Origin of the sequence: Aeromonas sp. 600276 (assembly GCF_049175815.1) — a bacterium.
GTDB lineage: Bacteria > Pseudomonadota > Gammaproteobacteria > Enterobacterales > Aeromonadaceae > Aeromonas > Aeromonas dhakensis.
The window spans coordinates 1-55,896 of the sequence record NZ_JAAKVU010000001.1 but is presented as its reverse complement, the minus strand read 5'-3'; the positions used below and the strand labels follow the sequence as shown (position 1 = coordinate 55,896).

Genomic DNA, 55,896 nt, shown 5'->3' with positions numbered 1-55,896 from the left:
CCAGCGCCCAAACCGTACCGACCCTGACCGTGTCGGGGCGGATCGAGTGTCTGGAGAAGGTCAGCAACAAGGACCCATCCCCCACGGCGTGCAACAAGAACACCTTCAACGGGTTGAGCGTGACCACCACCACCACGGGGGCCACCTGCCGTATCGACAAGCCCCAGGCCAACAACCAGCCGGCCACCTATGTCTGCACGGCGGCACAAAACAGCAGCCTGGTGGTGAGTTTCTCCTACAGTGCCCAGGGCAACACCACCTATCTGCTGAAGCCGGCGTCGTTGAGCATCGCCATGACACCGCCCGCCAGCGGTCAGGTGATCACCGGGCCCTGTGGCCTGCTGGTGGACAACGGCGTGACCAACGCGAGCAGCCTGACTTGTACCCCCTGAGTCTTGGGCGCTGGCACAGCCAGCGCCTTTTCTTTATCATTCCCCATCATTTTCGAATTCAAGATGCATCGCCATGGCAAAAGCCCTCTCTCTGATGCTTGCCCAGTTGAATCTGACGGTAGGCGCCATCGAAGATAACTGTGACAAGGTGCTGGCGGCAGCCGCCGAAGCCGATCGGCAAGGCGCCGATCTGCTGGTTTGCTCCGAACTGGCCCTGACCGGCTACCCGCCGGAAGATCTGCTGCTGCGCGCCGATCTGATGATCCGAGTGGAGGCCGCGCTGACCCGCATCGCGGCATGGCAGGGGGCTTGCGCCATTCTGGTGGGTCACCCCTGGCGTGAAGGGGAGGCGCTCTACAACGCCGCTTCCCTATATGAGCAGGGGCAGCTGATTGCACGCTACTTCAAGCAGGATCTGCCCAACTACGGGGTCTTCGACGAGAAGCGCTACTTCACCGCGGCAACCGAGACCTGCGTGGTCCCCTTCCGTGGTCATCAGCTGGGCTTGCTCATCTGCGAAGACCTCTGGCAGCCGGGGCCGGCGCTGGCCGCCAAGGCCGCTGGGGCCGAGCTGCTGCTCACCATCAATGCTTCGCCCTACGATCAGGAAAAACCCTGGATCCGCCGTGAGCTGATGGCGGAGCGCTGCGATCAGACCGGTCTGCCGCTCATCTACCTCAACCAGGTATGCGGTCAGGACGAGCTGATCTTCGACGGCTGCTCCAAGGTGTTCAACAGCCAGGGCGAGCTGACTCACAAGCTCGCCCCCTTTGCCGAAGAGCTGGCGCTGGTGCGCTTTGCCGATGGTCAGCCGGTGAAGGAGCGGGAACCCGCCGCACCACTGGAACCCTTGGCCGAGACCTATCAGGCACTGGTACTGGCGGTGCGTGACTACGTCACCAAGAACGGCTTCCACGGTGCCGTGCTGGGCCTCTCCGGCGGCATCGACTCGGCGCTGACCCTGGCCATCGCGGCCGATGCCATCGGCGCCGACAAGGTGCAGGCGGTGATGATGCCGTTCCGCTACACCGCCCAGATGAGCGTGGAAGATGCCAAGGAGCAGGCCGAACGGATGGGGGTGGAGTTCAACATCATCTCCATCGAGCCCATGTTCGAAGGCTTTATGGCCCAGCTGGCGCCGCTGTTTGAAGGGACCGCTCGCGACACCACCGAAGAGAACCTGCAGGCTCGCTGCCGTGGTGTGCTGTTGATGGCGCTCTCCAACAAGCGTCGCCGCATCGTGCTGACCACCGGCAACAAGAGCGAGATGGCGGTGGGCTATGCCACCCTGTACGGCGACATGGCCGGCGGTTTCGACGTGCTCAAGGATGTCCCCAAGACGCTGGTCTTCAAGCTGTGCGAATACCGCAATTCCGTCGATTATGTGATCCCGCAGCGGGTCATCGACCGTCCTCCTTCGGCAGAATTGGCACCGGACCAGGTGGATCAGGACAGCCTGCCCCCCTATGACATCCTGGATGCCATCCTCAAGCGCTATGTGGAAGAAGATGCCTCCGTGGCCGACATGGTGGCGGAAGGCTTCGAGGAGGCGGTGGTGCGCAAGGTGATTCGGCTGGTGGATCTCAACGAATACAAGCGCCGTCAGGCGGCGGTCGGGCCCCGCATCACGGCCCGCAACTTTGGTAAGGATCGCCGTTACCCCATCACGTCCGGGTTTGGCAAACAGAACTGGTAAGGAGTCACCATGAAGAAGATTGAAGCCATCATCAAACCGTTCAAGCTGGACGATGTGCGCGAGGCCCTGGCCGAGATCGGCATCAACGGCATGACGGTATCCGAGGTCAAGGGCTTCGGCCGCCAGAAGGGCCACACCGAGCTCTATCGCGGCGCCGAGTACATGGTCGACTTCCTTCCCAAGGTGAAGGTGGAGCTGGTGGTGCAGGACGAGGATCTCGATGCCTGCCTGGAAGCGATCCAGAACACCGCCCGCACCGGCAAGATTGGTGACGGCAAGATCTTCGTCTGCGAGGTGGAGCGGGTCATCCGCATCCGTACCGGCGAAGAGAACGAAGACGCCATCTGACGGATGGCCGAGCCTTGTGATGAGCCAACGAATGGAGACTCGAGCCCACTGATGTCCTGGATGCGCCTCGTTGCGGTGGCCGGCCTGCTGGCCGGTCTGACCGCCTGCAGTACCCGGCCGCCGGCCCAGCCGGAAAACCTGTGCCAGATCTTTCGCGAGAAGCCGGACTGGCACAAGGCAGCGCTCAAGATGAACGAGAAGTGGGGAACGCCTGTGCAGGTGGTGATGGCCATGATGTATCAGGAGTCCTCCTTCGTGCACGATGCCCAGCCGCCGATGCAGTATTTCCTCTTCATTCCGACCGGGCGGGCCAGCTCCGCCTACGGCTATGCCCAGGTCAAAGATGAAACCTGGGCCGACTATCAGCGGGAGACCGGCAACAGCTGGAGCGATCGCGATGACTTTGCCGACGCCATCGACTTCATGGGCTGGTACACTCACAAGGCCCAGCGGCTGAACGGCACCTCCAAGTGGGATGCGTATGGCCAGTATCTCAACTATCACGAAGGGTGGGGTGGCTATCGGCGTGGCAGCTACCGCAGCAAGGGATGGCTGATGAAGACATCCCGCAAGGTGGAGGCTCGCGCCCAGCGCTACGGCGCCCAGTATCGACAATGCAAGGATCAGCTCTCCAGCGGGGGCTGGTTCTGGTAACCAAATCAGGAGTCAGAAATGCCGTTATTGGACAGTTTTACCGTTGACCACACCCGCATGGCCGCGCCAGCGGTACGTGTGGCCAAGACCATGCAGACCCCGAACAAGGACACCATTACCGTGTTCGACCTGCGTTTCTGCGTGCCGAACCAGGAGATCCTCTCCGAGCGCGGCATCCATACCCTCGAGCACCTGTTTGCCGGCTTTATGCGTGATCACCTGAACGGCAACGGGGTGGAGATCATCGACATCTCCCCCATGGGCTGCCGCACCGGCTTCTACATGAGCCTGATCGGTGCACCGGACGAAGCCCGGGTCGGCGCCGCCTGGCAGGCCGCCATGAGCGACGTGCTGACCGTGCAGGAGCAGGGCAAGATCCCCGAGCTGAACGAATATCAGTGCGGTACCTACAGCATGCACTCACTGGAAGAGGCCCATGCCATCGCTCGCCACGTGCTGGAGCGCGGTATCGGCGTCAACCGCAATGACGAACTGGCCCTGCCGGAAGAGAAGCTGAAAAGCCTCTGATCCCGGAATGGCAAGCATGAAAAAGGCCGGTCAGTGACCGGCCTTTTTGCATGCTGATGGAATCAGGATGGCAGCGGCATCACCCGGTTGCGGCCCAGCTCCTTGGCCTTGTAGAGCAGCTTGTCGGTGCGCTCGACCAGGCTGTCGCCCGTCTCCTGACCGTTGTACTCGCCAACGCCAAACGAGGCGGTGATATGGTCGATGCGTCGGCCCGACTTGCGATCCAGGATCGACATTTTCTCGATGGCCCGGCGCAGGCTCTCCGCCATCTGGCGGCTCAGCGCCAGGTTGCGCATGGGGAGCAGCAAGGCAAACTCCTCGCCGCCGAGGCGGTAGGCGGTGACGCCCTCCTTGCAGGTCTCCCGCAGTCGCTTGCTGAAGGCGCGCAGCACCTGGTCTCCCAGCAGGTGGCCATATTCGTCGTTGAAACTCTTGAAGCGGTCGATATCGGCGAGGATCAGCGAGAAGGGCTGCTTGCTGCGGATCAGACTGTCTATCTCCAGATCGAAGGCGCGCCGGTTGAGCAGGCTGGTGAGGGCATCCTCGTTGGCCAGCTTGCGGGTCTCGTTGAGCGCCTCGCGCAGCTCCTTGATCTCCTTCTCGGCGCTGCTGAGTTGGTTGCGAAAGTGCATGGTCGACATGCGCACGTCCCGCGATTCGCGCACCAGATCCCGCAGGATCCCCATGGTGTCTTCCAGGCTCAGCCCCTCGTCATCGATGAGGCTCAGCCGGTCGAAACTCTTGTCGAGCATCTCCTGGAACATGCCGGTATCCGAGATGGCATCCTGCATGGTGTGGCCGAGCTCGTTGGCCATGGCGGCCAGGTTGAGCTTCATCGCCTCCATCTGCTGCTCATCCTGGGCGGCGAGGTGCTGGTGATAGAGACGTTCGCAGGTGGTCAGCGAGCAGGTGCCCTGCAGCTTGATGGCCTGATCGATGGCCTGATTGAGCTCGGGCATGCTGGCCGCCACATAGTTATACCAAAGGGTGTAATTATCCGGCGTGGTGGGGATTTGATACTTGATCATCAGGGGAACCGCCTGCTTGAGATAGGCGGCGGATTGGGCGAACGAATCCTTGCTCATGAGTTCCATGTCTCATCATGACTGCAAACTGTGCATAGTATGACAGAGAGATTGGCCAAAAGGCAGTCGATGGATGCCATTCGCCCCCCCCTCCGATATAATGTCGCCGTTACCACCTACCCTAAGGCCTGCTTATGTCTCAAAAAGATCCTTTCCTCGAACGCGAGGCCGAAAAATACGAGAATCCGATCGCCAGTCGCGAGCTGATCCTCGACCTCATCAAGGGCCATGAAAAGCCCATGTCCCGTGAAGAGTTGGCCAAGGTCCTCAAGCTGACCGAAGAAGAGCCGCTGGAAGCCTTGCGTCGTCGTCTGCGCGCCATGGAGCGCGACGGTCAACTGGTCTTCACCCGCAACCAGTGTTACGCCCTGCCGGATCGCCTGAATCTGGTGAAAGGCTACGTGCTCGGCCACAAAGATGGCTTCGGTTTCCTGCGTCCCGAGGGTGGTGGCCCGGATCTGTTCCTGAACAACCGCGAGATGCAGCGCCTGATGCACGGCGACTACGCCCTGGTGCAGCCGACCGAGATCGACCGCAAGGGTCGCCAGGAGGCGCGTCTGGTGCGCCTGCTCAAGGCTCGCGAGGCGGACATCGTCGGTCGCTATTTCGTCGAGAACGGCGTCGGTTTCGTGGTACCCGACGACAGCCGTATCGGCCAGGACATCATCATCCCGGAAGGGGAGAACAAGGGGGCTCGCCAGAGCCAGGTGGTGGTTGTGCGCATCAACCAGCGCGCCACTGCCCGCTTCAACGCGGTCGGCACCGTATTGGAAGTGCTGGGTGAAAACATGGCACCCGGCATGGAGATCGAGATTGCCCTGCGTACCCACGGCATCCCGCACACCTGGCCCGAGGAGGTGACCAAGGAGGTTGCTGGTCTCGGCGAACAGGTGCCGGAGAAGGCCAAAGAGGGTCGCATCGACCTGCGCGCCCTGCCGCTGGTCACCATCGACGGGGAAGATGCCCGCGACTTCGATGACGCCGTCTTCTGTGAAGCCAAGCGCGGCGGCGGCTGGCGCCTGTGGGTCGCCATTGCCGACGTCTCCGCCTATGTGAAGCCGGGCACCGCCCTCGACACCGAAGCTTACCAGCGCGGCAACTCGGTCTACTTCCCCGAGTTCGTGGTGCCCATGCTGCCGGAGGTGCTCTCCAACGGCCTCTGCTCGCTCAACCCGCAGGTTGACCGCCTCTGCATGGTGTGCGAGATGACCATCTCCGCCGCCGGCCGCATGTCCGGCTACAAGTTCTACGAAGCGGTGATGAACTCCCACGCCCGTATGACCTACACCAAGGTGGCGGCGATCCTGGATGGCGATCCCAAGCTGCGCCAGCAATACGAGCCGCTGGTGGGCCACATCGAGGAGCTCAACAACCTCTACAAGGCGCTCAAGCATGCCCGCCATCAGCGCGGTGCGGTGGAGTTCGAGAGCGAAGAGACCCGCTTCATCTTCAACGCCCAGCGCAAGATCGACCGCATCGTGCCGCTCGTGCGCAACGACGCCCACAAGATCATCGAAGAGTGCATGATCCAGGCGAACGTGGCTGCCGCCCGTTACATCGAGAAGAACGAGGCAGCCGCCCTGTTCCGGGTGCACGACCGCCCGGGCGAAGAGCGCCTCACCGGCTTCCGTGACTTCCTGGCCGAACTGGGCCTGGAGCTCAAGGGGGGCCTGGAGCCCGAGCCGAAAGACTTTGCCGACCTGGCCGCCAAGTTTGAAGGGCGCCCGGATGCGGAGCTGCTCTCCACCATGCTGCTGCGCTCCATGCGTCAGGCCATCTATCAGGCCGACAATATCGGTCACTTCGGTCTGGCCTTGAAGTCTTACGCTCACTTCACCTCGCCGATCCGGCGCTACCCTGACCTCATTCTGCACCGCGCGATCAAGTATCAGACCGCCAAGGAGCAGCAGGCCAACCTGCGTCACAAGTGGACCCCGAGCGGTGGCTACCACTACCAGCTGGAAGAAGTGGACCCGATGGGCGAGCACTGCTCCATGACCGAGCGCCGTGCCGATGACGCCACCCGTGACGTGGCCGACTGGCTCAAGTGCGAGTACATGCTGGATCACGTGGGTGACGAGTTTGACGGCGTCATCGCCAGCGTCACCGGCTTTGGCTTCTTCGTGCGCCTGGCGGAGATCCACATCGACGGTCTGGTGCACGTCAGCACCCTCACCAACGACTACTACCAGTTTGACCCGTTGCACCAGCAGCTGATCGGCGAGAACTTCCGCCGCCGCTACCGTCTGGGTGACAAGGTGCGGGTCAAGGTGATGGGCGTGAACCTGGACGATCGCAAGATCGACTTTGTGATGGTGGAAGAGCCCCTCAAGATCACCGGCAAGAACGCCAAGCAGGCGGTGCGCAAGATGGCCGAGATCAAGAAGGAGAAGGCCAAGAGCGCAGAGCGCCACGACAAACGCAAAGAGAAAGAGGGTAAGGACCACGGCAAATCCGCCAAGGGCGGCCGTGCCAAACCCAGCAACAGACGACCGGGCAAAAAAGCGCGCGACAAGGCCAAGGGGTAAACCCTCGGCCCATGCTTAGAGCCGGCGACCCGGGCTGAGATCATAAAGGGCTGATGGCCCCGGGTTATTTCCTCCAGAGCCCGATAGTCCTGAAAACGAAAAAAATCCGAACCCTGTTACCGGGGTTTGGATTTTTTTATGGTCATCGAAGCGGGGGAGGGGCAGCCACTACTGTTTATGTGTATGGAGATGGTATTCACCTGACAGTTGCCCACAAAAGGGAGTGGTCATACGGCTTCAAACCGGATAACAAAACGGTACCCCTACCGTGTTATCTGGAGTCACCGTATGACCACCAACGAGAAAGTAGCACGTCGTAAACTCAGCCTGCTAGAGCTCGCCAAAGAACTCAATAACGTCAGCAAAGCCTGCAAGCTCATCGGATACAGCCGCCAGCAGTTCTACGAAATCCGGCGCAACTACCAGGCCTATGGCGCCGAGGGCTTGCTCGACAAACTGCCTGGCTGTAAAGGGGCTAATCCCAACCGGGTCGCTCCCGAGATTGAGCAGGCCATCCTCGATTACTCACTGACCCAACCTACCCATGGACCGTTGCGGGTCGCGCAACAACTCGCTCTGCAAGGCATCAACGTCAGTGCCGGCGGTGTGCGTGGCGTGTGCCAACGTCACGACTTGCTCTCCAAACACGACCGTTTGTTGCGCCTCGAGAAAACTCACCGGGAACAGACGATTGAGCTCAATGACGAGCAAATTCGCCTGTTAGAGCGCTTCAGTCCCGAGTTTCGCGAACGTCAGATTGAGGTCCACTACACCGGGGAACTGGTGGCGGTCGATACCTTCTTCGTCGGTGTACTCAAGGGGGTTGGCAAGGTGTATCTGCAAACCGTGCTGGACTGCTACAGCCGCCACGCCTGGGGGCGGCTCTACACCAGCAAGCTGCCGGTGACCTCGGTCCATGTGCTCAATGAAACTGTGTTGCCGTTCTTCGAGGCTCACGAGGCGCGGGTCTACACCATCCTGTCGGATAACGGACGTGAGTTCTGTGGGCGCCCTGACCATCATCCCTACGAGCTGTTCCTGCAACTGGAGGGGATTGAACATCGGACAACCAAGGTGCGCAGGCCGCAGAGCAACGGCTTTATCGAACGGTTGCATCGAACCTTGTTGGATGAACACTTCCGTATCAAAGGGAGGACAACCTGGTATGAGTCGGTGGAGCAGATGCAGACAGACCTGGACAGTTACCTGGATCACTACAACACCTAGTGGCCACATCAGGGCAGGATGATGGAAGGACAAACGCCCTACAGCATGTTCAAGAAGGGTCTGAAATTGATACCGAAGGAAGTGCGCACTAAAGTAGCGTAAACAAGACACCGGTTTGAGGCCGGTGTCAGGTGATAACTAGATCTGTACACTTTATTGGTCGCTACGCGGCGCTCAGAAAGGTGGGTGTCCTATTTTTCGCACTCCTGTGTTTGTTATGTTTACTCTACAAGGTTTTGAATTACTGTTTGCTTATCAAAAAATGCGATCCAAGATAATAATTTATCAGCATTTTGAACTAGATCATTCTTAGTGTTTATCTGTTGCAAATAATGTGCAATTGACATCCATGCTTTCACGTGTCGATCACTCAGCTCCGAACATACTGGTGTCAATGCTAATATCAAAGATAGCTCTAATTGACATGATTCATGTAGATTCTCTCGAAATGATTCACTCTGGGCTTCTTCAAATAATGTTTGTTTTAAAACGATGAGCATATGTTGGTTTGCTTCATGCTCTGAAGCATGAAAAAGAAAGGTAGATATACTACTACCATCAATTAAATATGTGTCTCCAAAGATACGTTTCAGTACAAAACGAAGTTGGGCACGTAGCCTACGCTCAAGCATCACTTGCTTACGATGTATTTTATCTAGCTCTGCTTGTTTCCTTTTTTTAGATTCACCGGACTGTATAGCTTCAACCACAACTAATATTAATGCTAGCTCAATTAGCATCCCAGTCACTTCAGGTAGCAGGTTTTCCGCAATGTATTCAACAAGAGTTGGGGTGCTTTCATCAGTGTAAATAGACAAGGTGATTCTAAGAATGAAGGCGATAGAAATAAATACCAGGATATACACGTTTTGCATATGTCGACTGGCATTTGATAAGTATTCAATTACTGCTTTCATAAAATAAAGGCTAGTCTACAAAAGATACAGAATACCATATGATTGGGGAGATGTCTTGATTAAACATAGCGCCCTGTTAAGGTGTGAGCAACGCAATACCGAAACTCCCGCATACCACTTTAAACACTAAAAGCAACGCATAGCAAAATGCCACGCGTTGCGAATCACTCTTAAACAGATTGTTAGGCAATATGCTCGTCGGTTCCATCATTATATTGAATATGGAAAACCTTATATTCTTTATCACTGCTATCGTAATATACCTTGACCATTCGAGCTCCAACAGTAGAACACTTTGCATCATTGCTTATAAAATTAATTGCATTTCTATAGCCATTTTCAAAACAATCAATATTGGTTGACTCTTTTTCAAGAGTTTCACTTGTTTTGTCTGGTATAAAATAAAGCTGTATCGTGCTTCCTTTGAATTCAATCTGTTGCAGTAAGTCTACTGGTATTCCTTTGCTCTTAAGCTTGGGAATATAAGATATGACTTTTACTAATGCTGGTCTTACATGATTTTTATATTGAATATCCCACTCAGGAGCTACGATTAAACAGATAGCGCTCGCAATCAAGCCAATTTCTAAACCAGTTAGCCCTTTCTTTATCCATTTACCAACCATCAAATCAGGTTCATTACCTAACAGCTCCTTGATGAATGCTTGATCGTTATAATAAGGGTAAGGTAAGTAAATGTTATATACTGGTCGCTCTAAGTTACCTGCCATTTTTTTTGTGGCGGAAAAACTAAAGCCTTTAAAATCAGGATTGACACTTCCTTTTTCTATATATACATCAGCAATAACTACCCACTCATCGCCATGTGGCACAAGTCGAAAATTTTCTAAGAACCCGCTAGTTTTAGCTCCCATAACATGCTGTGTATGCAGAGGCATACGATTAGATATTAATTCTAATAATTCTTCGAAAAACTCTTTCGAATAACTTTCCCCATGATTATCAAGTCCAGTTCCAGCAACAATTTGATTTTTAATTACTTCGAAATTTTCCATTTTTTCCTCTATTTCCTAACAGTGATTAGATGGAAGGCGGTACTAATCCGTTAGCAGAGAATTCCATATAACTCCGTAACATCTTTATCGCCGTTAAGTGAAAATTATCATTAAATCAGAATGTTACCAGCTGACTTTTAGTACCGAGCGTATTTGCTTGACTTCCTCTTTTTGCGCCACCATTAGCACTGTATGAAAAAACAGTGCACAGATCAGTTTTGGAAAGCGTCGCTTCATCACACTTGCGTGAACAGATCAGAAATGAAAATGAGGCCGTCATCATGTTCAGTGATCGCACCACTCGCTTATCCATTCCATCAGGCAAGGCTACCGCCCCTGAATCTCAGCCTCCAGTCTGCTGCTTTTTACCTGCGTGGTTTCGCTGGTCTGGCTCATGGGTGACTCCGACGAGACGGTTGCCAAACGGATATGGTAGCGAGTGCTGCCGGGGAGAAAAGAGGGGAGTAATGATTTCCTGAGCAGGATCAACAAATTAATTGGCATGAGGGGGCTTTGGGCGTAGTGCGCCAATACGGTGAGTTTCAGGTATCAGCAAGTGCATCAGAGGGGCAGGGTATTGGCTCCCCCTGCAATTCGCCGAGGGGAGGGCACAAGGTCAGGAGCGCCATCAGGGATGATGGCGCAGCCGCAGCAGAGCATGGATGCCCCATCTGCGGCGGTCCGTCCGACCTTGTGCTTGACCGAGGGAAACCGCGCAGCGGTCGGATTGGCGGGGGAAGGCCTTCTTGGTGACTTCTTGGGCCAGCAAGACGTCACTCGCCGCAGCCCATAGGGCGGGCGAACCCCCACATAGTGGCAATCCCGCAGGGATTGGGATGCTTGGCACAGGCGAAGGCGTTTGGCTGAACTCCCTAGGGACCGGAGTCTCTGGTATGATGCGCCATCATTTAGCGACCGGTGACGACGCCAGCATCATGGTGGTCAGGCTGCCGGTAGGGCCATTTTTCTTTGGGGCGCACTGGGTGCGACTCGACACCACGGATCTTGAACATGAGCAGTGAACTGATTTACGGCATCCACGCCGTGGCCGCCCTTCTTGAGCGCGAGCCGGAGCGTTTCATCGAAGTGTGGGCCCTCAAGGGCCGCGACGATGAGCGGCTGCAGCCCCTGCTGGCGGAGCTGGATGCGCTCGGCCTCAAGGTGCAGAGCGTGAACCGCAAGACGCTCGACGACAAGGCGGAGGGCAACAATCACCAGGGCATCATGGCCCGGCTGAAGGAGGCGCCCAAGCTGGCCGAGCACGATCTGGCCAGCCTGCTGGACAAGCTGGCCGAGCAAAAAAACGCCCCCTTCCTGCTGGTGCTGGACGGGGTGACCGATCCGCACAACCTGGGTGCCTGCCTGCGTAGCGCCGATGCGGCCGGGGTGCATGCGGTGATCGTGCCGCGCGACAAGGCCACCGGGCTGACCCCTATCGTGCGCAAGGTCGCCTGTGGCGCCGCCGAAGTGGTGCCGCTCATTCAGGTCACCAACCTGGCCCGCAGCCTGCGCGAGCTGCAGGAGCGTGGCGTCTGGCTGGTCGGCACCGCCGGTGAGGCGGATCACGACCTCTATCAGGCCAAGCTCACCGGCCCGATGGCGCTGGTGATGGGCGCAGAGGGCAAGGGTATGCGTCGCCTCACCCGCGAGCACTGCGACGAGCTGGTGAGCATTCCGATGGCGGGGGCGGTATCGAGCCTCAACGTCTCGGTAGCGACCGGTGTCTGCCTGTTTGAAGCCGTGCGTCAGCGTCGTGCCTGAGGCGAGCTGAATGGACAGACCCCCGTTTTGCCGGGATCGGGTCACGGATGAGCAGGAGGCCGCGCGCCTCCTCTCTTTTGCCCGGCCGCTGACCCTGAGCCCCCGTGCCTGCCTCTGGCATGCTGGCGATCGACCCGATCTGCTGGTGATGGTGGAGCAGGGACTGCTGCGGGCCAAGGTGGTGCTGGCGGATGGCCGTGAGTACATCAAGGAGTTCTACTGGGAGGGTGACGAGTTTCTCGACTTTCACCACCTGCTCAGCGGCGAGCCGGCCCGCTATAGCGTGGAGGCGCTGGAGCCCTGTCGGCTCTTGCTGTTCAATCTGGCCGACCTGCGCACGCTCTCCTGCTGGCCCGCCTGGTATCAGCATCTGCTGGCGGTGCAGCTGCGCATCAAGGAGGAGAAGGAGCTGCTGCTCTTGACCGAGAGCCCGCAGGCCCGCTATCAGCACTTCTTGCGCAGTTTTCCCGCGCTGGAGGCCAGGGTGCCCGATCACCAGATCGCCGCCTACCTCGGCATCACCCCCATCAGCCTGAGCCGCATTCGTAAGAGAATGCGTAATACACTCTGATCGTCGTATGGCGTATTGCAGGCATACGGCGCTGTTGCCACTCGAGAATCTCCGTATGATGTGCGCGGTTCGCTATGAGTCCTGGAGTACACATATGAGAAGGTTTGTTACCCATTCTGCTTTTTATCTGTTGTGGTTGCTGACCACGGTAGGGGCGTGTGTTGGTTCGGCCACCGCACAGGCAGCCTCGTTTGATTGCGGGGTGGCCAGCTCGGTCATCGAACACACGATTTGCCAACAAGATGCGCTAGGCGCACTCGACAGTCAGCTGGCCGATCGCTATGAACATGCTCGTGATAGTGCTGATTCATCTCAAGCGGATGTACTGCTTGCCGAACAGCGTCAGTGGTTTAAACAGCGTAACGCCTGCAGTAAGAAGACATCGCAACTGCTAGAGTGCTTGCGAGACAGCATGGCGCACCGTATCAAAGCGCTCGGCGAGCAGATCGCACAACAAGACAAGGCGTTCACCGAGACAGTGCAACTGATCCAGGTCGATCCCGCCGCTGCTGCGGTCAAGCTGAGTGATTACCGTAGTGCAGAAGCCTCGGCGTGGCTGCTCTATCTCCATCAGTTCGAACCGGCGAGCGGGGTCAGCGACCAGCAAGCGCGTGCTCGCTATGCCCAGATATTGGCCAGATTTAATGACGAATACACCGCTTCTATGGCCGCCGATTTGGGATATGAGAAGCCTGCAACCCGTGCCAGTGCGACCTTGACCTTGCTGCGTCTGGTGCTGGAAGAGCGATCCAATCCCGAGTCACTGCGGCACTGCTTTATCTTTAAACGCATCGGCTGGCCTGCATATGACGCCTTTGGCGGGCTCTGGGGATCAAGCCGCGATAACATGGCGCCTTACTGCTCTCTTCCCGATGATCTGTTCCAGCGTCTGGCCTGGCAGCATCTTCGCCAGCTCTTCAATACACAGGTGGAACGCATTTCATCCTCATTTGGAACCATGGTTTTCGGCACCTTCGCCGATTGGCGGATAGACGAGCTGCATATCAATCTTGCCCCCGAGGATTTTATTGTTATCGATAAAGCAGGGAGGTCGACCTCGGCTGCTGAACCACGGATACGCAACGGGGATGCGAAGGTATGGCCGGTCGCCGAGCGTGAGGCCATGCTCAAGGCGATAGTAGAGGTGCGGCAGCTCACATTGACCTGGCTGCAGGAAGAGAAGGGAATGTCGGTCCAAAACGCCGAGCTCGCCATGAACAACATCGTGGCAATCTGGCTTAATCAGCGCCTAGATTTCATCGAAGAATGGGACTTGATCGAGGATGCCCCACATTAACAATGGTTAATGAAGGGGGGTGGCGCATCGACTATGCTGCACCTTTCCCTTTACATGGAGTCGCGGATGAACTGGATCCTGAAACCCTGGTGTGAACTCACCACGGACGAGCTGTATGACCTGTTGGCCCTGCGGGTCGAGGTGTTTGTGGTCGAGCAGACCTGTCCCTTCCAAGACCTGGATGGCCTAGACCGCCGGGATGGAGTATTGCACCTGCTCGGCTGGCAGGATGGGGCACTGGTGGCCTATGCCAGGCTGATGGCGCCCGGGGTGGCCAAGAGTGAGCAGGTGGTGATCGGCCGGGTGGTGACCGCCCCCGAGGCGAGAGGCGATGGCCTGGGCCACCGGCTGATGCAGCAGGCGCTGCAGGAGTGTGCCCGGCTGTGGCCCGGGGTCAGCATCTATCTGGGGGCGCAGGCGCACCTGCAGGGCTTCTACGGCCGTCACGGCTTCACCGCCGTGGGTGAACCCTATCTGGAAGATGACATCCCCCACATCGGCATGAGCTCCTCTTAATGCCTTTTAGGCATAACAATGAAATTATTATGTCTTGAGGTAGTAAAGAAAACGGGTGCCTGGCGCCATGTTAGTGGGTACCCTCTGAGTGATTAATCGGCAACAGTTGATGGATAGGTTTTAAAAATGGTCTTTTACCCCATTAATACAGAACAAGATTCAGCGATTGAGCCGTTGAGCCATTTTATTTGCGTTCGTCACACGAGCGGTTGTCGCTGATGGAGTTGTTGCGCAAGCGGTTCGCACTGGACCTGCAAACCTTCGCCATCATCACCCTGGTGCTGGGCAATCTGGCCCAGGCCTTCTCCGACGTGCTGGTCAAGCTGATCGGCCCCGGCTTCAGCCCCTTCCAATACATGTTCCTGCGCCAGCTGCTGACCCTGCTGGTGCTGCTGCCCTTCATGCTGCGTGTGCCGCGCTCGGCCTGGGGGCTGGGTGCCTGGAAGTGGCACCTGCTGCGCGGCCACCTCTGCCTGCTCGGCGGCGGTGGCATGATGCTGGCTCTGACCCAGCTGCCGCTGGCCACGGCCAACGCCATCTTCTATGTCTCCCCGCTGCTGACGCTGCCGCTGGCGGCCTGGCTGCTCAAGGAGAAGATCCACCCCAGAGTCTGGCTGCTGAGCGGCATGGGGCTGCTCGGGGTGGTGTTCGTGCTGCGGCCGGGGGATTTCCATCTGGCCGGACTGGGCGCCCTGGTGACCGCCTTCACCCTGGCGCTGTTCAACATCACGGGACGCAAGTTGCCGGCCGGGATCTCGGTGGTGGCTACCCTGTTCTGGGCCAACCTGCTGGCCATGCCGCTGACCGCGGGTCTGGCGGTGGATCAGTGGCAGCCGGTGGACTGGCGGCTGCTGGTGCTGATCGGTGGCAGCGGCGTCATGCAACTGCTCTATCACGCCAGCTGCTTCTATTCTTATCGTCAGGTGGAGGCCAACCGCATCGCGGCGACCGAGTACTCGGGCCTGATGTTTGTGGTGCTGCTGGGGGTCTGGCTGTTTGGCGAGATCCCGGCGTGGAACCTCTGGGTCGGGGTGAGCTTCATCCTGCTGGCCATTCACTGGCAGCGCCGGTTGCGCTGAGGCCAGGCCAGCAGCAGGCTGCCGGATGAGAAAAACAGGCATCTTATGAGGCCGCTCTCTGTCATGGCCGGGCAAACCGGGTATGCTGGGCGGCCTGTTGTTATCGGAACCCTGTCGTGACCCCAACCATCTTTGCCGCCATCCTGCTGGCAGCCCTGCTGCACGCGCTCTGGAATGCGCTGGCCAAGCGCCAGGCCGAGGGGCGCGTCAGCGTCCTGCTGGTCTCCCTCTGCTCCGGTCTGTTTGCCGCCCCCTTTCTCCCCTTGGTCGGCTGGCCGGTGGCGGCCGAATATCCCTGGCTGGCACTCTCCATCCTGCTGCACTGCGGCTACTGCCTATTTCTCGGTCGGGCCTACCGGCTGGGTGAGTTCGGCCAGATCTATCCGCTGGCCCGGGGCAGTGCCCCGCTGGTGACCCTGCTGTTCGGTGCCCTGCTGTTGGGGGAGGTGCCGGGAATGGTGGCGGTGACGGGAGCCGTGGTGCTGGTGAGCGGCGTGCTGCTGATGGCGTGGCGCGGTGGCCTGCGGCTGGCACCGGCCGCGCTGCAGGCGGTGCTTGTCACGGCGCTGTTTACCGCCTCGTACACCCTGTCCGATGGGGCGGGGGCCCGCTCGGCCGGCGAGCCGGTGCGTTACACCCTCTGGCTGTTCACCCTCACCGCGCTGGTGATGCCGCTGCTGATGCGCTGGCAGAGCCGCACCGCCTGGCGCGAGCTGGGGCCTGCGGCGTGGCGCAGCGGCGCCATCGGTGGCGCCCTGTCGCTGTTGGCCTACGGTATCGTCATCTGGGCCATGACCAAGGCACCCATCGGCCTGGTGGCGGCCCTGCGCGAGAGCAGCGTGCTGTTTGCGGTACTGCTCTCCTGGGGCTGGCTGGGGGAGACGCTGGGGCGGGTCAGGCTGCTGGCCGCCCTGATTATCCTGGGCGGGATCCTGCTGATCCGCCTCGGCTAGAGGCGTGCCCCTCGGTGCTGACGGCCGCCCCCGACCTGGATGCCGGCGGCGGCGACATCAGGCTGGTTGCTGCAAGGCGGCAATGGCTTCCCGGGCGACCCGGTCGAGGGGCTCGCCGAGCCGGCTGACCCGATAGTCGAGGCGCTCTATCAGCTCGTTGCCAAAGCGCAGCTTGTCCAGCGCTGTGAGGGTGGCGTCGTCCAGTCTGTCCAGGCGATCCTCCCGTATCAGCAGCACGGCCCTGTCGACCCCGCCCAGCAGCCCCCCGGGTTCTTTCAACTCACGGATGGGATGGATGGCGTGCAGGAACTGGGGGCGCCACAGGGGCACTATGGCCCAGCGTTGCTCGGCCACGGCCTGCTCAAAGGCGGCCAGACACTGCTCCTGTGTCCCGTTCAGGAAGCGGTAACCCGCCTGCTCGAGCCCGTACACCCTCATGATCTCCCGCGAGAAGCGGCTGATGCCAGCCCCCGGCCCGATCCCCTGGATCTGCGGGGTCATGCGCTGCCTTACCTCGAGGCGCAGCAGGTCGGCGATCTCGGCCACCTGATCGACGGGAACATACTCCGGGACGCCCCACAGGGCATAGGGCTGGTAGTGCAGCCCCAGCTCACGCACGGCCACCCGCTTCTCGACCTCAGCTTTGTAGATGCCGTGGCTGGCAGGCAGCCAGGCGGAGGCCAGCAGATCGATCTCGCCGCTGGCGAGCCGTTCAAAATTGGCCTCATGGGGGGCGTGGCTGCGGGTGACCCGGTAGCCCCGCTGCTCCAGAACGGCAGTCACCAGGGCCCCGGCCATGCGGTGGAATGAGAGATCCGTGATGCCGAGCCTGAGCTGGGGGCCCGCGCCCAGGCCCGAGGGGGAGCGAGGGCTTGCCAAGGCCCGCCCCGCCACTGCCAGGGTGCCCATGGCAATCGCGCTTTTGATGAAATGTCGTCTGTTACTCATCCCTATCTCTCCCGGTCGGCGGGTTGTCGTGCTGGTCTATGTCCGTCTGGGTGAAGAGCAACTCGACCGGCACCCCGTTGTTATCCCTCAGAAAGAGCTGCAGCTCGTTGCGCTCCGGGATGACCCGGCTGACGAAGGGCACCTCCAGTCGCAGCAGGCGAGCCTGCGTCTCTACAGGATCCGAGGCGCTCAGCGAGATGTGATCGATGCAGCCGCTGCCTTGCTCCGTCTCCCGTTTCCCCAGATAGTCGGTCAGTCCCTCGCCCTGGGTGTTGGCAACGATGTGCAGCAGGGGGCGCCCTCCTGCGTAGAGCCAGCAACCCGGAAAAGGAAAGGGGGGCCGCCCCCCTTCCTGCAGGCCGATGGCATCGCGATAAAACGCTATGGTCTGCTCCAGCTGATCCGTGCGAAGCGTGACGTGGTCGATGGCATGTATGGTCATATGGCCTCCTGTCGGCTCGGAATGCGGGTGAAGGGGTCGTCGCCTAGCAGGCCAGGGCCCTTGTCCGCCCTCTTCGCTCCTGGGTCAGGATGAACAGCAGCCCCAGGGCCGGTACCAGCGCCGCGAAGAAGGGGAGGGCCGCCGGTCCCAGCTGACTGTCGACGACGGCGCCACCGATCACTCCGCCCAAGGCGTTGGCGATGTTGAATGCCGAGATGTTGGCGGTGGCTGCCAGCTCCGGGGCTTGCCGGCCATATTTCATCACCCGCATCTGCATGGCGGGCAGATTGGCGAAGGTGGCCACACCAAACAGGAAGGTGGCGATCAGGAAAGGCCATGTGTAGTGCTCCACCATACCGACCAGCAGCAGGGCCAGAATAGTCAGCAGTGGCCACACCAGCAGGGAGCGCCGCAGATTGCGGTCGGCGCTGTGCCCGCCGATGTTGTTGCCCAGCACCAGGCCTAGCCCGACGACCGCCAGCACGCCTGTGATGGAGGAACGTTCGAAGCCCGCCACCTCTTCTGCCAGCGGCGCTATGTAGCCATAGAGGGTCATGAAGCCGGCCCAGCCCAGTACGGTAAAGAGCAGGCTGGCCAGCAGGTTCCAACTGCGGAAGGCGGCAAGCTGCTGGCTGATGGAGGTGGCGCTCTCCCTGGGTTGGCGCTCGATGACGAGGGCGATGGCCAGCATGGAGAGCAGACCCAACCCGGCGACCACCAGGAAGGTGGTATGCCAGTCGAAGGCGTTGCCTATCCAGGCACCCGCAGGCACGCCCAGCACGTTGGCCAGGGTCAGGCCCGCAAACATCTGGCCGACGGCGCGGCCCGCCATCTTGTCGCTCACCATGCGGGTGGCGACCACGGCACCTATGCCATAGAAGGGGCCCTGGGTCAGGCCGGCCAGGATGCGGCTCACGATCAGGGTGACGTAGTCGGTGCTGAAGGCTGCGATCAGGTTGGCGACCACAAACAGCACCATCAGTGCCAGCAGGACTCGACGTTTCTCGAAGCGGGCCAGCCAGAGGGTGAGCAGCGGGCCGCCAAAGACGATGGCCAGGGCATAGGCGGTGATGAGGTTGCCCGCCTGGCCCGTGGTGACCCCCAGCGATTCAGCCACCTGGGGCAGGATGCCGGCGATCAGGAACTCTGCGGTGCCGATGGCAAAGGCACTCAGGGTCAGGATCCAGATCCGGGCCGGGAGCGTGTTGGGCTCTTTCATGCTCATCTCCTCAGTTGATCAGGGCGCCGCCATCGATATCTATGGTGGCGCCGGTCATGAAGGGGTTGTCGATGGCCAGCAGATAGCCGGCGGCAAGATCTTCGGCGCGGCCGTGCCGACCGGCAGGCAGGCTGGCGGCGGCCCGGCCCAGCATGGCCTCTCGCGCCTCGGGCGCCATGGCGGTGTAGGCCTCGGTATCGGTCAGGCCCGGACTGATCACGTTGACCCGGATGGGGGCCAGCTCACGGGCTAGCAGCCTGGCGGCGGCCTCGAGCGCGGCATTCATGGTGGTCTTGACCAGGGTGCCGGGCACTGTCTTGCGGGCCAGGAACCCTGTGGTGAGGGTGATGGTGCCGCCGGGGGCCATATACGGGGCAAGGCTGCGAATGACCGCCAGAGTGCCCCAGAACTTGGTGTCGAAGGCCGCCTTGGCCGCCGTGAGATCCAGCTCGAGCAGAGGCCCACCAGGCGCCTGGGAACCGGCGGTGATGACCAGGTGATCCAGCTGGCCCAGATCGGTCAAGAGGTTATCGATGGAGGTCTGGTCCGTGATATCCAGGCCGCTCTTGCGGCTGGCGACGATGACCTGACCGGGGCGCTGGCGCAGGGCATCGGCGACGGCGCGGCCGATACCGGTGTGGCCACCGATGACAAGGGACAGGGTGTGTTGATGAAATGCCATGGCAATGTTCCTCTCTGAGACGGCGGGGGATCCGCGCCTGTGTCTGCTGGAGAAGATAGATGTGACGGTGTATTTTGATAATTGCCGCAAAATCTAAAACATAATTCGGATTATCAATACAATCATGCTCGAGAACCTCAATCTGTTCCTGGTCATAGTGGAAAAAGGGGGGCTGGCTGCCGCGGGGCGTGAGTTGGGCTTCTCCCCGGCAACCGTCTCGGAGCGGCTGGCTTCCCTGGAACGCTACTACGGTACGACCCTGCTCAGCAGAACCACTCGCTCCATCAGCCTCACCGAAGAGGGGCGCCTGTTGCTGGAGGAGGGGCGCCATCTGCTGGCCCAGGCCGAGGGGCTCAAGCGCCGTCTGCGCGATGGCGGGGATGAAATGAACGGGTTGCTGCGCATCAGCGCCCCTCATGATCTGGGGATCAGCCGGCTGGTGCCGCTGCTCGATCGCTTCATGGCGCAACACCCGGGGATCACGCTGGATCTCAACCTGACCGACGGCTATCTGGATCTGGTGGGGCAGGGGATCGATCTGGCCTTGCGCTACGGAGAGCTGGCCGACAGCACACTGCGCACCCTCTCGCTGGGGGAGAACCGCCGGATCGTCTGTGCCTCACCCGCCTACCTGGCGCGCAAGGGAGTGCCCCGCCATCCGGAAGAGCTTGCCGAGCATGACTGCCTGCTGATGCGTTTCGGAGAACATCCGGAGCGCTGGTGGTCTTTTCAGGTCGAGGGTGTGGTGAAGCGGGTGATGGTGCAGGGGCGGCGCATCAGTAACAACGGTTATCTGGTGCGCCAGTGGTGCCTGCAGGGGGAGGGGATCTGCCTCAAGTCCCGCTGGGATGTGGGGGAGGATCTGAGCCGTGGCCGCCTGGTGGAGATCCTGCCCGAGTTCGCCGCCCCGGCGTCACGGCTGCAGATCGTCTACCCCTCCGGGCGGCATCAGCCGCGCCGGGTGCGCGCCCTGATCGACGCGCTGGTCGCCGAGTTCGGACGCCCTCAGGGGTAGACCCGGGTCATCATGACAAACCCCTCTGCATCGGCGGTGAGGACTGTCTCGATCCGTCCCAGCTCGGCCAGCGTGGCCACATGGGTGCCGCCGCAGGGGATGGTGACCTCCTGCCCTTCTAGCGGGCAGTGCCAGTAACGGGAGTCGATGATCGACTCGCCGGCCCGGCTGCGGCGGATCTCGCCTCCGGTTGCCAGCCAGTCGGCCAGCTGGCGATTGATGTGCGCTTCAATCTGCGCCAGATCCGCCAGCAGGGCCTCACTGTTGACCCCCTTCTTGCGCAGGCTTTTGCCGATCCGGTACTGCTCGCGCGAGCCATTGGGCTCGACCCGCGAGGTCTGGATGGCGAGGCGGTCGAAATCCGGCTGCTCCAGCGCATCCCGCTCGCTCACCTCCTTGCGCCAGTAGGGGATGAGAGCCCGGTTGAGCGCCAGTGCTGCCAGGTGGCAGCCGCTGTGACCCAGGCTCAGGGCGTGACGGGCCTCGGCATCCACTTGCAGCGTCACCTGACTGCCCACCGGCAGCGCACAGTGACCGGCCAGCGGGTGCACCACAACGAAGTGCCACCCTTCTGTGCCCCGCTTGACCGGGATCGCCTGGTCGACGAACAGCTCCCCATCCGGGCTGATGGCCCCCATGCGGCAGGGGCCGACGGCCGCTTCGCCACCCTCCCAGCGCACTGTGCCCACGTCACCTGGCTGATCGGGCCAGAGGTGGCTCTGGGGATGAAAGGGGGTGAGGTCGGTGACCAGCAGGCTGGTATCGCCGCTCTGGCAGCAGATGACGCTGGCCTGCTCCTGATGGTGGCCCAGCACGAAGCTGGCTCGGGTATGTGACATGGATGGCTCCCGCAGATCGAAGAGGAAGAGAGCCGCCAGCATACGTCAAAGCGCAGACCGGCTCATTAACCTCGGTTAATGAGCCGGTCCGGAGGCAGGATGATGAGTGCTAGATCATGGCGACCAGCAGGTAGGCGTTGAGCCCGATCACCAGGGCGACGATGAGGCGGCCGAGCGCCTGGGTCACCGGGTGGTTGCGATACTCCCCCATCAGGGCGCGATCGCCGGTCAGCATCAGCAGCGGGATGAGCGCCAGCGCGATGCCGAAGCTCAGCACCACCTGGCTCAGCACCAGGATCTCGGTGGTGTTGAGGCCCATGGCGATCACCACGAAGGCGGGGGCCATGGTGATGGCGCGGCGCAGCCAGAGCGGGATGGTGAAGCGCACGAAGCCCTGCATCACCACTTGCCCGGCCAGCGTGCCCACCACGGTGGAGCTGATGCCCGAGGCGACCAGCGAGAAGCCGAACAGGGTGGCGGCCGCCTGGCCCAGCAGCGGGGTGAGGGTCTGGTAGGCGGACTCCAGCTCCGCTACCTGCTGGTTGCCGGAGCTGTGGAAGGCGGCCGCGGCCATGGCCATCATGGCCAGGTTGACGAAGCCGGCGATGGTCATGGCGATGGCCACGTCGACCCGGGTGGTGTGCAGCCGCTGGGGAACCGAGCCCTGATCCTGGGTGTGCTGGGTCAGCGCCGAGTGCAGATAGATGACGTGAGGCATCACGGTGGCGCCGAGCACCCCGGCCGCCAGATAGACGGCGTCGCTGTTGGGCAGTCCGGGGAAGAGGGCGCCCTCCAGCAGGCTCGGCAGATGGGGGCGGGAGAACACCAGCTCGACGATGTAGGCCGCCGCCACGAACAGCAGCAGGCCGCCCACCACGAACTCCAGCGGTTTCTGGCCGCGCGACTGCAGCATCAGGATCCCCCAGGTGACCACGGCGGTGATGCCGGCCCCTTCCAGCAGGGTGACCCCGAGCAGCAGCTTGAAGCCGACCGCGGCCCCGATGAATTCGGCCAGATCGGTGGCCATGGCGATGATCTCCGCCTGCACCCAGTAAGCCCAGACCGCCGGCTTGGGCAGACGGTCTCGAATGTGTTCCGCCAGGTTCTTGCCGGTGACGATGCCGAGCTTGGCCGAGAGAGTCTGCACTAGCATGGCCATCAGGTTGGCCCACACTACGACCCATAGCAGCTGGTAGCCAAAGGTGGAGCCGGCCTGAATGTTGGTGGCGAAGTTGCCCGGATCTATGTAGCCGATGGCGGCGATAAAGGCCGGCCCGAGCAGGGTCAGTTTGAATTTGCGGGCCGGGATGGCCGTGGTCAGCGCGGGTTGCATGGTATCAGCCTCCATAAGTGCATGGAGATAGAATAGATCTAAATGATAATTATTATCAATTGAAGTTTTGTATTGTTCCCATAGATAAAAACATCGGCGGCGGCTGGTTGCAGTGAGGGATGGGATTTCGTACAATACGCCGCCCTAGAAAAGCAGCGTCTAAACACCATTATGTTCCTTGCCTCCGAGGTCTGGCTGCACCTGGGCGGAGGCTGAATTAATCCGTAAGGAGCTAAAATGCGTCATTACGAAATCGTCTTCATGGTTCATCCGGACCAGAGCGAGCAAGTACCTGGCATGATCGAGCGTTACACCGGCGCCATCACCACCTCCGGTGGTACCATTCATCGCCTGGAAGATTGGGGCCGTCGTCAGCTGGCTTACCCGATCGACAAACTGCACAAAGCCCACTACGTTCTGATGAACGTAGAAGCAGAGCAAGCCGTTATCGATGAGCTGGAAACCAACTTCCGCTTCAACGATGCCGTTATCCGCAACATGATCATGCGCACCAAGCACGCCGTGACTGAAGTTTCTCCGATGGCCAAGGCCAAGGAAGAGCGCTTCACCCGTCGTGACGACGAGCGCCGCGAAGAAGCTACTGAAGCTGCTTCCGAAGAGTAATTCTGGATCACTGACTAGAGGATAAAGGCCATGGCACGTTATTTCCGTCGTCGTAAGTTCTGCCGCTTCACCGCCGAGAACGTTACCGAGATCGACTACAAAGATATCGTTACTCTGAAAAACTACATCACTGAATCTGGCAAGATCGTACCGAGCCGTATCACCGGTACCCGCGCCAAGTATCAGCGTCAGCTGGCACGCGCCATCAAGCGTGCTCGTTACCTGGCTCTGCTGCCGTACACCGATCTGCACAACAAGTAAGAATCGGTCCGGCACTTAAGCCTAACTCAACGAAATTTATAGAGGAAAGGTAATGCAAGTTATCCTGCTCGACAAAATCGCCAAACTGGGCGGTCTGGGTGACCAAGTTTCCGTGAAAGCTGGTTACGCCCGTAACTTCCTGATCCCGCAAGGCAAAGCTGTTATGGCCACCAAGGCCAACATCGAAGCTTTCGGTGCTCGTCGCGCTGAGCTGGAAGCCAAACTGGCTGCCAACAAAGCTGCTGCTGAAGAGCGTGCTGCCAAGCTGGCCGAACTGGCTACCGTGGTTATCGCTTCCAAGTCTGGCGACGAAGGCAAGCTGTTCGGTTCCATCGGTACCCGTGACGTGGCTGAAGCCATCACTGCTGCCGGCGTAGCCGTTGCCAAGAGCGAAGTCCGCATGGGCAACGTTCTGCGTAACACCGGTGACTACGAAGTTGCTGTTCAGCTGCACGCTGATGTTAAAGCAACCGTACAGATCCAGGTTGTTGCCCTGTAATAGCGATTCGCTTTTGCAGAAAAAACCCGCGCACTTGCGCGGGTTTTTTATTTTCAGGCCCGGGGGTAGAGTAAAGACCTGTTCCTCTGGAGGAGATCCCTATGGCCTGGGTCGAAGGTCGCGTCCTTGAACGCATCGAGTGGACACCCACCCTGTTCTCCCTGCGTGTGGCGGCCGAGCTGGCCCCCTACAAGGCGGGGCAATTCACCAAACTGGCCCTCGAGCAGGGCGAACGCCGCGTCCAGCGGGCCTACTCCTTCGTCAATCCGCCTTCGACTCCCTACCACGAGTTCTATTTCGTCGAGATCCCCGATGGGGAGCTGACTCCGACCCTGGGTTCCCTGCGGGCGGGCGACAGCCTGCTGGTGCAATCCCTGGCGACCGGTTTTCTCACCCTGGACGAGGTGCCGGCCGGGCGCGATCTCTGGCTGCTCTCCACCGGGACCGCCATCGGCCCCTTCCTCTCCATGCTGGCGGACGGGGAAGCCTTTGCCCGTTTCGAGAATCTGGTGCTGGTACACGGGGTCCGCAAGGGGGAGGAGCTGAGCTATCGGGATCTGATAGCGAGCTTTGCCGAGCGTCATGGCGAGCGTTTTCGCTACGTCCCCTTCGTCAGCCGTGAAAGCTGGCCCGAGGCGATGGAGGGGCGGATCCCGGCGGCCATCGCCGATGGTCGCCTGCAGGCGCGAGTGGGGCTGGAATTTGCTCCCGCGCTGAGCCAGGTGCTGATCTGCGGTAACCCGGCCATGGTGAAGGAGACCCAGCAGACCCTGTTGTCATTGGGGTTGGCCAAGAACCTGCGGCGGGCCCCCGGCAACATCAGTGCGGAGAATTACTGGTAGGAAAAGCGAACAAGGGGCCATGGGCCCCTTGTTCATGCACGCCGGCAGTCAGATCAGTGCTTCTTGTTGCCGTGGCCCTTGTCCTTCTCTTTGAACTTGTCATGTCCCTGCCCCGGGTTGTTGCCGCTATGGATGCTGCGGTTGTAGTGATCCCGGTACTTGCCGTCGATCTTGTCGCAGTTGAGCTTGATGCGGCTGTCACCGATGCCGAGATCCAGGCAGTTGTTTTGCCACCAGTCGTACTCCTTGTCATCCCAGTCGACGTTCAGCTTGATGTTGTCGGTGGAAAGCCGGATGCCATCGCCATCCTTGGAGTGGGGCGGGGCGGCAAAGGCAACCCCGTTGGCCAGCAACAGGGAGAGCAGCAGGGCGCCTTTGTTGAACATGGTTGAATGAGTCATGACGAAAGTTCTCCTTGGTTACTGGCCGGTGCCCTGGGTGGCGGGCATCTGGTTGCTGCCGGGGGGATCATTGCGGTGCTCTTCATCGTCGAAGCTGACCCTGCTTTCCCGGCATGGCGTCTGGGTGCCATCGTTCACTCCCGGCTCGAAGCAGTTGGTCGATGACCAGCCAAATTGCTTGTCATCCCAGTCCAGGTTGAAGGTTAGTGCATCGACGGAAAATGCCGTACCACCTTCCTCCTCATACTGCGGTGCTGCCAGCGCGGCGCCGGCAACCAGAAGCAGGGGCAGTAACAAGCTAGTCGTTCGGTTCATTGTGGCCTCGGTGGTTGGTTGTTGCGGGTCAGTGTATGCCAGTCTTGCTGAATCCGGGCAGAATCAGGCTCAATCTCCCATGCTACGAGAGTCGGCAGTGAGTGTATCGACTTTTTGCGGTCGATTTGTCCGTTTTGGTCGCACTCTGGGCAACTGACCAAGGATCTGGTGCAATTATGGTGATTGTCCTTCTCTCGAGGAGTCTGCTGACTATAATCGGCAGCCAACTTTTCCTGCATATCGCGCCCGCTTTCTCATGACCACACAGGCTTCTGCCGTGCTGCGCTACCCCAAGGGGTGGTTCGCACTGACCACGGTGTACAGTTTTACCGGCTTGGCCATTCTGGCCTCCATCGTCTTCTCTCTGCTGCTGTTTCTCTCCATCGACGAGAATCCCCTGATGAAGTGGCTGTTCGGTGGCCTGGCCATCATCTTCGAACTGGGCAAGTTCTACGTCTGGTATGAATACGGGGAGTGCAAGGCGCGTCGCGATCTGGGCGGGGCCTTCTGGTCGCTGCTGTTCTACAGCGTGCTGGCCGCCATCTCCATCGGCGGCAGCATAGGCGGCATCAACAGCGCCACCAACACCATCCTCAACCAGCAGGCGCGCCATGAGCGGGAGATCGCCCGCTTCGACGAGCAGATCGCCAGCATAGAGCGGCAGATCCAGCTCAACGAGGAGGCGGCCCGCAAGTATATCGAGATGGCGCGCATCTCCAGCGGCGTCAGCGGCCTGCAGCAGGCCAACACCAAGCTCAGGCTGCGCCAGGACGAGCTGCGCCAGGAGCGCGACGCCAAGCCCGTCAACGAACAATCCTCCATGCTGGGGCTGATGAGCAGCCTGGCGGACGGGGTGGGCATGAGCATCAGCCAGGTGCAGTTTCTGCTGGTCTGCTTCCTCTCGGTGCTGCTCGACGTGTTCGGCGCCTTCTTCGTCAGTCTGATCGGCGAGGAGAACCGCTTTCGCCGCAGCTGGCTGTGGCAGCGGGACCGCGAGCGGGAACAGATCGTGCTGCAGCAGGCGGAGGCCGCTGCCATGGCGCAGCAGCTGCCCGGCCGGCCGGAGCCCGAGCCAGAGGTGGTGGAGCAGGTGCGCAGCGCGCTGGAGAGCGGCGAGCTCAAGTGCAGCAAGCGCAGCGTCGCCCAGGCGCTGTCGCTGTCGCTGGAGGAGGTGGACCGGGTGTTCCAGCATCTGCTGGCCCAGGGCGTGCTGGGGCAGGGCAGCAACCGCCACTACCATCTTCGTACCGAGCAAGGATGAATCCAGCTCAGTCGAACCAGATCAAGCCCTCATAGGGCTGCTGCCTGAGGGATGCAAGCCTGCTGTCCAGGTTGCCGGCATGGATTTCCAGCTGATGTCCGTCAGGATCCTTTATGTAGAGTGAATCCCCTTCGCTGCTGTTCGTCTTCCATTCCACTACACCTGCCGCACGCAGACGGGCGCAGAAGATGGGAAACTGTTCAGGCGAGATACCGAATGCGACGTGGCTGTAGTCTCTTGCCGGTTGGGGGGAATCACAGGAAAGACAGATCCACAGGTCGCCGAGGGTGAGATAGGCTCCGCGTGCCCATCTCACCCTAGGGCGACATCCCAGCAAGTCGACATAAAAGGCAAAGCTCCTGTCGAGATCGCCGGTTGCCAGCGTGAGATGGTTCAGTCCATGCAGCATCTTCTCTTTATCCTCCCTTATTCATTGATTAGCCCTAGTGGGTCAGCACCATCATCAGGCTGAGGAAGGCGGCCAGTCCGCCACCGATGCCGATGATCCAGTAAAACCCCTTGGCCCCCTGCTTGAGCGGGATGCGGAAGTAGAGCAGAAACGCCCACCACCCCAGGGCCAGCAACAGAGGAATAAGAAACATTCGAGCCATGGTGTCCTCGCTGTTATTCTGTTGACCCTTGATCAATCAACAGGATGGATTGTGCAATGACGCAGCTACAGATTACCGCATTCGGCGCCCCCTCGGTACTCAGGCTCAACCCTTCCCAGGACAAGGTGCCTGCCGAGGGCGAAGTGCGGGTGCGCATCTGCTTTGCGGGGGTCAACCCCATCGATGCCAAGACCCGGGCCGGCCTCGGCTGGGCGGCGGCGCAAAACAAGGAGAAGCTGCCCTGGACGCCGGGCTATGACGTGGCCGGCGTGGTCGAGAAGGTCGGCCCTGGTGTCAGTTCGCTGGCCGAGGGGGACAGGGTATGCGGCATGGTGGGCTTTCCCCTCACCGCCGGCGGCTACGGCGAGTCCGTGGTGGCCCGCGAGGAGGAGCTGGTCAGGCTGGAGGATATTGGCCTCAGACAGGGGGCGGCGCTGCCGCTGGCCGGCCTCACCGCCTGGCAGGGGTTGTTCGAGCACGGCGCCCTCAAGGCGGGGCAACGGGTGCTGATCCTGGCCGGTGCCGGCGGCGTCGGCCATCTGGCGGTGCAGTTTGCCAGCGCCTATGGCGCCGAGGTGGTGGCGATGGCGAGCGGTGACAACCACAGCTTCCTGCACGCGCTGGGGGCCAGCAAGATGGTGGATTACCACGATGCGGACTGGGCCGCCCAGGTGGTGGCCGACGGTCCGGTCGATCTGGTGCTGGATCTGGTGGGGGGCGAGAGTGGCCAGGCGGCGCTGGCCTGCGTCAAGCCGGGCGGCCGGCTGGTGACGGTACCCACCATCACCGCCCAGCAGATCAAGGATGCCGCGGCCGGCAGCGCCATCGAGGTGCTTGGCATGCTGGTACATCCTGACCGCCAGCAGTTGAGCCAGATGCTGATCCTGCTGCGTCAGGGGGAGGTGCAGATCACCGTCTCCGGCGAATTCCCGCTGGCGGAAGGGGCCCTGGCCCATCAGGCCATCGAGCAGGGCCACGTGCGCGGCAAGCTGCTGCTGCGCATGCCCGCCGCGGATGAGCTGGCCGGATGAATGGCATCACCGAGCTGGGGCTTGGCTGGCTGTTTCTGAGCGCCTTCACCTCCGCCACCCTGCTGCCCGGCAGCTCGGAAGTGCTGCTGGGGGCCATGGCGACCAAGGGGGAGTGGAGCATGGCCAGCCTGCTGCTGTGGGCGACGCTGGGCAATACCCTCGGCTCCATGACCACCTGGTGGCTCGGCTGGCTCGCCACCTTCAAGAAAAAACCGGAAGATTTTCAAGGCCGTGGGGAACAAAAAGCCCTCGGCTGGCTCAAACAACATGGCCACTGGTGTCTGCTGCTGGCCTGGACGCCTGTGGTCGGCGATGGTCTCTGTCTGCTGGCCGGCTGGCTGCGCCTCTCCTTCTGGCGCTCTCTCATTCTCATCGGGCTCGGCAAATTGTTCCGTTATGCCCTGGTCTTTCTGCTGGCCAGGCAGATCTTCTAGCTTCACTCACGAGGTAACCGTGAACAAACTCATTCCATTAAGCATGCTTCTGGGCCTCTCTCTGCCCGTGCTGGCGGCACCCACCCTGGTGTCGGAACAGGTCAAGGAAGAGGGCAAGCTCGGCATTCCCTATCAGATGTACAAGCTGGACAACGGCCTGACCGTCATTCTGGCGCCCGACCGATCCGATCCCCTGGTGCACCTGGACGTCACCTATCACGTGGGCTCGGCCCGCGAGCAGGTGGGCAAGTCCGGGTTCGCCCACTTCTTCGAGCACATGATGTTCCAGGGCTCCAAGCACGTGGGGGATCAGGAGCACATGCGGATCATCAACGAGGCCGGTGGCGACATGAATGGCACCACCAACAAGGACCGCACCAACTACTACGAGACCGTGCCGGCCAACCAGCTGGAGAAGGTGCTGTGGCTGGAGGCCGACCGCATGGGCTTCTTGCTCGATGCGGTGAGCCAGAAGAAGTTCGAGATCCAGCGCGCCACCGTCAAGAACGAACGGGCCCAGCGCATCGACAACCAGCCTTACGGCCTGGTGAGCGAGAAGGTGGGGGAGGCGCTCTATCCGCGCACCCACCCCTACTCCTGGCAGCCCATCGGCTATGTGGAAGATCTCGACCGGGTCGACGTCAACGACCTCAAGCAGTTCTTCCTGCGCTGGTACGGCCCCAACAACGCTACCCTCACCCTGGGGGGCGACTTTGACACCAAGCAGGCGCTGGCCTGGATTGAGAAGTACTTCGGCCCGATCCCGCGTGGACCCGAGGTGGCCGAGCCGACCCCCGAGCCGGTGACCCTGCCCGAGACCCGCTACGTGACGCTCGAGGACAAGGTGCACCTGCCGCTGCTCTATATCAGCTACCCGACCGTGTCCCTTGGCGATCCGCAGGAGCCGGCGCTCGACATGTTTGCCGACGTGCTGGGCGGCTCCGCCAGCTCCATGCTCTACCAGTCGCTGGTCAAGAGCGGCAAGGCGATCGATGTGGGGGCCTCCCACTACTGCGAGGAGCTGGCCTGCACCCTCACCGTCTACGCCTATCCCAACCCGGCGGTGGATGGCAGCCTGAAGACCCTCAAGAGCGAGGTGGACAAGGTGATCGGCGAGTTCGCCGGTCGCGGCCTCAAGCCGGAGGATCTGGAGAAGGCGATCAACAGCTATCGTGCCTCGGCCATCTGGGGCCTGGACAGCGTCTCCGGCAAGGTGAGCCAGCTCGCCATGGGCCAGGTGTTCGCCCAGGATCCCAACTATGTGTTCAAGAGCCTGGACGCCATCGGCAAAGTGACGCCGGATCAGGTCAAGGCCGCCTACGACAAGTTCATCCTGAACAAGCCGGCGGTGGTGCTGAGCGTGGTGCCCAAAGGCAAGAACGACTGGCAGGCCGCCAAGCCCAACTTTACCCCGGCCAAGCGCGAGCTGCCGGATTACGCCAAGCATGACAAGGTGCTGGCCGAGCGACCGGTGAAAGACGACTTCGATCGCAGCGTGCAGCCCAAGGCGGCCGATGCGGTGAGCGTCAAGGTGCCCGCCATCTGGCATGGCAAGCTCGACAAGGGGATCGAGATCATCGGCACCCAGAGCGACGAAATCCCTGCGGTTTCCATCATGGTCGCCCTGCCGGGCGGCATGCGGGCCGAAGGCAAGGGCGAGCTGGGGCTGGCCAGCCTCACCGCCAGCATGATGGGGCAGGGCTCGGTGCGTCTGACCGAGGCCCAGCTCAGCGACGAGCTGCAAAAGCTCGGCTCCAGCGTCAGCGTCTCCAGCGCCCAGTACAACAACCTGGTCACCATCAGCAGCCTGGCCGACAAGCTGCCGCAGACCCTGGCGCTGGTGCGCGAGGTGTATGAGCGGCCAGGCATGCGCGAGGCCGACTTCGAGCGGGTCAAGGCGCAGATGCTGCAAGGGATGAAGCAGAGCGAGCAGCAGCCCGAGTGGCTGGCCGGTCAGGCCTTCCGCGAGCTGATCTACGGCAAGCAGAACCGTCTCGGTCAGCCGGGTGACGGCGTGCTGGCCGATGTGGAGAAGCTGACCTTGGCGGACGTGAAGCGCTTCTACCAGAACTACTACAACCCGACCAACGCCAAGGTGGTAGTGGTGGGTGACGTGACCCAGTCCCAGGTGGAGGATCAACTCGGCTTCCTGACCCAGTGGAAGGGGGCTGCGCCCTCCCTTGGCAGCCTCAAGCCCGAAGGCGAGCAGGCCAAGCCGGGTATCTATCTGGTGGACAAGCCGGGGGCGCCCCAGTCGGTGATCCGCATCGGCCGCCGCGCCATGCCGTTCGATACCACAGGTGACTACTTCACCGCCGGGCTGATGAACTTCAACCTGGGCGGCAACTTCAACAGCCGTATCAACCTCAACCTGCGGGAAGACAAGGGCTATACCTATGGGGCCAGCTCGGGCTTCTCCGCCAACCGGGAGGTGGGTACCTTCGCCACCGGCGCCAACGTGCGGGCCGATGCGACCGTGGATGCCATCCGCCAGTTCCTCAAGGAGATGGACAACTACCGCAAGAGCGGCCCGACCCCGGTCGAGCTCGCCTATATGCGCAGCGCCGTCTCCCAGCAGGATGCGCTCTCTTACGAGACGCTTGGCCAGAAGGCGGGCTTCCTGCTGCAGATGATCATGTACGACCTGAAGCCGGACTATGTGCAGGCCCAGAACAACCTGATCAAGACGGTGTCGGCCGAGACGCTCAAGGCCAGTGCGGCACGCTGGCTTGACCCGGCTGAGATGGTGATTGTGGTGGTGGGGGACAAGCAAAAGCTTGAAAAACCCCTGCAGGAGCTTCATCTTCCCATCTATCCGCTGCAGCTGCCCTGAGGGCGCTACATAAAAATAGTGCCGCCCCCCTGTGGGGCGGCCACACATGAGCCGTGAATATGACTACGACAAGCTTGTCACTCACCGAGTTGTTGACCGCCCTGGGTTCGCCGGAACGGCTGACCGCCCTCAAGGGGATCCGGCGCGGGATCGAACGTGAATGTCTGCGCATCACCCCACAGGGGACCCTGGCCCAGACCGATCACCCCAGAAGTCTGGGCTCGGCACTGACCCATGCCAACATCACCACCGACTACTCGGAGAGCCTGCTGGAGTTCATCACGCCGGCCACCGACTCCATCGACAGCCTGCTGGAACAGCTTGGCGACATCCACCGTCACACCATTCATCACCTGGGTGATGAGCGGATCTGGCCGCTCTCCATGCCCTGCTTCGTCGGCGACGAGGAGAACATCCGGCTGGCCCAGTACGGCAGCTCCAACATCGGCCGGATGAAGACTCTCTACCGGCAGGGGCTGAAGAACCGCTACGGCAGCCTGATGCAGGTGATCGCCGGGGTGCACTTCAACTTCTCCATGCCGGACAGCTTCTGGTGCGAGTGGCAGGAGCTAGTGTGCGAGGGGTGCTGCAGCCAGCGCTTCATCTCCGACAAGTACATGGGGCTTATCCGCAACGTCTACCGCTTCGGCTGGCTGGTGCCCTACCTGTTCGGCGCCTCGCCGGCCATCTGCGAATCCTTCCTCAAGGGGCGCAAGAGCAACCTGCCGTTCCAGAAGACCGGCAAGGGCACCCTCTACCTGCCCTACGCCACCGCCCTGCGGCTGTCGGATCTGGGTTACACCAACAGCGCCCAGGCGGGGCTCAAGATAAGCCACGACAACCTGCCGGCCTATGTGAGCAGCCTGCGCCGCGCCATCAACACCCATGATCCCGACTTCGCCAGGATCGGTGTCAAGGTGAACGGCGAGTACCGCCAGCTCAACGACAACGTGCTGCAGCTGGAGAACGAGCTGTACGCCCCGATCCGGCCCAAGCGCACCCCGCGCAGCGGCGAGAAGCCGTCCGATGCGCTGGAGCAGCGTGGCATCGAATACATCGAGTTGCGCACCGTGGACGTCAACCCCTTCACCCCGTATGGCATCGAGGTGGATCAGATCCGCTTCTTCGACCTGTTCCTGGTCTGGTGCCTGCTGCGCCCGTCCCCTGTGCTGGGTGACGAAGAGATCGCCCGCAATCGCCGCAACCAGACCAAGGTTGTGCTGGAGGGGCGCCGTCCCGGCCTCGAGCTGGAGGACGAGCAGGGCAACCCCATCGGCCTCAAGGAGTTCGGCCTCAAGCTGTTTGACGAGCTGGCCGAGGTCGCCGCGCTGCTGGATCGCTGCTGCGGCCGCAACCGCTACCGCGAGACCCTGGCGATGCACCGCGAGAAGCTGCTCAACCCTGAGCTCACCTACTCCGCCCGCCTGCTCAAGCAGCTGCTGGAGAGCGGCAAGGACAACGGCGCCTTCGCCGACGAGCTGGCGAGCCGCTACCGGGAAGAGATGCTGGCTGGCGAGCTGCAGTACTGGGACGAAGCCTATTTTGCCGGCGAGGCACGGGAGTCGCTGGCCAAGCAGCGGGAGCGGGAGCGCAGCGACAGCCTGTCGTTTGACGACTTCCTGGCCGACTACTTCGGGACCAGCAAGACCCCGGCCTGATGACAGGCAACAAAAAAAGCCGCTCTTGAAGCGGCTTTTTTATTTCCCTTAACCCGAGCGGTCTCAGACGTGGTTGTACTCAGACATGGTTATACATGGCCTCGATCTCGCTCTGGTACTTGGACTCGATGATCTTGCGGCGCAGCTTCATGGTGGGGGTCAGCTCTCCCAGCTCCATGGAGAAGGCGCTCGGCAACAGGGTGAACTTCTTCACCTGCTCGAACTTGGCCAGCTCCTTTTGCAGATCCTGGATGCGCGCCTCGAAGAACTCCACCACCTTGGAGTGGCGCAGCAGCTCGGTCTTGCACTGGTACTGCAGGTTGATGGAGCGGGCGTACTCCTCCAGCGACTCGAAGCAGGGCACGATCAGAGCGGAGACGAAGTGGCGGGCATCGGCGACGATGGCGATCTGTTCGATGAAGCGATCCTTGCCGAGGGTTCCCTCCACCAGTTGCGGCGCCACGTACTTGCCGTTGGAGGTCTTCATCAGCTCCTTGAGGCGCTCGGTGAAGTAGATGTTGCCTTCGCCGTCGAGCTCGCCGGCATCGCCGGTGCGCAGGAAACCATCCTCGGTCATCACCTCGGCGGTCGCTTCTGGCTTGTTGTAGTAGCCGCGCATCACGGTGGGGGAGCGCACCAGCAGCTCGTTGTTCTCACCCAGCTTCACCTCGATGCCGCTGAGCGCCGTGCCGATGGAGCCCAGCTTGAACTGGCTGTCCTCGTAGCAGCAGACGGTGGCGGTGGTCTCGGTCATGCCGTAACCGTACTTGAGGTTGAGCCCCATGGCCTGGAAGAAGAAGTTCACCTCGTCGGCGAGGCGGGCGCCGGCCACCGGCAGGAAGCGGGTGCGGCCGCCGAAACGGGCGCGCAGCTTGCGAAACACCAGCCGCTCGGCGAGCCAGAGCTGGCCGTAGAGCAGGGGGGAAGCGGCTTTACCCGCCTGACGGGTGGCGACCATCTGCTTGCCGACCCGGGTGGCCCAGCCGAACAGGGCCTGGCGCAGGCGCGGCGCCTGGGCGACGCGGGCCTGGATCATGGCGTAGGCCTTCTCGTAGAGGCGCGGCACGGCGCACATCACGGTCGGCTGCACCTCGCCGATGACATCCATCACCTTCTGCGGATCGCGGATGTAGACGTTCTCGGCGCCGCAATAGAGCACGTAGTAGCTCCAGGCGCGCTCGAACACATGGCTGAGCGGCAGCATGCAGAGCGACACATCCTGCTCGTTCAGATCGAGGCGGCTGTTGTGCATCTCGAAGCAGGCGGCGATGTTGGCGAAATCGAGCATGACCCCCTTGGGCTCACCCGTGGTTCCCGAGGTGTAGATCAGGGTCAGCAGGTCGTCCATCCGGTACTGGCTCTCGCGCTCGCGCAGTGCCTGTTCGCTGGGCTGGTGATTGCCAGAGACCAGAAACGTCTGGAAGTGGCTCGCCTGCGGGCAACCGCGCAGGTTGACGCTACCGTCGAGGGCGATGAGCTGCTGGATCTCGCCGCTTTCAATGAGTTGCAGCGCCTGGTCGAACTGGGGCTGTTCACCGACGAACATTACCTTGATGCCGGCATCTTTGACGATGTAGCGCAGCTGATCGAGCGTGCTGGTGGGGTAGATGGGGACGCTGACGCCGCGGGCGGCCAGGATGCCGAGATCGGCCTGGGTCCACTCCGGCATGTTGCGGGCATAGATGCCGACCATCTCGGTAGGCTGGTGGCCGGCGCGGATCAGCGCCTGGGCGCAGTAGTCCATGGCCTGCCCCAGGGTACGCCAGCCGATGGCACGCCACTGGCCATCCTGTTGTACGCGCAGGGCGGCCTTGTTGCCAAGCCGGGCGATACGTTCCCGCATCAGTCGAACCAGGTGGTGTTTCGGCATCAGTCAGACATCCTCAAGTAACAGTTGTACGCCCTAAGGGGCACTGAAAAATCGCGCTGGAGTTTAAACTCTAAGATTACAGCTTACAAGTGTTCGCCATTTGTCTTGGATCACAAAGTCGTCAATTAGGGGGCGCTTGAGGCATGATGGTGGCTGACGTGTGGAGCCATTCAGGGAGGGAGCATAATGAGTGTCGGTATCAAGGGGGTGGTGACCGGGGTATTGCTGTTGCTGGCGGGGGCCGGCGGCCTCTGGTTTACGCTGGGAGGTACGGGTGGCGAGGAGGACAACCCCTGGCTGAGCGGCGCCGAAGGCTACGCCCAGGCGCAGCAGCTGGCCCTGCAGAAGGGCTATCCGCTGCTCTACGTGATCGAACGCGCCAAATGCCGGCGCTGCAAACTGCTGGATACCACCCTGTGGCAGACAGAGGAGATGGCGCCTGTGCTGGCCCGGCTGGTCAAGGTGCGTCTCAACCCGAATGCCGGGGATGGCAGCGAGCAGATACTGCGCCGCTTCCCGCAGGTGGCGACCCCGCCCGGCATCTATGTGCAGCAGCCGGGCGAGCCGCTCAAGCCCATCAAGATAGTGGTGGATATCCAGCAGATCTGGATGCCCGGGGTGACCTGGCAGCGCGGCTTCTTCATGCCGCTCTCCGCCGCCGGCTTCGAGGCGGTGCTGCACACCACCCAAAGCCTGCAGGATCCGGCCCTCGACAACGCGCCGCTGCTCTAGTGCTGCAGATGTAGCGCGGCGGCTTAGCCGAAGTCGAACAGGCGGGACATCAGCACGGCATCTTCCCGATCCTGACCGGTGCCGTAGTAGTCGGCGCGCCGGCAGTACTCGGCAAACCCCTCGCTCTCGTAGAGGCTGATGGCGGTGCTGTTGCCGGCCCGCACCTCGAGGAACCAGGCCTCGGCCTTGTTGGCCTTGCTGCGGCTCAGGTACTCCCTGAGCAGCGCCCGCCCCAGCCCCTTGCCCTGAAAGTCAGGATGCACGCAGATGTTCATCAGCGAGCTGTCGCCCGCCACCAGATCCGAGATGTAGAAGCCGGCCGGCTGGCCGTCGACCAGCAGCAGGCCGTTGAGATAGCGTGGCCCGAAGCAGGAGAGCAGGTTGGCCTGACTCCAGGGCTCCTTGTGGGCAGCCTCTTCTATGGGGTAGATGAGCTCGAAGTCGGTCTCGAGCAGGGGACGAAATTGCACCATGGTGGCTCCGGGTCGGGGCGGCTGAACGAAGAGAGATGCGGGGCGCACGGCTGGTCAGCCGAGGCGCCCCTTGAGCTGCAGCCACAGAGCCCGTTTCTGGGCCGGGCTGGGCGCGAGCGGGCAGATCAGGGCCTCTGGCCAGGCGGGATCGGCCGCCTCCAGCCAGAGCAGGGGCGGGGTGTGGCCGGCGGGCAGGCTGCTCAGCAGGCTGACCTCGTCGCTGCCGATGCCGAGCAGCTGGCAGAGATCCGCCAGCAGACCGGGGGCGGGCAGCCGGCTCGCCAGGATCCAGAGCTTGCCGCTCGGCGGCTCGCTCGGCACGGCCGGGGCGGGGGCCGCCTCCTGCAGATTTGCCTGGGGCTCATTAGCCGGTGCGGGCGCAGCCTGATGGCCCGCCAGCAGGGCCGGCCGGCGCAGTTGCCAGCTAGGGATGCCCATCCGGGCCAGCAGGTGTTGCCGCAGGCGAGCGGATGCCTGGTCGGGTTGCTCGGGGACGGGTTCCCGCGCTGTGGTCTGCTGCACTGGATCTTGCATGGGCGATGACTCAGTCTTGATCTGCATTGATGAAAAAAGCTCTGCGCAGGGTACACTCGAACGCGTTTTGCTGCATCTTTTGCGGTATGTTTTAGCCAGGAGAGGCGCTCCGGCGCCCGGCAACCGACCGGTGCGAGCCAGAGGCGACCTCCCGACAATACAACAAGCAGGACAGGGAACCTTCGATCGCGTCGCGGGTGTGCCGGTTCCAGACAACCCCAGTATCGGAAGTGCGCCTATGCCACCTTTAGTATCACAGAATCTTCGTCTCGCCCCCATTCACGAACGGCTGCCACGCCTGCTGTCGGCCCTCGGCGAGGGGCTTTACGAGCGCCAGGATGCCCTGCGGCTCGGTCTGCTGGCGGCCTTGTCCGGCGAGAGCGTGTTTCTGCTGGGCCCGCCCGGCATCGCCAAGAGCCTGATTGCGCGGCGCCTCAAGTTGGCCTTTCATGAGGCGCGCCACTTCGAGTACCTGATGACCCGTTTCAGCACGCCGGAGGAGGTGTTCGGCCCCCTCTCCATCCAGGCTCTGAAGGAGGATGGCAAGTACCTGCGCCTCACCGCCGGCTACCTGCCGGAGGCCGAGGTGGTGTTCCTCGACGAGATCTGGAAGGCGGGCCCCGCCATCCTCAACACCCTGCTCACCGCCATCAACGAGCGGCAGTTTCGCAACGGCGACAGCCAGCACCCCATCCCGATGCGGCTGCTGGTGACCGCCTCCAACGAGCTGCCGGCCCCCGACAGCGGGCTGGAGGCGCTTTACGACCGCATGCTGGTGCGGATCTGGATGGACCGGGTGCAGGAGAAGGCCAACTTCCAGGCCATGCTGGCCAGCGACGGCCAGTCCCACCAGAATCTGCCGCCCTCGGTGCAGATCCACGGTGACGAGTATCTGGAGTGGCAGGAGCAGATCGACCGGGTCCGGCTGCCGGACGACTGCTTCGAGCTCATCTATCAGTTGCGCCAGCAGCTCGACAGCCAGCTGGCCCACAGCTGCTACGTGTCGGATCGGCGTTGGAAGAAGGCCGTGAGGCTCATCAAGGCGAGCGCCTTTTTCAATGGCCGCGACGAGGTAGCCCCGCTCGATCTGCTGCTGTTCAAGGATTGCCTCTGGCATGACGAGGCCTCGCGCACCGCCCTGCTGGAGATGATGACCGAATTCTCCCGCCTCTACGGCTATCAGCAGCTGACCATGACCCGTCAGCTGATGGGGCTGCGGGACAAGTTCAAGCAGCTCAAACAGAGCGTGGCCCAGCGCCTGTGCTGCAAGGCCAGAAAGCGCCAGCAGTGGTTCGGGCGCCGCGCCCGCGGCATCCAGATCCCGCTGGCCAACGCCCGCCCGTTCGGCAAGCTGGTGCACTTCCACCTGCTCACCCCGGCGGCGCTGGATGGCGACGACCCGGAGCGGCTGGTGGAGACGCTGGTGTTCGACCGCACCCTGCTCTCCCACTGGCACCCCACCGGCGAGTCGCTGGTGGGCTGGCCGCTTGGCAACCCCAAGGAGGGTCACTACGAGCTGGTGCTGGACGACGAGCTGCGGCTGCACGTGCTGGATCTGCAGCGCCAGCAGATCCCGCTGGTGCTGGTGGAGCGCACCCCCATCCCCGAGGTGGTGATCACCCCCTGGCAGGCGGCCCTGACCGAGCTGCTGGCAGAAGCCGGCGTGCTGGCGCAGGAGCTCAAGCGCCAGCGCAACCTGTTCGAGCGCCATCAGCAGCACCTCTTCATCGGTCGTCACTGGTTGCAGCAGGTGGAGGACAGCTTCTTCGTGCTGAACCGGGATCTGGATCAGCTGCGCACCGACATCAGCCAGTGGCACGATCGGCTGCCGCAACTGGACGCCTGAGCCATGGCGAGCGCGAAGGGGGCGGTCGTGAGCCAGACCGGTGGAGGTCGCCATGCTTGAGATCGGCATGATGGATCTGGGGCTGCTCATCGGCGAGGGGGAGCTGGCGGGCGAAATGGCGCTCTTGCTGGCCTCCACCCCCAAGATCTCCGAGTTCATCAAACGCTCCCCGCTGCAGGGCAAATTGCTGCAAAAGCGCATCCGCCGCTGGAGCGATCAGCTGGGGGAAGAAATGCGCCACAAGCCGGTGCCGGTGGCGCTGGAGCAGGAGTATCGCCTCTATCAGGCCCACAAGGGGTTGCCGCTGGCCGAGCTGATGGGGCGCCTGCCAGCCCTGCTGGACGGGCTTGAGCAGTACAGCCCCTTCGCCGGCGAGGCGCGCAGCCTGGTGCGCCAGCTGATGGCTCACCCCACCGACAGCCAGCGCCAGCTGCTGATCGAGAAGTGGCGCACCAGCCTGGTGGGCAGCCTGCTGCAGCTGCAGCAGCAGATCGCCGAGGCGGAGCGGGAGAAGCAGCGCCAGGAGATCGAAGATCAGCTGCTGGCGAGCCGTACCCTGGCTGATGCGCTGGACCCCAACCAGATCTCCGCCGGCGGGCTCTGGGATCTGGCGCAGGGCAGCTGGCACAAGCGCAGCCTGGTGCTGGTCAAGCAGTACGCCCGCATGTTGCAGCGCGAGCCGCTGCTGGCTGAGATCGCCAACCTGCTGGGGCGCAGCGAACAGGACAACCGGGCCAACGACTCGCCGGTGCCGCCGGTGCAGGTGCACGAACTGGAAGAGGTGCAGACCGACGACGTGCCGGACGATCTGGTGGGCATCCACCCGGCCAGCGACCTGATGCGGCTCTTGCCGAGCGAGGCGGTGATGCTGGCGCTGCCGGAGCTGGAGCTGGAGTTCTACCGCCGCTATCTGGAGCGGCGCCTGCTCAGCTACCAGTCGCGTGGCACCCTGCCGCGCCAGCGCATCATGCTGCGCACCCCTGAGCTTGGCGGGCGGCAGCTGCAGCAGCGGGGGCCCTTCATCGTCTGCATCGACACCTCGGGCTCCATGGGGGGCTACCCGGAGGAGTGCGCCAAGGCGCTGTTTCTGGCGCTGCTCAAGGTGGCGATGGACGAGAAGCGGGGCTGCTACCTGATGCTCTTCTCCACCGAGGTGGCGACCCTGGAGATCACCGCCGACACCGGGCTCGACAAGGCGGAGCGCTTCCTCTCCATGAGTTTTCACGGCGGCACCGATCTGGTGCCCTGCCTCGAGAAGGCCCTGATCAAGCTGGATGACCCCGCCTTTGCCAAAGCGGACGTGCTGGTGGTCTCCGACTTTATCGCCCAGAGCCTGCCCCACAGCCTGCTGGATCGGATGAACCGCCAGCGCAAGCAGCAAACCCGCTTCCACGCGGTGGCCATGTCCCGCCACGCCAAACCGGCGCTGCTGCGGGTGTTCGACAACAGCTGGCTACTCGACTGCGGCCTGCGCGGTCGCCTGTTGCGCCGCTGGCAGCGCAGCTGACACCCGCCGTGCCGGCAGACTGGCCAGCACCACCCCGACACACAAGAGGCCAAGCGCCAGCCACACCGGCGGCGTGACGCTCTCCCCCAGCAGCCACCAGGCCAGCATGGCCGCCATCACAGGCGTGAACGAACCCAGCGCCGAACTGACCTCGGCGCCCAGGGTGCGGATGGCGTGGGCGTAACAGAGTGCCGCCAGCAAGCCGGCGCCTATCCCTTGCAGCAGACCCTGCCAGAGCCAGACGCTGGCATGGCTCACGGCGGGCAAGGGGCTCCACAGGAGCGTCGGCAGCAGCAACAGGGCCGACGGCACCGCCACCAGCGCGGCCGCATCCAGCGCCGCCAGTCCGCTGCGTCTGACCGCCAGGGTAAACAGGGCCCACAGCAGGGCCGCCCCCAGAAAGCAGAGCTGTCCCTGCCATAATCCCGGTTCTCCGCCCAGCAACAGGATGGCGGTGGCCAGGGCGATGAGGGCGAGCCCCCAGCACCGCTGCAGGGGGCAGGGGGCGCGCCACAACAGCAGGCCCAGCAGGCTGACCATGAGTGGCACAGTGCCCGGGATCAGGGCGCTGCCCTGGGCCACCGGGGCCAGTTGCATGCCGGTGGCGCCGAGCCAGAAGAAGGGCAGGCCGGCCCCCGCCAGCATGGCCAGCTGCCAGCGCAGGGGCGTGCGGCGCAGACGGATGCGGTGACGCCAGTAATAGGGGAGCAGCAGCAGGGCCGGGATACCGAAGCGCAGCAGCGCCAGCGCCTGTGGCGGCAGTTTCTCCTCGGCGCCCAGGCGCAGGGAGAGAAAGAAACCGGACCAGAGCAGCACGGTGGCGAGGGCGGCGGCCCAGCCGCTGCAACGGGGTAATTGTGCGAATGACATCGGGCTCCCTCCATGGCGTGTCCCGGCTTATTATCCCGCCAGTGGGGAGGGTGTTGCAGGGCAAACTGTTTGAGATATTCGGGGGTAATTGCTAGTTTCAGCCAATCCAAAAGGGATTTTTACCGGATATCACCAAGATGCTCGACAGGATTGATTTACATCTGCTTCGCTTGCTGCAACAGGATGGGCGCCTCACGACCGTGGAGCTGGCGGAGCAGGTCGGCTTGTCTGCCTCCCCCTGTGCCCGGCGCCTGAAGCGGCTGGAGGGGGAGGGCCATATACGGGGGTATCGCGCCGTGCTGGCGCGGGAGATGCTCGGGCTTGGCATCACCATCTTCGTCAACGTGCGGCTCAGTCAGCACAGGGAGCCGCTGGTGGAGGCCTTCGAGCAGGCGGTGGCGGCCATGGCGGAGGTGATCAGCTGTCACACCGTCTCCGGCAACTACGACTACCTGCTGGAGGTGGTGGTGCCCGACCTGCCCGCCTACGAGCAGTGGGTCCGGCGGTTGCAGTCCCAGGACATGGTCAACGACATCAGCAGCCACTTCGCCATTCGGGCGGTCAAGGTGATGGGGCCACTGCCCATCTGACCCTGTTCAGGGGCGGGGCTGGTGGCCGAGCCCGCGCTCGTTGACCTGCTCCTGATCCAGCAACGGCTGGCCGCTCGGCTGGGAGACATAAAAGCCCCGCTTGCCGCTGCGTTTGACCCGGTACATGGCCTGGTCGGCCCGGGCCAGCGCCGTACTGAAATCATCCTGCGGCCGGATCGCCGCCACCCCCATGCTCAATCCCACCGAGGCGTCACCGTTGGGCAGCTCGAACGGGGTGGCGATGGCGTCGATGCACTGGCTGGCCAGCTGGCTGGTGCGGGGATCGTCGCTGGCCCAGGGCAGCAGCAGCACGAATTCGTCGCCGCCGAGCCGGCCTATCTTCACCCCCTCCTCGCAACAGTCGCGCAGCCGGCGGGTGAGGGCGATCAGCAGCTCGTCGCCGGCGCGGTGGCCCAGGTTGTCGTTGACCTGCTTGAAGTCGTCCAGATCGATGAAGCAGATGGCTTTGAAACCCTGGTTGAACTTGCGTTGCAGGGCGGTGCGGTTGGCAAGGCCGGTGAGGGGATCCCGGTGGGCGAGCCGGGCCAGCTGCTGCTCGTACTCCTTCTCGTGGGTGATGTCGATGTGGGTGCCCATCACCCGAACGGGGTTGCCCTGTGCGTCCCGCTCCACCACCCGGCCCCGGTCCAGCACCCAGGTGGTCTTGCCGTCCTTGGCGATCATCCGGTGCATCACCTGATAAAACGGGCTCTTGCCGCTCAGGTGATCGAAGAAGGCCTGCAGCACCCGCTCCCTGTCTTCCGGATGCAGATGCTCGCGCCAGACGTCGAAGTGGGCCGACAGCTCCTTGGGCTGATAGCCGAGCATGGAACCCCAGCGCCGGTTGAAGATGATGAGCTTGCCGGTGGGCACATGATTCTGCCAGATGCACAGGCCGGTGCCGTCCATGGCGGCTTCCAGCTTCTCCCGCGCATCGTCGGCGACCCGCCTGAGCCGTTCGTTCTCCTGCAGCAGCTTGTCGTAGGCCGCCTGCAGCTCCTGATATGTCATCAACCTGCGCTTCCCTGTGTTGGATGGCGCCTATAGTCGATGCTGATTTTCCATCTGTAAAGGGGCGCGTTCGGTCAGCGTGAGAGCCTGCCGGATCTGGCCTATCTCCTCTCTTTTTCCATGGTTGCTGTGTGTTGCTGCAAGGCGAGATATGATGGGGGGAGTGAGCATATTCGTGTACTAGCACCACCTGAGGGGAAACCGAACCGGCATGAAACGCATCATGACCCTGATCCTGTTGACGGGATTGTGTACGCCCCTCGCCTGGGCGGCCCGGGCGCCGCTGACCGAGCCCCAGCTCTCCCGCGAGTTGCAGCTGCTGGAGGAGGGGTTCCAGCCCGATCGCATGTTCCGGCTGCGCATCGCCGCCCTGGTGGCGAGCAAGGAAGCCTATCCCCCCGACGTGCAGGGGCGCATCGTGCGGCTGCAGTGCTGGGCCATGCCTTCCGATTGGGACGACGAGTACCGTGCCGTGGTGAACTTTGCCGACCAGGAACTGGCCGGTGCCCGGGCCCGCAAGGACAGGATCACCGAGACAGGTCTGCTGGCCTGCCGCGCCTTTCATCAGCAGATGCTCGGCAACATGGAGCAGTCCAAGGAGGACTACCAGCAGGCGCTGGTGCTGGCCCGCCGGCTCGGTGATCGGGTGCAGGAGGCGGACATCCTCAGCTTGCGCGGCGACATGTACGCCTATCAGGGGGAGCTGGCGGAGGGGCTGATGGAGCTCATCGAGGCGCACAAGCGCTTCGAGTCGCTGGGGCTGGATGGCAAGGCGCGGGAGGTGCTGGCCCAGATCGCCAACGCCTATCGGCGGATGGGGCTCTATGAGCGGGCCGAGGGGTATTTCGAAGAGCTGGCCCATGACTACAGTGCCCTGCGCGCCCAGGAGCCGCTGGTGAGGATCCGCTCCCAGCAGGGGCTGCTCTACTCCGAGATGGGGGAGTATGACCGGGCGCTGCCGCTGATGAAGATGGCCGAGCAGTTCTATCGTTCTCAGCAGAAAGAGGGGCTGCTGGCCTGGGTCCGGATCGAGATCGCCACCATACTGCTCAATCAGGGCAAGGTGACCGAGGCGGTGAGCAAGCTGCGCCAGGCTGACGCCATTTTGCAGGGGCGCGAGACCTCCGACAGCGTCACCCTGGGTCACTGGCAACTGGTGATGGGGATGGCGGAGGCGGCGCAGGGCAACCCGACCAAGGCGCTCTACTACCTGGCCCACGCCGAACCCATCTTCGTCAAGGAGAAGAACCAGCGCTTCCTGGCGCGGGTCTACGAGGTGCGGGCGCGGATCCTGGAGCAGCAGGGGCAGATCAGCGCCGCCCTCAGCAACCTCAAGGTGTTTGTCGAGACCAAGCACTCGCTGGAACGGGTGCTCAGGGAGCAGCGCTCGTTGCAGATGCGCTTCGAGTTCGACCTGGCCCGCAAGGAGCTGGAGAACCAGGCCCTCAAGACCAAGCAGCTGCTGCAGGAGGCCAAGCTCAAGCAGCTGCAGGAGCGGCGCCACTGGCAGTACGTGGTGGTGGCCCTGCTGTTGCTGGTGATGGGCATGCTGGCGCTGCACCAGTTCAATCGCTCCCGCCAGATGCGCCGGCTCGCCATGACCGACGATCTGACCGGGTTGCACAACCGCCGCCAGATCCAGAACAAGGGCCAGCACTGGTTCAGACAGGCGCGCGAGCAGGGCAAGCCCTTCTCGGTGCTGCTGCTGGACATCGATCACTTCAAGCTGGTCAATGACCAGCTGGGCCACCACGTAGGGGATCTGGTGCTGGCCGCCGTGGCCAAGTGCATCGCCGCCCAGCTGCGTTCGCTGGACAGAGTGGGGCGCAACGGCGGCGAAGAGTTTCTGGTGCTGCTGCCCGACACCTGTCTGGACGAGGCGATGGAAGTGGCGGAGCGGATCCGTCATCGCGTCTCCCAGCTGCGTATCGAGGGGATGCCGGAGGGGCGTTTTGTCAACGTCAGCATCGGTTGTGCCCAGCAGGGTCCTCTTGACGAGAGCCTGGGGGGGCTGGTGCAGCGGGCCGACGAGGCCATGTACCGGGCCAAGCAGGCCGGCCGCAACCAGGTGATGCGGGCCGAATAGGGGGCACCACCCTGCAAAGCCGGGCTGGGTATTTTTCACTCGCGCGGGTATAATGTCGCGCAATTTTGCTTTGGCTCAGGTGAGAAGACCCATGTAACGCAACCCTCTTCCTCTCTCCACCGGCGGATCTGATGCCCGCCCGAGTGGCCCGTTGCGTATCCATGCCGGACCGTGAGTCAATGCGGCATCCCGGAATTATTCCCACGGTGGCCAAGGCCGCCGCCCAATAGAAGAACGTTGAATTATGTCAGCTGAATTTCTGAGTGAAGTCTCCAAGAGACGCACTTTTGCGATCATCTCGCACCCGGATGCGGGTAAAACCACCATCACCGAAAAGGTTCTGCTGTTCGGACAGGCCATTCAGCGCGCCGGTACCGTCAAGGGCCGTGGCTCGGGCCAGCACGCCAAATCCGACTGGATGGAGATGGAGAAGCAGCGCGGTATCTCCATCACCACCTCGGTGATGCAGTTCCCCTACGCCGACTGCCTGGTCAACCTGCTCGATACCCCGGGTCACGAGGACTTCTCCGAAGATACCTACCGTACCCTGACGGCGGTCGACTGTTGCCTGATGGTCATCGACGCCGCCAAGGGTGTTGAAGACCGGACCCGCAAGCTGATGGAAGTGACCCGGCTGCGCGACACCCCCATCCTCACCTTCATGAACAAGCTGGACCGCGAAGTGCGCGATCCCATGGAGGTCATGGACGAGGTGGAGCGTGAGCTCAACATCATGTGCGCCCCCATCACCTGGCCCATCGGTTGCGGCAAATCCTTCAAGGGTGTCTATCACCTCTACAAGGACGAGACCTATCTGTATCAGAGCGGTCAGGGCCACACCATCCAGGAGAAGCGGGTGGTCAAGGGGCTGCACAGCCCGGAACTGGACGCCGCCGTCGGCGAAGATCTGGCCCAACAGCTGCGCGACGAGCTGGAGCTGGTGCAGGGCGCCTCTCCCGAGTTCGATCACGATGCCTTTATCGCCGGCGAGATGACCCCGGTCTTCTTCGGTACTGCACTGGGTAACTTCGGTGTTGACCACATGCTGGATGGCCTGACTGACTGGGCGCCGTCTCCCATGCCGCGCAAGGCCGAGAGCCGCGAAGTGGTGGCGACCGAGGAGAAGTTCTCCGGCTTCGTGTTCAAGATCCAGGCAAACATGGATCCGAAACACCGCGACCGTATCGCCTTTATGCGCATCGTCTCCGGCACCTACTCCAAGGGCATGAAGATGCGCCACGTGCGCATCGGCAAGGACGTGAACATCTCCGACGCCGTGACCTTCATGGCCGGTGACCGTGAGCAGGCGGAAGACGCCTTCGCCGGTGACATCATCGGTCTGCACAACCACGGCACCATCCAGATCGGCGACACCTTTACTCAGGGTGAGGATCTCAAGTTCACCGGCATCCCGAACTTCGCGCCGGAACTGTTCCGCCGCATCCGCCTGCGCGACCCGCTCAAGCAGAAGCAGCTGCTCAAGGGGCTGGTGCAGCTCTCCGAAGAGGGGGCGGTGCAGGTGTTCCGTCCGCTCATCAGCAACGATCTCATCGTCGGTGCGGTCGGTGTGCTGCAGTTCGACGTGGTAGTGTCGCGCCTCAAGAGCGAGTACAACGTCGAGGCCATCTACGAGGCGGTCAACGTCGCCACCGCCCGCTGGGTGGAAGGGACCGACGTCAAGAAGTTCGAGGAGTTCAAGCGCAAGAACGAGGTCAACCTGGCCCTCGATGGCGGTGACAACCTCACCTACATCGCGCCGACCATGGTCAACTTGCGCCTGGCCCAGGAGCGTCACGCCGACGTCCAGTTCCGCCAGACCCGCGAGCACTGATCAGCGCTTGCCGACAGGCAAACAGGATAAAAAGAGACCCCGCTTCGGCGGGGTCTCTTTTTGCATGGCCAACAGGGCGCGGATGGGGGAGCGCCGCCGTCACCCGTCGACAAGGGGAGCAATGCCCCCTATAAAGGAGGCTCACACATGATTCAGGGAGTGATGCATGTCGGTCGAACTGCCCGTCGAGGCACAATTTAACGCTTACAACGCCCACGATCTCGAGGCCTTCCTGGGCTGCTTCTCCGACGCGTTCAAGGGGTACCGGATGCCGACGGAGAGCCCGAGCACAGTGGGCAAGGAGGCGCTCAGCGCCTTCTATGCCGAGCATCGTTTCAACAACCCGGCCCTGCGGGCCGAGCTGCTGGCGCGCACCGTCATCGGCAACAAGGTGTTCGATCACGAGTTGATTTATGGCCTCTCCCCCGAGCCCATCGAGAGCATGGCTGTGTTCGAAGTGGAGGCCGGCCTTATCAAAACGGCCTGGTTCTACTTTCCCACCTGACCGGCGTCCAGCGCCCCTGTCTGCCTTGGCCTGACTGCAAACACCGCCCGCTAACACCGGCTGACGTCAGGCCTCACCCTTCATGCCGTTTTGCGTTACCTGCCGCCTGGCTCTGAGCGACAGGCAAACAAAAGGGCGGCACCAGGGCCACCCTTGTTCATCCGGTCTTTATGCCTCACGCCACAGGCAGGGTCTCGTTGGCGGCGAGTGCCAGCACCATGCAGATCTCGCAGGCATCGTGGCCTGTGCTGCCGAGCGGCCCCGGCAGGTGCTCGAAGCCCAGAGACTCGTAGAGCGCGGTGGCCTCGCGCAGCACGGCGGTGGTCTCCAGGTAGCAGCGCTGATAGCCGAGCGCGCGCGCCTCGTCCAGTGCCTGCAGCACCAGCCGCCGCCCCAGTCCCAGCCCGCGCAGGGAGGGCATGAAGTACATCTTCTGCAGCTCGCAGACTTGCCCCTCTTCCCCCGCCAGCGGCGCTATGCCGCCCCCGCCCAGAATGGTGCCATCGGGGCCCTCGATCACCCAGTATCGGCTGCGCTCACCCAGGTAGGTTTCATGAAGAAAGTCGAGATTGGGATCCGCTACGCCGTAGCCCTTGTCGGCGGTGAGGCCGTATTCGGCGGAGACGGCGCGCACCACGGCAGCGATGGCAGGGTTATCGGCCGGGGTGATGGGGCGAATGCGATAGCCCTGCTGGCGACGGGCACGGGAGAGCGCGCTGCGATAGAGGCGCAGGCCTTCCCACAGCTGCTCGCGCTCGGCGAGGGTGAGCTGGGCCAGGGTCTCCTCCATGGCGCTGTCCATCTCCTGATGCAGATCCAGCAGCTGGGCCTGGCCGGCGATGGTGAGGCGCGCCTCCTTGCTGCGACCATCGGACGGATGGGGATGCCAGCTGATGAGCTCGCGCTCGGCCAGGCGGGCCAGCGGGCGGCTGGCGTTGGACTTGTCGATGCGCAGCCGCTCCGCCAGTTGCTGATTGGTGGCGGGGCCGCTCTCCAGCTCGATCAGCAGATGGGCTTCGAGCGGGCTGAGCGCCAGTTCGCCGCACTGTTGGGAGAGCATGCCGAGTTCGCGAACCAGATCGCGCGACAGGGCGCGCAGGGGGCGGGGATCCATGGATGAGTGTCCTTCTGGTGATGTTGGTTGTGATACGCAACCAATATAGCCTTTTGGTTGTTGGTGACAACTATTTTTTCGGTGGGCAGAAGGGGGCGAACGGGCGGAGAAAAACGGGCAGAAAAAAGGGCCCGAGAGGGGCCCAAACATTGGAAACCCGCGCGAGGGCGCGGATCCCATCCTTGGTCAGGCAAGGTACGGCGAGCGTTAGACCAGCTCGGCCAGCATGGTGTCGGCATAGGGCACCAGGGCGTCGCCCTGTTTCACCTTGGCGAGGTAGTCCGGGTTGGCGATGAGCGGGCGACCGATGGCGACCAGGTCGAAGCGGTCGGCCTCGATGGCCTCGGCTGCGGTCTCGGCGCTGTAGTTGCCCACCCCCACCAGATGACCGTCGTAGCGGGCGCGCAGGTAGTCGGAGGCGCGGCCGTCCAGGTAGTCGAAGGTGAGGCTGTCATCGAAGATGCCGAGGTGCACATAGGCCAGGTTGCGCTGGTTCAGCTCGGCCAGCAGATGGTCGAACACGGCGCGATCCCGGGCATCCCCTTCGAGGTGCACATAGGCGCCGGGGGAGAGGCGCAGGCCCACCCGATCCCCGCCGATGCGGGCATTGATGGCATCCACCACCTCCAGCGCGAAGCGGCTCATGTTCTCTGGGCTGCCACCGTAGTTGTCGGTGCGCAGGTTGCTGGCGTGGTGCAGGAACTGATCGATGAGGTAGCCGTTGGCACCGTGGATCTCCACCCCGTCAAAGCCCGCTTCGATGGCGTTGGCGGCGGCCTGGGCGTAATCCTCGACCAGCTGGGCGATTTCGCTCCCGGTCAGGGCGCGCGGCACCTGATAGACCAGCTCGCGCATGCGGGGCACCGTGCCCTCATGGGCGACGGCGGAGGGGGCCAGCACTTCGGCGTGGTGGAAGAAGGGGTGGGAGAGACGGCCCACGTGCCACAGCTGGGCGAAGATCTTGCCGCCGTTGGCATGCACGGCGCTGGTCACTTTCTTCCAGCCGGCGATCTGTTCGGCGCTGTAGAGCCCAGGAGTATTGGGGTAGCCTTGCCCGTCCGGACGGATGATGGTGGCTTCGGAGATGATGAGGCCGATGTCGGCGCGGCGCGCATAATAGGCGGCCATCTGTTCGGTGGGCACCAGACCCGGGCCTGCCATGCAGCGGGTGAGGGGAGCCATCATGAAACGGTTGGCCAGGGTGAGGGTGTCGTTGAGGCGATAGGGCTGAAACAGGGTATTCATGATCGTCTGTCCTGAGGGAGTGATTCTTGAACGTGCATTCAAGACGTTTTTTGTTTTGTGTGCAAGTCTTTTTTGAACGAGCATTCAACATAGTTGGTGTTGCCGGCCCGCTGGGGTAAACTTGCCGCCCTCTTATTTCCCCTCACCGGCCCCAGGCCGGTGAATCCGCTTTTTCAACGGAGAAACCATGCGCAGCGCCGAGTTCAACCGGGACGACGTCTTGCGAAATGCCATGGAGGCATTTCGGGCCAAGGGTTACGCCAAGACCACCATGCAGGAGCTGGTGGCGGCGACCGGGTTGCATCCGGGCAGCCTCTACGCGGCGTTTGGCAACAAGCGCGGCTTGCTGCTGGCGGCGGTCGACCACTATGTGCAGGAAAAGAGCGCCCTGCGGCGCAGCTTCTTCGCCGCCGCGAGCCCGCTGGCGGGGGTGCAGGCCTACCTCGAGCAGGTGGTGAACGACGCCCTCTGCGGCACCTGTCTGGTGACCCGCACCCTGATGGAGCTGGCGGAGCAGGACGAGGAGCTGCACCTGAAGCTCAAGGCCATCTACGGCGAGCTGGATGCGGATCTGGCGGCGGTGCTGAGCCTGGCCTTCGAGCGCGGCGAGCTGGCGGCCGGGCGTGACATCACGACCCTGACCGCCTTTTTGCTTATCAACATCCAGGGCCTGGTCACCTTCGCCCAGTGCCGCCCCGACCCCGTCCTGCTGGGCGGCGTGGTCACCCAGCTGATGACGGCCCTGCGGGCATAATACCTCCCCAGAAACAACCATGGCTCCCGCGGGAGCCATGGTTGTTTCTGGGGATGTCACACGCCGCCAAGTTGTTTGCTCCCTTCTCCCCTTGCGGGAGCCATGGTTGTTTCTGGGGATGCCACACGCCGCCGGGTTGTTTGCTCCCTTCTCCCCTCGTGGGAGCCATGGTTGTTTCTGGGGATGTCACACACAGCCGGGGTGTTTGCTCCCTTCTCCCCTCGCGGGAGAAGGGTTGGGGATGAGGGGGGAGGGCTCTGCTCAGCGCAATGAGAGTAAAAGAAGTTCCAGTACGGCCTCCATCCGACTCAACACATCGTTATTCCACACCCTGATCACCCGGAAGCCCTGCTGATTGAGGTAGGTCGTTCTTGCGCCATCATATTGCCGCTCCGCCGGTTCGTTGTGCTGCGCTCCATCGACCTCGATGATCAACCTCTGTTCAAGAGAGATGAAATCGACAATGTAGGGCCCGATGGGCATCTGGCGACGGAATTTCACCCCAGCCAGACGGCGGTCGCGCAATTGCAGCCAGAGCTTCTGTTCGGCAAGGGTGGCTTCTCGCCTCATGCGCTTGGCAAATGGATGGGTTCTCATGGTGCCTATCCAGAGCTATTTGACCCTATTAGATATAGCCATTCCCCGGTCTGGTGACTGAGTGGATTTCTTCCCCTCACCCTCTCCCAGAGGGAGAGGGGACAGATCGAGTGACGGTGGGCATCTTGTCGGTCATCTCGGGCTTGAGTGGAGTTTTGTGACAATGAACGGATGAACTGATGAGTCGATCGTTGTGGGATGGATATGTTTCGCCCCGGCAAGGAGGCAGGCTGGCAGGTTGTCAGCCATGTCGCCAGTGGCACGGAACTAGCCCCCTTCTCCCCTTGCGGGAGAAGGGTTGGGGATGAGGGGGAGGTCACACCCAGCAGGCTCACGCCGGATTCACCAACTCCTTCATCAGCGCCTTCAACCAGATCAACGCCGGTTGCTGCGCATGCACCGGGTGCCAGACGCAGTTGAGGTGATAATCCGGCACATCTTCGGGCAGCGGCAGGCTTTTCAGCGGCCAGTGGCTGGCGAGCAGTTCGGCCACCATGCTGGGCAGCACCAGCAGGTGATCGCTCTGGCTGACGATGGCGGCGGCGGACATATAACTCTGGCTGTTGACCGAGATGGTGCGACTGAAGCCCTGGGTCTTCAGATAGCGATCCAGACTTGCCTCCGAGGTGCCGAGCGGCGAGTGGAACACGTGAGGCATCTCGATCAGCTGCGCCAAGCTGATGCGCTCGGCCGGCAGCGCCGAGTCATCCCCACTCTCTGCGAGCACCGGGGCGGCCATCGGCAGATCGGCGCGTACCAGCCCGGCCAGCGGTTCGGTGAGCCAGGTCTCCTTGCCCAGATACCCCGGCACCTGCATGTATTCGTCAAAGCCCAGCACCAGGTCTATCTCGCCGCTCGCCAGCTCGGCTTCGGGCAGGGTGTCGCGCAGGATGCGGATCTCGATGGTGACCCCGGGCGCCAGCCGTTTGAGGCGCTGGATAAGCGGCGGGATCAGCACGCACTCCACGTAATCCGTGGTGCAGAGCACGAAGCGGCGCTTCGACTGGCTCGGCTCGAACACCTCCTCGTCGCTGAGCTGCTGCTCCAGCAGCCGCAGCGCCTGCTGCACTCCCAGATGCAGCCGCTGGGCGCGAGGGGTCGGCAGCATCCCCTGCGGGGTGCGCACCAAGAGCGGATCGCCAAAGAAGGTGCGCAGACGATTGAGCGCATGGCTCATGGCGGGCTGGCTGATAAAGAGGGTTTCGGCGGCGCGGGTGACGCTGCCCTGCGCCATCAGGGCGTCAAAGGCGAGCAGCAGGTTGAGGTCGAGCTGGTGCAGTTTCATCAAGATTATTTGCCAGGCTTATGGGACAATCCATCCTATTCATTTGATGGATGTGAGCGCAACTTCTTACACTGCGACCACTGTTATTTTTCCAGGATCCCCGCGCCGCGTTTTCACGCCTGCGGGGTCTCAATCCATGCAAGGAGCCTTGCGATGAGCATCAAGACCATGAACACCACGCCGGCCGCCGACGGCTTCACCATGCCCGCCGAGTGGGCACACCAGCAGGCCGTCTGGATGATCTGGCCGTTTCGCCCGGACAACTGGCGTGAGGCCGGTCGCTTCGCGCAAGCCACCTTCGCCAAGGTGGCGGATGCCATTGGGCAAGCCACTCCGGTCTTTATGGGGGTGCCGGCCCAGTTTATGGAGCAGGCTCGCGCCATCATGCCTGCCCATGTCACCTTGGTCGAAATGAACAGCGATGACTGCTGGGCCCGCGACAGCGGCCCCACCATCGTCACCAACGCAGCCGGTGAGTGCCGTGGGGTGGATTGGGGCTTCAACGCCTGGGGCGGCCACAAGGGCGGTCTCTACTACCCCTGGAATCAAGACGAGCAAGTGGCGGCCCAGATGCTGGCACAGCACGGCATGGATCGTTACGACGCGCCGCTCATTCTGGAAGGGGGCTCCATCCACGTCGACGGCGAAGGCACCTGCCTGACCACCGCCGAGTGCCTGCTCAACGAAAACCGCAACCCGCACCTGACCAAAGAGCAGATCGAAGCTCACCTGCGCGACTATCTGGGCGTGAAGAGCTTTATCTGGTTGGACGAAGGCGTCTACATGGACGAGACCGACGGCCACATCGACAACATGTGCTGCTTCGTGCGTCCGGGTGAAGTGGCCCTGCACTGGACTGACGACCAGAACGACCCCCAGTACGAGCGCTCCGTGGCCGCCCTCAAGGTGCTGGAAGCGGCGGTCGACGCCAAGGGGCGCAAGCTGAAAGTGTGGAAGCTGCCCCAGCCGGGCCCGCTCTACTGCACCCAGGAAGAGTCTGCCGGCGTCGAGAGCGGCACCGGTGTGCCGCGCGAGGCAGAAGGTCGTCTGGCCGGCTCCTACGTGAACTTCCTCATCACCAACGATCGCATCGTCTACCCGCTGCTGGATGCCGCCACCGATGGCGAAGCCCAGCGCATTCTGGAAGAGATCTTCCCGGATCACACCGTGGTCGGCGTACCGGCTCGCGAGATCCTGCTGGGCGGTGGCAATATTCACTGCATTACCCAGCAGATCCCCTCAGGGAAATAAGCTGCAGGCTCGACTAACTCGACAAAACCCCACATCGTGGGGTTTTGTCCCTTGATATACGGGGGTCGGGAGCTGTAGCGGCTGCGACCACCCTGAAGCGATTCGCTGCGATATTGCCGCGTTAGCCGATATCGCACACCGTCACCCTTTACAGGAGATCCCCATGATCGAAGTGACCGAGGTTTCCATTGCCGAGCTGCGCGGTGCGCTCGAATCAGGCCGCACCACAGCGGTCGAACTGGTCAAGGCCTATCTGGCCCGGATCGAGGCCTACAACGGCCCCGAGACTGCCACCAAACTCAACGCCGTGGTGGTCGCCAATCCCGATGCGCTGAAAGAGGCCCAGGCTTCCGATGCCCGCCGTGCCCGTGGCGAGACCCTGAGCCCGCTCGACGGCATCCCCTACACCGCCAAAGACAGCTATCTGGTCAAGGGGCTGACTGCCGCCTCCGGTAGCCCGGCTTTCAAGGATCTGGTGGCCCAGCGCGATGCCTTTACCGTTGAGCGCCTGCGCGCCGCCGGTGCCATCTGCCTTGGCAAAACCAATATGCCGCCGATGGCCAATGGCGGCATGCAGCGCGGCGTCTATGGCCGTGCCGAGAGCCCCTACAACGCCGACTACCTGACCGCGCCGTTTGCCTCCGGCTCCTCCAACGGCGCCGGTACTGCCACCGCCGCCAGCTTCTCCGCCTTTGGTCTGGCCGAAGAGACCTGGTCGAGCGGCCGTGGCCCGGCCTCCAACAACGGTTTGTGCGCCTACACCCCATCCCGTGGCGTTATCTCGGTGCGCGGCAACTGGCCGCTGACTCCGACCATGGATGTGGTGGTGCCCTATGCCCGCACCATGAACGATCTGCTGGAAGTGCTCGACGTAGTGGTGGCCGACGATGCCGATCCCCGTGGCGATCTGTGGCGCCTGCAGCCCTGGGTGCAGCTGCCCAAGGCCTCCGAAGTGCGTCCGGCTTCCTATCTGGAGCTGGCAGCCAAGCCCGATGCCCTCAAGGGCAAGCGCCTCGGCGTGCCGCGCATGTTTATCAACAAGGATGAACTGGCCGGCACCAGCGAAAACCCCGGTATCGGCGGCCCGACCGGTCAGCGCATCCATACCCGCGAGACCGTGATCGCCCTCTGGGAAGATGCGCGCAAGGCGCTGGAAGCCGCGGGCGCCGAAGTCATCGAAGTGGACTTCCCGCTGGTCTCCAACTGCGAAGGGGACCGACCCGGTGCGCCGACCGTGTTCAATCGCGGCATCGTGAGCCCGGAGTTTCTCAACGACGAGCTGTGGGAGCTCTCCGGCTGGGCGTTTGACGACTTCCTGCGTGCCAACGGCGATCCCAAGCTGAATAAATTGGCCGATGTCGATGGGCCGAAGATCTTCCCCCACGATCCGGGTACCCTGCCAAACCGCGAGGGCGATCTGGCGGCGGGCATGGACGAGTACGTCAATATGGCCAAGCGCGGCATCAAGCGTTTCGACGAGATCCCCACAGTGCCGGACGGCCTGCGCGCTCTGGAGAAGACCCGCAAGCTGGATCTGGAGGACTGGATGGACGGGCTCAAGCTCGACGCCGTGCTGTTCCCCACCGTTGCTGACGTCGCCCCGGCTGACGCGGATGTGAATCCGGCCTCCGCCGATATCGCCTGGAGCAACGGCATCTGGGTTGCCAACGGCAACCTCGCCATTCGCCACCTCGGCGTGCCGACCGTCACCGTCCCCATGGGGGTGATGGCCGATATCGGTATGCCGGTAGGCCTGACCTTCGCCGGTCGCGCCTATGACGACAACAAACTGCTGCGCTTCGCCTCAGCCTTCGAGTCCACCGGCAGCAAGCGTATGGTGCCGCCACGGACGCCGCCGTTGGGGTGATAGGTGTTGGGGGAAATGGAACTGTACAGATATAGTGTATGGAGATGGTATTCACCTGACAGTTGCCCACAAAAGGGAGTGGTCATACGGCTTCAAACCGGATAACAAAACG

54 protein-coding genes and 1 pseudogene (1 of these 55 only partly in view) are annotated in these 55,896 nt (G+C 62.3%); 33 read left to right on the top strand and 22 right to left on the bottom strand.

Going from position 1 to position 55,896, the window contains the following annotated elements; translation table 11 throughout:
• The 5 genes from G5134_RS00275 to luxS form a co-directional block, all read left to right on the top strand.
• Positions 1–392, top strand: partial view of a type IV pilus modification PilV family protein gene (locus G5134_RS00275; RefSeq protein ID WP_065018295.1) — the 3' portion only. The gene continues 1,717 nt to the left of window position 1, outside the view; only the last 392 of its 2,109 coding nucleotides appear in the window; the start codon falls outside the window, past its left edge; the stop codon is at positions 390–392.
• A gap of 73 nt (positions 393–465) precedes the next feature.
• Complete coding sequence (locus G5134_RS00270) at positions 466–2,088, top strand: NAD+ synthase (RefSeq protein WP_017764003.1); 1,623 nt, start codon at positions 466–468, stop codon at positions 2,086–2,088.
• A gap of 9 nt (positions 2,089–2,097) precedes the next feature.
• Entirely contained in the window at positions 2,098–2,436 is a 339-nt protein-coding gene (glnB, locus tag G5134_RS00265) for a nitrogen regulatory protein P-II (RefSeq protein ID WP_005308848.1), read from the top strand.
• A 60-nt stretch (positions 2,437–2,496) separates the two neighbouring features.
• Positions 2,497–3,090: a transglycosylase SLT domain-containing protein gene (locus G5134_RS00260; RefSeq protein ID WP_272943021.1), complete on the top strand. Its 594-nt coding sequence runs from the start codon at positions 2,497–2,499 to the stop codon at positions 3,088–3,090.
• An 18-nt stretch (positions 3,091–3,108) separates the two neighbouring features.
• Positions 3,109–3,618 carry an S-ribosylhomocysteine lyase gene (luxS, locus tag G5134_RS00255; protein WP_011704660.1) on the top strand — a complete coding sequence of 170 codons (510 nt, stop codon included), beginning with the start codon at positions 3,109–3,111 and terminating at the stop codon, positions 3,616–3,618.
• A gap of 62 nt (positions 3,619–3,680) precedes the next feature.
• On the opposite strand, the gene G5134_RS00250 is transcribed toward luxS, so the two are convergent.
• A complete protein-coding gene (locus G5134_RS00250; RefSeq protein WP_065018422.1) occupies positions 3,681–4,703 on the bottom strand; it encodes a GGDEF domain-containing protein in 1,023 nt (340 codons plus the stop codon).
• Positions 4,704–4,837: 134 nt separating this feature from the next.
• Between G5134_RS00250 and rnr the strand changes: the two genes are divergently transcribed.
• Positions 4,838–7,231 (top strand): ribonuclease R, encoded by a 2,394-nt coding sequence (rnr, locus tag G5134_RS00245; RefSeq protein ID WP_043169240.1) that lies wholly within the window; start codon positions 4,838–4,840, stop codon positions 7,229–7,231.
• Between the two features lie 288 nt (positions 7,232–7,519).
• Positions 7,520–8,560: pseudogene (locus G5134_RS00240) on the top strand (IS481 family transposase).
• Between the two features lie 119 nt (positions 8,561–8,679).
• Here the strand turns inward: G5134_RS00240 and G5134_RS00235 are convergent.
• Both G5134_RS00235 and G5134_RS00230 read right to left on the bottom strand, forming a co-directional pair.
• Positions 8,680–9,375: a hypothetical protein gene (locus G5134_RS00235; RefSeq protein ID WP_082970145.1), complete on the bottom strand. Its 696-nt coding sequence runs from the start codon at positions 9,373–9,375 to the stop codon at positions 8,680–8,682.
• A 182-nt stretch (positions 9,376–9,557) separates the two neighbouring features.
• Positions 9,558–10,391: a hypothetical protein gene (locus G5134_RS00230; RefSeq protein ID WP_156559929.1), complete on the bottom strand. Its 834-nt coding sequence runs from the start codon at positions 10,389–10,391 to the stop codon at positions 9,558–9,560.
• 1,011 nt (positions 10,392–11,402) lie between these two features.
• Here G5134_RS00230 and rlmB point away from each other — a divergent pair.
• The 6 genes from rlmB (at position 11,403) to G5134_RS00200 (ending at position 16,568) form a co-directional block, all read left to right on the top strand.
• A complete protein-coding gene (rlmB, locus tag G5134_RS00225) occupies positions 11,403–12,152 on the top strand; it encodes a 23S rRNA (guanosine(2251)-2'-O)-methyltransferase RlmB (RefSeq protein WP_017764011.1) in 750 nt (249 codons plus the stop codon).
• Between the two features lie 10 nt (positions 12,153–12,162).
• Complete coding sequence (locus G5134_RS00220) at positions 12,163–12,723, top strand: Crp/Fnr family transcriptional regulator (protein WP_017764012.1); 561 nt, start codon at positions 12,163–12,165, stop codon at positions 12,721–12,723.
• Between the two features lie 94 nt (positions 12,724–12,817).
• Positions 12,818–14,020: a lysozyme inhibitor LprI family protein gene (locus G5134_RS00215; protein WP_082970144.1), complete on the top strand. Its 1,203-nt coding sequence runs from the start codon at positions 12,818–12,820 to the stop codon at positions 14,018–14,020.
• A gap of 66 nt (positions 14,021–14,086) precedes the next feature.
• Positions 14,087–14,536 (top strand): GNAT family N-acetyltransferase, encoded by a 450-nt coding sequence (locus G5134_RS00210; RefSeq protein ID WP_017764015.1) that lies wholly within the window; start codon positions 14,087–14,089, stop codon positions 14,534–14,536.
• Between the two features lie 218 nt (positions 14,537–14,754).
• On the top strand, positions 14,755–15,615 hold the full coding sequence (locus G5134_RS00205) for a DMT family transporter (RefSeq protein WP_005308865.1): 861 nt from the start codon (positions 14,755–14,757) through the stop codon (positions 15,613–15,615).
• Between the two features lie 116 nt (positions 15,616–15,731).
• Entirely contained in the window at positions 15,732–16,568 is an 837-nt protein-coding gene (locus G5134_RS00200) for a DMT family transporter (RefSeq protein WP_258120326.1), read from the top strand.
• Positions 16,569–16,625: 57 nt separating this feature from the next.
• Here G5134_RS00200 and G5134_RS00195 read toward each other — a convergent pair whose 3' ends face one another.
• Genes G5134_RS00195 through G5134_RS00180 form a run of 4 tightly spaced genes read right to left on the bottom strand, consistent with a single transcriptional unit; the run spans position 16,626 to position 19,859 of the window.
• The gene (locus G5134_RS00195) at positions 16,626–17,477 is read right to left on the bottom strand and encodes a glycine betaine ABC transporter substrate-binding protein (RefSeq protein WP_065018293.1); all 852 of its coding nucleotides are present in this window, start codon (positions 17,475–17,477) and stop codon (positions 16,626–16,628) included.
• 31 nt (positions 17,478–17,508) lie between these two features.
• Positions 17,509–17,958: a VOC family protein gene (locus G5134_RS00190; RefSeq protein ID WP_065018292.1), complete on the bottom strand. Its 450-nt coding sequence runs from the start codon at positions 17,956–17,958 to the stop codon at positions 17,509–17,511.
• A gap of 43 nt (positions 17,959–18,001) precedes the next feature.
• Positions 18,002–19,177 carry an MFS transporter gene (locus G5134_RS00185; protein ID WP_082970143.1) on the bottom strand — a complete coding sequence of 392 codons (1,176 nt, stop codon included), beginning with the start codon at positions 19,175–19,177 and terminating at the stop codon, positions 18,002–18,004.
• Positions 19,178–19,187: 10 nt separating this feature from the next.
• Positions 19,188–19,859, bottom strand: a complete 672-nt coding sequence (locus tag G5134_RS00180) for an SDR family oxidoreductase (protein WP_065018290.1) — start codon at positions 19,857–19,859, stop codon at positions 19,188–19,190.
• A 124-nt stretch (positions 19,860–19,983) separates the two neighbouring features.
• Between G5134_RS00180 and G5134_RS00175 the strand changes: the two genes are divergently transcribed.
• On the top strand, positions 19,984–20,874 hold the full coding sequence (locus tag G5134_RS00175; protein ID WP_065018289.1) for a LysR family transcriptional regulator: 891 nt from the start codon (positions 19,984–19,986) through the stop codon (positions 20,872–20,874).
• Here G5134_RS00175 and G5134_RS00170 read toward each other — a convergent pair.
• Together G5134_RS00170 and G5134_RS00165 are read right to left on the bottom strand one after the other, a co-directional pair.
• Positions 20,865–21,755 carry a hypothetical protein gene (locus G5134_RS00170; RefSeq protein WP_279699418.1) on the bottom strand — a complete coding sequence of 297 codons (891 nt, stop codon included), beginning with the start codon at positions 21,753–21,755 and terminating at the stop codon, positions 20,865–20,867. The genes G5134_RS00175 and G5134_RS00170 overlap by 10 nt on opposite strands.
• A 67-nt stretch (positions 21,756–21,822) precedes the next feature.
• Positions 21,823–23,046: an Nramp family divalent metal transporter gene (locus tag G5134_RS00165; RefSeq protein WP_065018287.1), complete on the bottom strand. Its 1,224-nt coding sequence runs from the start codon at positions 23,044–23,046 to the stop codon at positions 21,823–21,825.
• 237 nt (positions 23,047–23,283) lie between these two features.
• Between G5134_RS00165 and rpsF the strand changes: the two genes are divergently transcribed.
• The 4 genes from rpsF (at position 23,284) to G5134_RS00145 (ending at position 25,272) form a co-directional block, all read left to right on the top strand.
• The gene (gene rpsF, locus G5134_RS00160; RefSeq protein ID WP_005308887.1) at positions 23,284–23,670 is read left to right on the top strand and encodes a 30S ribosomal protein S6; all 387 of its coding nucleotides are present in this window, start codon (positions 23,284–23,286) and stop codon (positions 23,668–23,670) included.
• A 30-nt stretch (positions 23,671–23,700) separates the two neighbouring features.
• On the top strand, positions 23,701–23,931 hold the full coding sequence (rpsR, locus tag G5134_RS00155) for a 30S ribosomal protein S18 (protein WP_005308890.1): 231 nt from the start codon (positions 23,701–23,703) through the stop codon (positions 23,929–23,931).
• A 52-nt stretch (positions 23,932–23,983) separates the two neighbouring features.
• Entirely contained in the window at positions 23,984–24,430 is a 447-nt protein-coding gene (gene rplI / locus G5134_RS00150) for a 50S ribosomal protein L9 (protein WP_005308892.1), read from the top strand.
• 101 nt (positions 24,431–24,531) lie between these two features.
• Positions 24,532–25,272 carry a ferredoxin--NADP reductase gene (locus tag G5134_RS00145; protein ID WP_043169216.1) on the top strand — a complete coding sequence of 247 codons (741 nt, stop codon included), beginning with the start codon at positions 24,532–24,534 and terminating at the stop codon, positions 25,270–25,272.
• 53 nt (positions 25,273–25,325) lie between these two features.
• Here the strand turns inward: G5134_RS00145 and G5134_RS00140 are convergent, their stop codons facing one another.
• Both G5134_RS00140 and G5134_RS00135 read right to left on the bottom strand, forming a co-directional pair.
• Positions 25,326–25,658: a hypothetical protein gene (locus G5134_RS00140; protein ID WP_080760737.1), complete on the bottom strand. Its 333-nt coding sequence runs from the start codon at positions 25,656–25,658 to the stop codon at positions 25,326–25,328.
• Between the two features lie 33 nt (positions 25,659–25,691).
• A complete protein-coding gene (locus G5134_RS00135) occupies positions 25,692–25,970 on the bottom strand; it encodes a hypothetical protein (protein WP_017780241.1) in 279 nt (92 codons plus the stop codon).
• 274 nt (positions 25,971–26,244) lie between these two features.
• Here G5134_RS00135 and G5134_RS00130 point away from each other — a divergent pair, with 274 nt between their 5' ends.
• The gene (locus G5134_RS00130) at positions 26,245–27,249 is read left to right on the top strand and encodes a hypothetical protein (protein WP_019839913.1); all 1,005 of its coding nucleotides are present in this window, start codon (positions 26,245–26,247) and stop codon (positions 27,247–27,249) included.
• Between the two features lie 7 nt (positions 27,250–27,256).
• Here the strand turns inward: G5134_RS00130 and fos are convergent, their stop codons facing one another.
• Together fos and G5134_RS00120 are read right to left on the bottom strand one after the other, a co-directional pair.
• A complete protein-coding gene (gene fos, locus G5134_RS00125) occupies positions 27,257–27,658 on the bottom strand; it encodes a fosfomycin resistance glutathione transferase (RefSeq protein WP_065018286.1) in 402 nt (133 codons plus the stop codon).
• A gap of 34 nt (positions 27,659–27,692) precedes the next feature.
• Entirely contained in the window at positions 27,693–27,860 is a 168-nt protein-coding gene (locus tag G5134_RS00120) for a hypothetical protein (RefSeq protein WP_005308905.1), read from the bottom strand.
• Between the two features lie 56 nt (positions 27,861–27,916).
• Here G5134_RS00120 and G5134_RS00115 point away from each other — a divergent pair, with 56 nt between their 5' ends.
• The 4 genes from G5134_RS00115 to gshA are packed head-to-tail and all read left to right on the top strand — an operon-like array spanning position 27,917 to position 33,816.
• Positions 27,917–28,891 (top strand): NADP-dependent oxidoreductase, encoded by a 975-nt coding sequence (locus G5134_RS00115; protein ID WP_026141414.1) that lies wholly within the window; start codon positions 27,917–27,919, stop codon positions 28,889–28,891.
• On the top strand, positions 28,888–29,325 hold the full coding sequence (locus tag G5134_RS00110; RefSeq protein WP_017780238.1) for a YqaA family protein: 438 nt from the start codon (positions 28,888–28,890) through the stop codon (positions 29,323–29,325). The genes G5134_RS00115 and G5134_RS00110 overlap by 4 nt, the downstream gene beginning before the upstream one ends.
• A 19-nt stretch (positions 29,326–29,344) precedes the next feature.
• Positions 29,345–32,158, top strand: a complete 2,814-nt coding sequence (locus tag G5134_RS00105) for a M16 family metallopeptidase (RefSeq protein WP_065018285.1) — start codon at positions 29,345–29,347, stop codon at positions 32,156–32,158.
• Positions 32,159–32,217: 59 nt separating this feature from the next.
• Complete coding sequence (gene gshA, locus G5134_RS00100) at positions 32,218–33,816, top strand: glutamate--cysteine ligase (protein WP_017780236.1); 1,599 nt, start codon at positions 32,218–32,220, stop codon at positions 33,814–33,816.
• Positions 33,817–33,895: 79 nt separating this feature from the next.
• Here the strand turns inward: gshA and G5134_RS00095 are convergent, their stop codons facing one another.
• Entirely contained in the window at positions 33,896–35,686 is a 1,791-nt protein-coding gene (locus G5134_RS00095; RefSeq protein ID WP_065018283.1) for an AMP-dependent synthetase/ligase, read from the bottom strand.
• Positions 35,687–35,872: 186 nt separating this feature from the next.
• Between G5134_RS00095 and G5134_RS00090 the strand changes: the two genes are divergently transcribed.
• Positions 35,873–36,418 (top strand): hypothetical protein, encoded by a 546-nt coding sequence (locus G5134_RS00090; protein WP_010635100.1) that lies wholly within the window; start codon positions 35,873–35,875, stop codon positions 36,416–36,418.
• A 23-nt stretch (positions 36,419–36,441) separates the two neighbouring features.
• Here G5134_RS00090 and rimI read toward each other — a convergent pair whose 3' ends face one another.
• Together rimI and G5134_RS00080 are read right to left on the bottom strand one after the other, a co-directional pair.
• On the bottom strand, positions 36,442–36,891 hold the full coding sequence (gene rimI, locus G5134_RS00085) for a ribosomal protein S18-alanine N-acetyltransferase (protein WP_065018282.1): 450 nt from the start codon (positions 36,889–36,891) through the stop codon (positions 36,442–36,444).
• Between the two features lie 54 nt (positions 36,892–36,945).
• The gene (locus G5134_RS00080; RefSeq protein WP_065018281.1) at positions 36,946–37,425 is read right to left on the bottom strand and encodes a DNA polymerase III subunit psi; all 480 of its coding nucleotides are present in this window, start codon (positions 37,423–37,425) and stop codon (positions 36,946–36,948) included.
• 238 nt (positions 37,426–37,663) lie between these two features.
• On the opposite strand from G5134_RS00080, the gene G5134_RS00075 reads away from it, so the two are divergent.
• Positions 37,664–39,271, top strand: a complete 1,608-nt coding sequence (locus tag G5134_RS00075; RefSeq protein ID WP_065018280.1) for an ATPase RavA domain-containing protein — start codon at positions 37,664–37,666, stop codon at positions 39,269–39,271.
• A 52-nt stretch (positions 39,272–39,323) separates the two neighbouring features.
• Positions 39,324–40,778 (top strand): ATPase RavA stimulator ViaA, encoded by a 1,455-nt coding sequence (viaA, locus tag G5134_RS00070; RefSeq protein ID WP_065018279.1) that lies wholly within the window; start codon positions 39,324–39,326, stop codon positions 40,776–40,778.
• Here the strand turns inward: viaA and G5134_RS00065 are convergent.
• Positions 40,725–41,648, bottom strand: coding sequence for a DMT family transporter (locus G5134_RS00065; RefSeq protein WP_065018278.1), 924 nt, complete (start codon positions 41,646–41,648; stop codon positions 40,725–40,727). The genes viaA and G5134_RS00065 overlap by 54 nt on opposite strands.
• Positions 41,649–41,785: 137 nt before the next feature.
• Between G5134_RS00065 and G5134_RS00060 the strand changes: the two genes are divergently transcribed.
• On the top strand, positions 41,786–42,238 hold the full coding sequence (locus G5134_RS00060; RefSeq protein ID WP_065018277.1) for an Lrp/AsnC family transcriptional regulator: 453 nt from the start codon (positions 41,786–41,788) through the stop codon (positions 42,236–42,238).
• Between the two features lie 6 nt (positions 42,239–42,244).
• On the opposite strand, the gene G5134_RS00055 is transcribed toward G5134_RS00060, so the two are convergent.
• Positions 42,245–43,249, bottom strand: a complete 1,005-nt coding sequence (locus G5134_RS00055) for a sensor domain-containing diguanylate cyclase (protein ID WP_065018276.1) — start codon at positions 43,247–43,249, stop codon at positions 42,245–42,247.
• 223 nt (positions 43,250–43,472) lie between these two features.
• Here G5134_RS00055 and G5134_RS00050 point away from each other — a divergent pair, with 223 nt between their 5' ends.
• From G5134_RS00050 to G5134_RS00040, 3 genes are all read left to right on the top strand, one after another.
• Entirely contained in the window at positions 43,473–45,335 is a 1,863-nt protein-coding gene (locus tag G5134_RS00050; protein WP_065018275.1) for a diguanylate cyclase, read from the top strand.
• 241 nt (positions 45,336–45,576) lie between these two features.
• Complete coding sequence (gene prfC, locus G5134_RS00045) at positions 45,577–47,166, top strand: peptide chain release factor 3 (protein ID WP_156559926.1); 1,590 nt, start codon at positions 45,577–45,579, stop codon at positions 47,164–47,166.
• A gap of 166 nt (positions 47,167–47,332) precedes the next feature.
• Entirely contained in the window at positions 47,333–47,671 is a 339-nt protein-coding gene (locus G5134_RS00040) for a nuclear transport factor 2 family protein (RefSeq protein WP_065018273.1), read from the top strand.
• Between the two features lie 175 nt (positions 47,672–47,846).
• Here G5134_RS00040 and G5134_RS00035 read toward each other — a convergent pair whose 3' ends face one another.
• Entirely contained in the window at positions 47,847–48,785 is a 939-nt protein-coding gene (locus G5134_RS00035; protein WP_010635090.1) for a bifunctional helix-turn-helix transcriptional regulator/GNAT family N-acetyltransferase, read from the bottom strand.
• Between the two features lie 207 nt (positions 48,786–48,992).
• Positions 48,993–50,030 (bottom strand): alkene reductase, encoded by a 1,038-nt coding sequence (locus G5134_RS00030; RefSeq protein WP_065018272.1) that lies wholly within the window; start codon positions 50,028–50,030, stop codon positions 48,993–48,995.
• 187 nt (positions 50,031–50,217) lie between these two features.
• Here G5134_RS00030 and G5134_RS00025 point away from each other — a divergent pair, with 187 nt between their 5' ends.
• A complete protein-coding gene (locus G5134_RS00025; RefSeq protein ID WP_065018271.1) occupies positions 50,218–50,784 on the top strand; it encodes a TetR/AcrR family transcriptional regulator in 567 nt (188 codons plus the stop codon).
• A gap of 261 nt (positions 50,785–51,045) precedes the next feature.
• On the opposite strand, the gene G5134_RS00020 is transcribed toward G5134_RS00025, so the two are convergent.
• Both G5134_RS00020 and G5134_RS00015 read right to left on the bottom strand, forming a co-directional pair.
• Positions 51,046–51,381: an endonuclease domain-containing protein gene (locus G5134_RS00020; protein WP_065018270.1), complete on the bottom strand. Its 336-nt coding sequence runs from the start codon at positions 51,379–51,381 to the stop codon at positions 51,046–51,048.
• 331 nt (positions 51,382–51,712) lie between these two features.
• Positions 51,713–52,666: a LysR family transcriptional regulator gene (locus G5134_RS00015; RefSeq protein ID WP_421231841.1), complete on the bottom strand. Its 954-nt coding sequence runs from the start codon at positions 52,664–52,666 to the stop codon at positions 51,713–51,715.
• Between the two features lie 153 nt (positions 52,667–52,819).
• On the opposite strand from G5134_RS00015, the gene aguA reads away from it, so the two are divergent.
• Positions 52,820–53,917 (top strand): agmatine deiminase, encoded by a 1,098-nt coding sequence (gene aguA, locus G5134_RS00010; protein WP_421231809.1) that lies wholly within the window; start codon positions 52,820–52,822, stop codon positions 53,915–53,917.
• 163 nt (positions 53,918–54,080) lie between these two features.
• A complete protein-coding gene (locus G5134_RS00005) occupies positions 54,081–55,784 on the top strand; it encodes an amidase (protein WP_421231808.1) in 1,704 nt (567 codons plus the stop codon).
• Positions 55,785–55,896 lie beyond the last annotated feature (112 nt).

Excerpts from the sequence above, each read along its gene's own strand:
- G5134_RS00270 (WP_017764003.1), top strand. The coding sequence starts at position 466 with ATGGCAAAAGCCCTCTCTCTGATGCTTGCCCAGTTGAATCTGACGGTA.
- glnB (WP_005308848.1), top strand. The coding sequence starts at position 2,098 with ATGAAGAAGATTGAAGCCATCATCAAACCGTTCAAGCTGGACGATGTG.
- G5134_RS00260 (WP_272943021.1), top strand. The coding sequence starts at position 2,497 with ATGCGCCTCGTTGCGGTGGCCGGCCTGCTGGCCGGTCTGACCGCCTGC.
- luxS (WP_011704660.1), top strand. The coding sequence starts at position 3,109 with ATGCCGTTATTGGACAGTTTTACCGTTGACCACACCCGCATGGCCGCG.
- G5134_RS00250 (WP_065018422.1), bottom strand. The coding sequence starts at position 4,703 with ATGAGCAAGGATTCGTTCGCCCAATCCGCCGCCTATCTCAAGCAGGCG.
- rnr (WP_043169240.1), top strand. The coding sequence starts at position 4,838 with ATGTCTCAAAAAGATCCTTTCCTCGAACGCGAGGCCGAAAAATACGAG.
- G5134_RS00235 (WP_082970145.1), bottom strand. The coding sequence starts at position 9,375 with ATGAAAGCAGTAATTGAATACTTATCAAATGCCAGTCGACATATGCAA.
- G5134_RS00230 (WP_156559929.1), bottom strand. The coding sequence starts at position 10,391 with ATGGAAAATTTCGAAGTAATTAAAAATCAAATTGTTGCTGGAACTGGA.
- rlmB (WP_017764011.1), top strand. The coding sequence starts at position 11,403 with ATGAGCAGTGAACTGATTTACGGCATCCACGCCGTGGCCGCCCTTCTT.
- G5134_RS00220 (WP_017764012.1), top strand. The coding sequence starts at position 12,163 with ATGGACAGACCCCCGTTTTGCCGGGATCGGGTCACGGATGAGCAGGAG.
- G5134_RS00215 (WP_082970144.1), top strand. The coding sequence starts at position 12,818 with ATGAGAAGGTTTGTTACCCATTCTGCTTTTTATCTGTTGTGGTTGCTG.
- G5134_RS00210 (WP_017764015.1), top strand. The coding sequence starts at position 14,087 with ATGAACTGGATCCTGAAACCCTGGTGTGAACTCACCACGGACGAGCTG.
- G5134_RS00205 (WP_005308865.1), top strand. The coding sequence starts at position 14,755 with ATGGAGTTGTTGCGCAAGCGGTTCGCACTGGACCTGCAAACCTTCGCC.
- G5134_RS00195 (WP_065018293.1), bottom strand. The coding sequence starts at position 17,477 with ATGGGCACCCTGGCAGTGGCGGGGCGGGCCTTGGCAAGCCCTCGCTCC.
- G5134_RS00190 (WP_065018292.1), bottom strand. The coding sequence starts at position 17,958 with ATGACCATACATGCCATCGACCACGTCACGCTTCGCACGGATCAGCTG.
- G5134_RS00185 (WP_082970143.1), bottom strand. The coding sequence starts at position 19,177 with ATGAAAGAGCCCAACACGCTCCCGGCCCGGATCTGGATCCTGACCCTG.
- G5134_RS00180 (WP_065018290.1), bottom strand. The coding sequence starts at position 19,859 with ATGGCATTTCATCAACACACCCTGTCCCTTGTCATCGGTGGCCACACC.
- G5134_RS00175 (WP_065018289.1), top strand. The coding sequence starts at position 19,984 with ATGCTCGAGAACCTCAATCTGTTCCTGGTCATAGTGGAAAAAGGGGGG.
- G5134_RS00170 (WP_279699418.1), bottom strand. The coding sequence starts at position 21,755 with ATGCTGGCGGCTCTCTTCCTCTTCGATCTGCGGGAGCCATCCATGTCA.
- G5134_RS00165 (WP_065018287.1), bottom strand. The coding sequence starts at position 23,046 with ATGCAACCCGCGCTGACCACGGCCATCCCGGCCCGCAAATTCAAACTG.
- rpsF (WP_005308887.1), top strand. The coding sequence starts at position 23,284 with ATGCGTCATTACGAAATCGTCTTCATGGTTCATCCGGACCAGAGCGAG.
- rpsR (WP_005308890.1), top strand. The coding sequence starts at position 23,701 with ATGGCACGTTATTTCCGTCGTCGTAAGTTCTGCCGCTTCACCGCCGAG.
- rplI (WP_005308892.1), top strand. The coding sequence starts at position 23,984 with ATGCAAGTTATCCTGCTCGACAAAATCGCCAAACTGGGCGGTCTGGGT.
- G5134_RS00145 (WP_043169216.1), top strand. The coding sequence starts at position 24,532 with ATGGCCTGGGTCGAAGGTCGCGTCCTTGAACGCATCGAGTGGACACCC.
- G5134_RS00140 (WP_080760737.1), bottom strand. The coding sequence starts at position 25,658 with ATGTTCAACAAAGGCGCCCTGCTGCTCTCCCTGTTGCTGGCCAACGGG.
- G5134_RS00130 (WP_019839913.1), top strand. The coding sequence starts at position 26,245 with ATGACCACACAGGCTTCTGCCGTGCTGCGCTACCCCAAGGGGTGGTTC.
- fos (WP_065018286.1), bottom strand. The coding sequence starts at position 27,658 with ATGCTGCATGGACTGAACCATCTCACGCTGGCAACCGGCGATCTCGAC.
- G5134_RS00120 (WP_005308905.1), bottom strand. The coding sequence starts at position 27,860 with ATGGCTCGAATGTTTCTTATTCCTCTGTTGCTGGCCCTGGGGTGGTGG.
- G5134_RS00115 (WP_026141414.1), top strand. The coding sequence starts at position 27,917 with ATGACGCAGCTACAGATTACCGCATTCGGCGCCCCCTCGGTACTCAGG.
- G5134_RS00110 (WP_017780238.1), top strand. The coding sequence starts at position 28,888 with ATGAATGGCATCACCGAGCTGGGGCTTGGCTGGCTGTTTCTGAGCGCC.
- gshA (WP_017780236.1), top strand. The coding sequence starts at position 32,218 with ATGACTACGACAAGCTTGTCACTCACCGAGTTGTTGACCGCCCTGGGT.
- G5134_RS00095 (WP_065018283.1), bottom strand. The coding sequence starts at position 35,686 with ATGCCGAAACACCACCTGGTTCGACTGATGCGGGAACGTATCGCCCGG.
- G5134_RS00090 (WP_010635100.1), top strand. The coding sequence starts at position 35,873 with ATGAGTGTCGGTATCAAGGGGGTGGTGACCGGGGTATTGCTGTTGCTG.
- rimI (WP_065018282.1), bottom strand. The coding sequence starts at position 36,891 with ATGGTGCAATTTCGTCCCCTGCTCGAGACCGACTTCGAGCTCATCTAC.
- G5134_RS00080 (WP_065018281.1), bottom strand. The coding sequence starts at position 37,425 with ATGCAAGATCCAGTGCAGCAGACCACAGCGCGGGAACCCGTCCCCGAG.
- G5134_RS00075 (WP_065018280.1), top strand. The coding sequence starts at position 37,664 with ATGCCACCTTTAGTATCACAGAATCTTCGTCTCGCCCCCATTCACGAA.
- viaA (WP_065018279.1), top strand. The coding sequence starts at position 39,324 with ATGCTTGAGATCGGCATGATGGATCTGGGGCTGCTCATCGGCGAGGGG.
- G5134_RS00065 (WP_065018278.1), bottom strand. The coding sequence starts at position 41,648 with ATGTCATTCGCACAATTACCCCGTTGCAGCGGCTGGGCCGCCGCCCTC.
- G5134_RS00060 (WP_065018277.1), top strand. The coding sequence starts at position 41,786 with ATGCTCGACAGGATTGATTTACATCTGCTTCGCTTGCTGCAACAGGAT.
- G5134_RS00055 (WP_065018276.1), bottom strand. The coding sequence starts at position 43,249 with ATGACATATCAGGAGCTGCAGGCGGCCTACGACAAGCTGCTGCAGGAG.
- G5134_RS00050 (WP_065018275.1), top strand. The coding sequence starts at position 43,473 with ATGACCCTGATCCTGTTGACGGGATTGTGTACGCCCCTCGCCTGGGCG.
- G5134_RS00040 (WP_065018273.1), top strand. The coding sequence starts at position 47,333 with ATGTCGGTCGAACTGCCCGTCGAGGCACAATTTAACGCTTACAACGCC.
- G5134_RS00035 (WP_010635090.1), bottom strand. The coding sequence starts at position 48,785 with ATGGATCCCCGCCCCCTGCGCGCCCTGTCGCGCGATCTGGTTCGCGAA.
- G5134_RS00030 (WP_065018272.1), bottom strand. The coding sequence starts at position 50,030 with ATGAATACCCTGTTTCAGCCCTATCGCCTCAACGACACCCTCACCCTG.
- G5134_RS00025 (WP_065018271.1), top strand. The coding sequence starts at position 50,218 with ATGCGCAGCGCCGAGTTCAACCGGGACGACGTCTTGCGAAATGCCATG.
- G5134_RS00020 (WP_065018270.1), bottom strand. The coding sequence starts at position 51,381 with ATGAGAACCCATCCATTTGCCAAGCGCATGAGGCGAGAAGCCACCCTT.
- G5134_RS00015 (WP_421231841.1), bottom strand. The coding sequence starts at position 52,666 with ATGAAACTGCACCAGCTCGACCTCAACCTGCTGCTCGCCTTTGACGCC.
- aguA (WP_421231809.1), top strand. The coding sequence starts at position 52,820 with ATGAGCATCAAGACCATGAACACCACGCCGGCCGCCGACGGCTTCACC.
- G5134_RS00005 (WP_421231808.1), top strand. The coding sequence starts at position 54,081 with ATGATCGAAGTGACCGAGGTTTCCATTGCCGAGCTGCGCGGTGCGCTC.